Source organism: Gluconobacter sp. (genome assembly GCF_047722525.1).
Taxonomy (GTDB): Bacteria; Pseudomonadota; Alphaproteobacteria; order Acetobacterales; family Acetobacteraceae; genus Gluconobacter.
Genome location: NZ_JBDNYY010000002.1, coordinates 57,672 through 115,188 on the forward strand (window position 1 = coordinate 57,672; position 57,517 = coordinate 115,188).

The 57,517-nt window shown below is 60.3% G+C and carries 49 protein-coding genes, 1 tRNA gene and 1 pseudogene (2 of these 51 only partly in view); 18 read left to right on the top strand and 33 right to left on the bottom strand.

All coding sequences use genetic code 11. From position 1 onward, the window contains the following. Positions 1–3,965, bottom strand: partial view of a Hint domain-containing protein gene (locus ABF859_RS02295; protein WP_415525772.1) — the 5' portion only. It extends 1,288 nt beyond the left edge of the window; the window shows 3,965 of its 5,253 coding nt (coding positions 1–3,965); the start codon lies at positions 3,963–3,965; its stop codon lies beyond the left edge, outside the window. A 329-nt stretch (positions 3,966–4,294) separates the two neighbouring features. Here ABF859_RS02295 and ABF859_RS02300 point away from each other — a divergent pair, with 329 nt between their 5' ends. Further along, positions 4,295–4,582 carry a hypothetical protein gene (locus ABF859_RS02300; RefSeq protein ID WP_415525774.1) on the top strand — a complete coding sequence of 96 codons (288 nt, stop codon included), beginning with the start codon at positions 4,295–4,297 and terminating at the stop codon, positions 4,580–4,582. Positions 4,583–4,603: 21 nt separating this feature from the next. Here the strand turns inward: ABF859_RS02300 and ABF859_RS02305 are convergent, their stop codons facing one another. From ABF859_RS02305 to ybaK, 3 genes are all read right to left on the bottom strand, one after another. Continuing rightward, positions 4,604–5,728 (bottom strand): L-dopachrome tautomerase-related protein, encoded by a 1,125-nt coding sequence (locus ABF859_RS02305; protein WP_415525775.1) that lies wholly within the window; start codon positions 5,726–5,728, stop codon positions 4,604–4,606. Between the two features lie 75 nt (positions 5,729–5,803). Next, positions 5,804–7,000, bottom strand: a complete 1,197-nt coding sequence (locus ABF859_RS02310) for a DUF2075 domain-containing protein (RefSeq protein ID WP_415526169.1) — start codon at positions 6,998–7,000, stop codon at positions 5,804–5,806. A gap of 20 nt (positions 7,001–7,020) precedes the next feature. Further along, complete coding sequence (gene ybaK / locus ABF859_RS02315; protein ID WP_415525777.1) at positions 7,021–7,500, bottom strand: Cys-tRNA(Pro) deacylase; 480 nt, start codon at positions 7,498–7,500, stop codon at positions 7,021–7,023. Positions 7,501–7,815: 315 nt separating this feature from the next. On the opposite strand from ybaK, the gene ABF859_RS02320 reads away from it, so the two are divergent. Beyond that, entirely contained in the window at positions 7,816–8,601 is a 786-nt protein-coding gene (locus tag ABF859_RS02320; protein ID WP_415525779.1) for a triose-phosphate isomerase, read from the top strand. Continuing rightward, a complete protein-coding gene (locus tag ABF859_RS02325) occupies positions 8,598–9,425 on the top strand; it encodes a DeoR/GlpR family DNA-binding transcription regulator (RefSeq protein ID WP_415525781.1) in 828 nt (275 codons plus the stop codon). Before ABF859_RS02320 ends, ABF859_RS02325 begins: the two co-directional genes overlap by 4 nt. Here ABF859_RS02325 and ABF859_RS02330 read toward each other — a convergent pair. Next, complete coding sequence (locus ABF859_RS02330) at positions 9,412–10,461, bottom strand: alpha-E domain-containing protein (protein WP_415525783.1); 1,050 nt, start codon at positions 10,459–10,461, stop codon at positions 9,412–9,414. The genes ABF859_RS02325 and ABF859_RS02330 overlap by 14 nt on opposite strands. After that, positions 10,443–11,873, bottom strand: coding sequence for a circularly permuted type 2 ATP-grasp protein (locus ABF859_RS02335; protein WP_415526171.1), 1,431 nt, complete (start codon positions 11,871–11,873; stop codon positions 10,443–10,445). The genes ABF859_RS02330 and ABF859_RS02335 overlap by 19 nt, the downstream gene beginning before the upstream one ends. Before the next feature lie 377 nt (positions 11,874–12,250). On the opposite strand from ABF859_RS02335, the gene ABF859_RS02340 reads away from it, so the two are divergent. Together ABF859_RS02340 and ABF859_RS02345 are read left to right on the top strand one after the other, a co-directional pair. Further along, positions 12,251–13,129, top strand: coding sequence for a transglutaminase family protein (locus tag ABF859_RS02340; protein ID WP_415525785.1), 879 nt, complete (start codon positions 12,251–12,253; stop codon positions 13,127–13,129). After that, a complete protein-coding gene (locus ABF859_RS02345; protein WP_415525787.1) occupies positions 13,116–14,192 on the top strand; it encodes a putative zinc-binding metallopeptidase in 1,077 nt (358 codons plus the stop codon). The genes ABF859_RS02340 and ABF859_RS02345 overlap by 14 nt, the downstream gene beginning before the upstream one ends. Before the next feature lie 78 nt (positions 14,193–14,270). On the opposite strand, the gene pgm is transcribed toward ABF859_RS02345, so the two are convergent. Further along, positions 14,271–15,917: a phosphoglucomutase (alpha-D-glucose-1,6-bisphosphate-dependent) gene (gene pgm, locus ABF859_RS02350; RefSeq protein WP_415525789.1), complete on the bottom strand. Its 1,647-nt coding sequence runs from the start codon at positions 15,915–15,917 to the stop codon at positions 14,271–14,273. 399 nt (positions 15,918–16,316) lie between these two features. On the opposite strand from pgm, the gene ABF859_RS02355 reads away from it, so the two are divergent. Beyond that, positions 16,317–17,546 carry an acyl-CoA dehydrogenase family protein gene (locus tag ABF859_RS02355; RefSeq protein WP_415525791.1) on the top strand — a complete coding sequence of 410 codons (1,230 nt, stop codon included), beginning with the start codon at positions 16,317–16,319 and terminating at the stop codon, positions 17,544–17,546. Positions 17,547–17,588: 42 nt separating this feature from the next. Here the strand turns inward: ABF859_RS02355 and hpxZ are convergent, their stop codons facing one another. The 8 genes from hpxZ to ABF859_RS02395 form a co-directional block, all read right to left on the bottom strand. Next, positions 17,589–17,996: an oxalurate catabolism protein HpxZ gene (gene hpxZ, locus ABF859_RS02360; RefSeq protein WP_415525793.1), complete on the bottom strand. Its 408-nt coding sequence runs from the start codon at positions 17,994–17,996 to the stop codon at positions 17,589–17,591. A gap of 102 nt (positions 17,997–18,098) precedes the next feature. Then, the gene (locus ABF859_RS02365) at positions 18,099–18,959 is read right to left on the bottom strand and encodes a methylenetetrahydrofolate reductase (protein WP_415525795.1); all 861 of its coding nucleotides are present in this window, start codon (positions 18,957–18,959) and stop codon (positions 18,099–18,101) included. A gap of 246 nt (positions 18,960–19,205) precedes the next feature. Beyond that, on the bottom strand, positions 19,206–20,003 hold the full coding sequence (gene nagB, locus ABF859_RS02370) for a glucosamine-6-phosphate deaminase (protein WP_415525797.1): 798 nt from the start codon (positions 20,001–20,003) through the stop codon (positions 19,206–19,208). A 1-nt stretch (position 20,004) separates the two neighbouring features. Further along, a complete protein-coding gene (gene nagA, locus ABF859_RS02375; RefSeq protein WP_415525799.1) occupies positions 20,005–21,114 on the bottom strand; it encodes an N-acetylglucosamine-6-phosphate deacetylase in 1,110 nt (369 codons plus the stop codon). Further along, entirely contained in the window at positions 21,111–22,406 is a 1,296-nt protein-coding gene (gene gluP, locus ABF859_RS02380) for a glucose/galactose MFS transporter (protein WP_415525801.1), read from the bottom strand. Before gluP ends, nagA begins: the two co-directional genes overlap by 4 nt. A gap of 81 nt (positions 22,407–22,487) precedes the next feature. After that, positions 22,488–23,447, bottom strand: a complete 960-nt coding sequence (locus ABF859_RS02385; protein WP_415525803.1) for an N-acetylglucosamine kinase — start codon at positions 23,445–23,447, stop codon at positions 22,488–22,490. Between the two features lie 33 nt (positions 23,448–23,480). After that, the gene (locus ABF859_RS02390) at positions 23,481–24,785 is read right to left on the bottom strand and encodes a D-tagatose-bisphosphate aldolase, class II, non-catalytic subunit (protein ID WP_415525805.1); all 1,305 of its coding nucleotides are present in this window, start codon (positions 24,783–24,785) and stop codon (positions 23,481–23,483) included. A gap of 2 nt (positions 24,786–24,787) precedes the next feature. Next, positions 24,788–25,741, bottom strand: coding sequence for an SIS domain-containing protein (locus tag ABF859_RS02395; RefSeq protein ID WP_415525807.1), 954 nt, complete (start codon positions 25,739–25,741; stop codon positions 24,788–24,790). A gap of 269 nt (positions 25,742–26,010) precedes the next feature. Between ABF859_RS02395 and ABF859_RS02400 the strand changes: the two genes are divergently transcribed. The 4 genes and pseudogenes from ABF859_RS02400 to ABF859_RS02415 form a co-directional block, all read left to right on the top strand. Further along, positions 26,011–26,790, top strand: a complete 780-nt coding sequence (locus ABF859_RS02400; RefSeq protein ID WP_415525809.1) for a DeoR/GlpR family DNA-binding transcription regulator — start codon at positions 26,011–26,013, stop codon at positions 26,788–26,790. Between the two features lie 291 nt (positions 26,791–27,081). After that, positions 27,082–29,448 carry a TonB-dependent receptor gene (locus tag ABF859_RS02405; RefSeq protein WP_415525811.1) on the top strand — a complete coding sequence of 789 codons (2,367 nt, stop codon included), beginning with the start codon at positions 27,082–27,084 and terminating at the stop codon, positions 29,446–29,448. A gap of 12 nt (positions 29,449–29,460) precedes the next feature. Further along, the gene (locus ABF859_RS02410; RefSeq protein ID WP_415525813.1) at positions 29,461–30,630 is read left to right on the top strand and encodes a histidine-type phosphatase; all 1,170 of its coding nucleotides are present in this window, start codon (positions 29,461–29,463) and stop codon (positions 30,628–30,630) included. A gap of 146 nt (positions 30,631–30,776) precedes the next feature. Continuing rightward, positions 30,777–30,975: pseudogene (locus tag ABF859_RS02415) on the top strand (transposase); the annotation flags it as partial. Positions 30,976–31,211: 236 nt separating this feature from the next. Here the strand turns inward: ABF859_RS02415 and ABF859_RS02420 are convergent. From ABF859_RS02420 to ABF859_RS02440, 5 genes are read right to left on the bottom strand one after another with little or no spacing between them, the layout of a single operon-like run. Further along, positions 31,212–32,357, bottom strand: a complete 1,146-nt coding sequence (locus tag ABF859_RS02420; RefSeq protein WP_415525815.1) for a hypothetical protein — start codon at positions 32,355–32,357, stop codon at positions 31,212–31,214. A 43-nt stretch (positions 32,358–32,400) separates the two neighbouring features. Then, positions 32,401–33,822, bottom strand: a complete 1,422-nt coding sequence (locus tag ABF859_RS02425) for a c-type cytochrome (RefSeq protein ID WP_415525817.1) — start codon at positions 33,820–33,822, stop codon at positions 32,401–32,403. Further along, positions 33,819–35,477 carry a GMC family oxidoreductase gene (locus tag ABF859_RS02430; protein WP_415525819.1) on the bottom strand — a complete coding sequence of 553 codons (1,659 nt, stop codon included), beginning with the start codon at positions 35,475–35,477 and terminating at the stop codon, positions 33,819–33,821. Before ABF859_RS02430 ends, ABF859_RS02425 begins: the two co-directional genes overlap by 4 nt. Before the next feature lie 2 nt (positions 35,478–35,479). Next, complete coding sequence (locus ABF859_RS02435; RefSeq protein ID WP_415525821.1) at positions 35,480–36,148, bottom strand: sugar dehydrogenase complex small subunit; 669 nt, start codon at positions 36,146–36,148, stop codon at positions 35,480–35,482. A 43-nt stretch (positions 36,149–36,191) separates the two neighbouring features. Next, positions 36,192–36,686: a GlcG/HbpS family heme-binding protein gene (locus tag ABF859_RS02440; protein ID WP_415525823.1), complete on the bottom strand. Its 495-nt coding sequence runs from the start codon at positions 36,684–36,686 to the stop codon at positions 36,192–36,194. A 440-nt stretch (positions 36,687–37,126) separates the two neighbouring features. On the opposite strand from ABF859_RS02440, the gene ABF859_RS02445 reads away from it, so the two are divergent. Next, positions 37,127–38,752 (top strand): carbohydrate porin, encoded by a 1,626-nt coding sequence (locus tag ABF859_RS02445; RefSeq protein WP_415525825.1) that lies wholly within the window; start codon positions 37,127–37,129, stop codon positions 38,750–38,752. A 94-nt stretch (positions 38,753–38,846) separates the two neighbouring features. Here the strand turns inward: ABF859_RS02445 and ABF859_RS02450 are convergent, their stop codons facing one another. Next, positions 38,847–39,830 (bottom strand): LacI family DNA-binding transcriptional regulator, encoded by a 984-nt coding sequence (locus tag ABF859_RS02450; protein ID WP_415525827.1) that lies wholly within the window; start codon positions 39,828–39,830, stop codon positions 38,847–38,849. Between the two features lie 210 nt (positions 39,831–40,040). Here ABF859_RS02450 and ABF859_RS02455 point away from each other — a divergent pair, with 210 nt between their 5' ends. Genes ABF859_RS02455 through ABF859_RS02465 form a run of 3 tightly spaced genes read left to right on the top strand, consistent with a single transcriptional unit; the run spans position 40,041 to position 43,856 of the window. Further along, positions 40,041–40,739, top strand: a complete 699-nt coding sequence (locus ABF859_RS02455) for a gluconate 2-dehydrogenase subunit 3 family protein (protein ID WP_415525829.1) — start codon at positions 40,041–40,043, stop codon at positions 40,737–40,739. A 13-nt stretch (positions 40,740–40,752) separates the two neighbouring features. Then, a complete protein-coding gene (locus ABF859_RS02460; RefSeq protein WP_415525831.1) occupies positions 40,753–42,531 on the top strand; it encodes a GMC family oxidoreductase in 1,779 nt (592 codons plus the stop codon). Continuing rightward, entirely contained in the window at positions 42,528–43,856 is a 1,329-nt protein-coding gene (locus tag ABF859_RS02465; protein ID WP_415525833.1) for a c-type cytochrome, read from the top strand. Before ABF859_RS02460 ends, ABF859_RS02465 begins: the two co-directional genes overlap by 4 nt. Positions 43,857–44,315: 459 nt before the next feature. Here the strand turns inward: ABF859_RS02465 and ABF859_RS02470 are convergent. The 8 genes from ABF859_RS02470 to hisB form a co-directional block, all read right to left on the bottom strand. Next, positions 44,316–44,391 (bottom strand) — tRNA-Glu (locus ABF859_RS02470). A 48-nt stretch (positions 44,392–44,439) separates the two neighbouring features. After that, complete coding sequence (locus ABF859_RS02475; protein WP_415525835.1) at positions 44,440–44,808, bottom strand: histidine triad nucleotide-binding protein; 369 nt, start codon at positions 44,806–44,808, stop codon at positions 44,440–44,442. Positions 44,809–44,822: 14 nt separating this feature from the next. Continuing rightward, complete coding sequence (locus ABF859_RS02480; RefSeq protein ID WP_415525837.1) at positions 44,823–45,224, bottom strand: phosphoribosyl-ATP diphosphatase; 402 nt, start codon at positions 45,222–45,224, stop codon at positions 44,823–44,825. Positions 45,225–45,228: 4 nt separating this feature from the next. Beyond that, positions 45,229–45,990, bottom strand: coding sequence for an imidazole glycerol phosphate synthase subunit HisF (hisF, locus tag ABF859_RS02485; RefSeq protein WP_194262236.1), 762 nt, complete (start codon positions 45,988–45,990; stop codon positions 45,229–45,231). Next, positions 45,984–47,336, bottom strand: a complete 1,353-nt coding sequence (gene hisA, locus ABF859_RS02490) for a 1-(5-phosphoribosyl)-5-[(5-phosphoribosylamino)methylideneamino]imidazole-4-carboxamide isomerase (RefSeq protein WP_415525840.1) — start codon at positions 47,334–47,336, stop codon at positions 45,984–45,986. Before hisA ends, hisF begins: the two co-directional genes overlap by 7 nt. Further along, positions 47,333–47,971 carry an imidazole glycerol phosphate synthase subunit HisH gene (hisH, locus tag ABF859_RS02495; RefSeq protein WP_415525842.1) on the bottom strand — a complete coding sequence of 213 codons (639 nt, stop codon included), beginning with the start codon at positions 47,969–47,971 and terminating at the stop codon, positions 47,333–47,335. Before hisH ends, hisA begins: the two co-directional genes overlap by 4 nt. Beyond that, a complete protein-coding gene (locus ABF859_RS02500) occupies positions 47,956–48,360 on the bottom strand; it encodes a hypothetical protein (protein WP_415525844.1) in 405 nt (134 codons plus the stop codon). The genes hisH and ABF859_RS02500 overlap by 16 nt, the downstream gene beginning before the upstream one ends. Beyond that, positions 48,357–48,953 carry an imidazoleglycerol-phosphate dehydratase HisB gene (gene hisB, locus ABF859_RS02505; RefSeq protein ID WP_415525846.1) on the bottom strand — a complete coding sequence of 199 codons (597 nt, stop codon included), beginning with the start codon at positions 48,951–48,953 and terminating at the stop codon, positions 48,357–48,359. Before hisB ends, ABF859_RS02500 begins: the two co-directional genes overlap by 4 nt. Before the next feature lie 210 nt (positions 48,954–49,163). On the opposite strand from hisB, the gene ABF859_RS02510 reads away from it, so the two are divergent. From ABF859_RS02510 to ABF859_RS02520, 3 genes are read left to right on the top strand one after another with little or no spacing between them, the layout of a single operon-like run. Next, positions 49,164–49,766, top strand: coding sequence for a nitroreductase (locus ABF859_RS02510; RefSeq protein WP_415525848.1), 603 nt, complete (start codon positions 49,164–49,166; stop codon positions 49,764–49,766). Between the two features lie 4 nt (positions 49,767–49,770). Further along, positions 49,771–50,955: a 5-demethoxyubiquinol-8 5-hydroxylase UbiM gene (gene ubiM, locus ABF859_RS02515; protein ID WP_415525850.1), complete on the top strand. Its 1,185-nt coding sequence runs from the start codon at positions 49,771–49,773 to the stop codon at positions 50,953–50,955. A gap of 38 nt (positions 50,956–50,993) precedes the next feature. Next, on the top strand, positions 50,994–52,007 hold the full coding sequence (locus tag ABF859_RS02520; RefSeq protein WP_415525852.1) for a zinc-binding alcohol dehydrogenase family protein: 1,014 nt from the start codon (positions 50,994–50,996) through the stop codon (positions 52,005–52,007). Positions 52,008–52,052: 45 nt separating this feature from the next. Here the strand turns inward: ABF859_RS02520 and ABF859_RS02525 are convergent, their stop codons facing one another. The 3 genes from ABF859_RS02525 to ABF859_RS02535 form a co-directional block, all read right to left on the bottom strand. Further along, a complete protein-coding gene (locus tag ABF859_RS02525) occupies positions 52,053–52,538 on the bottom strand; it encodes a hypothetical protein (protein ID WP_415525854.1) in 486 nt (161 codons plus the stop codon). Positions 52,539–52,632: 94 nt separating this feature from the next. Continuing rightward, complete coding sequence (locus tag ABF859_RS02530) at positions 52,633–55,062, bottom strand: DUF3772 domain-containing protein (RefSeq protein WP_415525856.1); 2,430 nt, start codon at positions 55,060–55,062, stop codon at positions 52,633–52,635. A gap of 164 nt (positions 55,063–55,226) precedes the next feature. Next, positions 55,227–56,300: a quinone-dependent dihydroorotate dehydrogenase gene (locus ABF859_RS02535; RefSeq protein WP_415525858.1), complete on the bottom strand. Its 1,074-nt coding sequence runs from the start codon at positions 56,298–56,300 to the stop codon at positions 55,227–55,229. A 131-nt stretch (positions 56,301–56,431) separates the two neighbouring features. Here ABF859_RS02535 and ABF859_RS02540 point away from each other — a divergent pair, with 131 nt between their 5' ends. Beyond that, positions 56,432–56,671 carry a hypothetical protein gene (locus ABF859_RS02540; protein WP_415525860.1) on the top strand — a complete coding sequence of 80 codons (240 nt, stop codon included), beginning with the start codon at positions 56,432–56,434 and terminating at the stop codon, positions 56,669–56,671. Between the two features lie 18 nt (positions 56,672–56,689). Here the strand turns inward: ABF859_RS02540 and ABF859_RS02545 are convergent, their stop codons facing one another. After that, on the bottom strand, positions 56,690–57,517 hold the 3' portion of the coding sequence (locus ABF859_RS02545; protein ID WP_415525862.1) for a sugar phosphate isomerase/epimerase family protein. Its footprint extends 24 nt past the window's final position; only the last 828 of its 852 coding nucleotides appear in the window; its start codon lies off the right edge, out of view; the stop codon is at positions 56,690–56,692.

The window sequence follows — 57,517 nt, forward strand, 5'->3', positions numbered from 1 at the left end:
GTCATATCGGCATCGAAGGCGTTTGCCGGTTCGATGATCTGCGGCTCCCCCAGAAGGGCCCCATCACAGACGCGGCGGATTTCCAGAACGTGGCGCGTCAGCGGGGACAGACCGCCAGGCAACAGGACATCGAAGCCGCACAGCATCGGCCGGCCCGTGCGCGCAACATCCGGACGTCGGCCATTGGCGACTACGGAGGCGAGGACCACACCGTTATCAACGATCTGCAGGGTGACGGCCTGATGCGGCATGGCTGGATTGCAGACCCAGCCGCTGATCCGGCTGCGCGTTGCGATATCGATACAACCATCCATCGGGGTGACAGGGGTGGAGGCAATAATGGCGTGGCGCGGCTTCTGCTCGGCCTGATCCATCATCCATGGGCAATGGCTGAGAGGCGCGTGATCGTCTGCCCGGCGGACTTCCAGAACATGACGTTCAAGGGCAGACAGGCCCCCCGGAATGTCGAAGTGAAAGCCGCAGGCGCTTCCGAGATCCTCACGGAGGCGGTCGGCCAGCATCTCCCCCAGAACCATGCCATTATCGACGATCTGCAGACGCACGGGCCTGTCACTGCCGGGAATGCGAGCCCAGCCTTTGACCTGGGTATGGGTTGCGACGTCCAGATAACCTTCGAGCGGGGCGGCAGGGGCTTTCGTCCCGGATGCGGCCGGGTTCAGGCGGCTGCGGAGGGATTCGAGCTGTGCGCCTTCCTCCACGCGCGGGGCGCAGTAGCGGGCTGGTGCCATAGCGGCATCCGGGTAGAGAACGTCGTATTCTCCGGCGTTGTGGAACATGCCGCGGGAGTTGTCGTCCACGAAGGTTTCGGACTGCGTACCATTGGCGATGATGATGTCGTGATGTTCCAGTTCGATGTGGAAATAGGCTACTTCGTCCATGCGCTCGGCCTGCACGATGGTGCTGCCATTCACCAGCAGGACGGCCGGAACCAGAACCCCATCCAGATACATCGCATGAAGCGGCGAGACCGAAAGATCCTGGTGCGGCAGAGCACTGCCGAGGGAGCCCTGCCGGAAAATGACCGGCATGATGTCGTGGTTGCCATTGGCGAAGGTGCCAGAATAGCTGCGACGGCCGATCCAGCGGATGGGACGCAGGCCGTTGGTCGCGGTCTGGACCAGATCCCCGATCCGGAGTGTTTCGACGTGGACCTCGCCGCGATCCGTGAGGATCAGGGTGCCGCGGCAGTAGCAGGGCGTGCCTTCCGCCAGAAGCATCGTGCCGCCGCTGCCGTCAGACGCAAGGCTGAAGAAATCGGCGTCATAGGCGCCATTGAGGCTGATCGTGTAGGTGCTGGTTCCGCTGGTGACCTGAAGGGTGGACGGATCCGTCAGGGTCGTGGTGGCATTGCTGGACCAGGCCAGTTCCGGCAGGTCGATCTTTGCGCCGCTGGCCAGGCTTATGTTGCTGGCGGTACTGCCAGCGTAAAGCGCCAGACGTCCGCCATCACCGACCGACACGCCCGAAGCTGTGCTGCCGCTGTGGACCGCGGCCGTCTTGCCGGAGGCGAGAGCGACATTCGACAGGGCGGCGCCGTTCGTTGCGCTGTAATCCGTCATTTCCAGCAGGGTGAGGGACGGATCGTGATCGGACTCGGGAGTCAGGGAGCCCGTGTTGACATGAACCGTCTCGAACTGCCCCGCATTGGCGAAGTCCGTGCTGCCGATCGTGTGATCCAGGGATTCCGCATTGCCTTCGAAGATGTAGGTGTAGCGGTTGGAAGGGTCTTCCTTGGTGCTCATGTCGGTCAGGCCGGCATTGGCATAAACCTTCTGGGCGTCGCTCCATTCCGTGTCGTTGAAATCTCCGAGGATGCCGACCTTGGCCGTGGGGTCCTTGGCGAGGAGGCCATTGACGTAGTTCGTAATGTATTGCGCCTGGGCGATCCGGTTGTTGACCGTGGCCGTCGTTCCACCGTGATTCACGGGCGGCTGGGTCGCGCCATAGAGTTCGCTGCTGCCCGCCTGGGACGAGAGATGCACGTTGACCAGCGTGACCGTCTGGCCATTGAACTCGAATGTGCCAATCAGCGGCAGACGGGTATTCTTGAAGGTTCCGCTCGCCAGTTCCTCTTCCCCGATCGTCGTCACCGGAGCCGTGAGGCTGACGCGTTCAGGGTTGTAGAGATAGACGCTGCGGATATTCCCGCCGGAAACGCCGCCCCAGGCATTGTTGGTCGGGTCCACCTCGGCCCAGGAATAGGTCGGGCCCCCGGCATCGGCGATGGCCTTCACGATGGCCGCGAGGTTCTGCTCCGCGCTGACGGTGCCGTCATTGGTCGTGCCGCTGTCGTCCTGGACTTCCTGAAGGGCCAGCACATCGGGGCTGTCGAGATTGCCGGTAATGATCTGCGCGACCTGCTTGAGGCGGTCTGCATTCGCCGGATCGAGCGCGTTGAAGTTCTCGATGTTGTAGTCGCTGACCAGCAGGTTCTGATCGTCCTTGTGCAGGGACGTGACCGGCGCAGGGGTGTCGGTATGCAGGACCGTGACCTGCGTGGTCGGGACCAGTTCATAGACGCCGTTGTAGTAGGTCAGGACGCCCGTGATGTCCCCGAGCTTGTCCCCGACTTCCGCATTGATGGCAGACCCCGGCGTGACACCGCTGTCGTAATAGAGTTCGATCCGCTGGGTGTTGACGCTGTCTGCGGTTTCCTGAAGGGCCCCGGTCGGGGTCAGCAGACCGTTGCCGCCATCGGGCACAACCCATGTCGCATTATACGCCGTGGTGCCGACCGCAACGGCATTATGGATCGTCACGACCTGACCGATCAGGTTGCGGTAGAAATCCAGCGCATTGCTGTCGGGACTGATGGACGCCGTACTCTTGTTGAGGTCGATCGCCTGCGTCAGATCACCAAGATAGGATGCTGCCGGAACCGTCAGCCCGCCCTGGCCAATGACCGGTGGCGTGACGTTGACATAGGCCGCGCCGGTATCGGTGTAGGAGACGAGGTTGATTTCCGGGAGGGTGAGCGACTTGCTCCAGGACGTGCCGGAATAGTTCGTGACTGTTCCCGTGACGGAGACGGTCTCCCCCACGGTCGGCAGCGTGGCGGTCTTGCCGGCATAGATGAAGATGCCCGCACTGCCGACCGTGTTCTTGTCCGGATTGGTCTGCTGGATCCAGAAACCGATACTGCCATTCGTGTCCACGGCGGTCACGACGCCCGTCGTCATGACGGAAGCGTTGGCATACGGGCTGTAATAGCCGGTGCCGTTGATCTGCTGGATCGTCAGGTCCTGCGGGGTCGTCGTATCGCTGCCTGAACCCGAACCTCCGGTGTCGCTACCCCCGGTTCCGCTCCCGCCCGTGCCGGAGCCACCTCCCGTGTCCGAACCGCCTGATCCACCGGTGCTGCCTCCCGAAGAGGTTCCGTCATTGGCCGCTCCCGGTGTGACCAGAACCGTTCCTGCCGCAGCAACGGTGCCATAGCCCTCGATACCGGAGAGGGACGGATCGTCCGCAACCCAGTCCGACGTGCTGTCCGTATCCGTGCCATCAGGAAGGCGGGAGGCGCCGTTGATGATCGAACCCGTCAGGACGGGCGCGCCGGCATAGGTCGGATCGCCCTTTCCACCATCGGACACGGCGATCGTGTCTCCGATTTCGGACCAGGGTGTCGAGGTGAAGGTTCCGGCATTGGCCGTGTCGAGGTCATCCCCGACCTTGCCGGTAAAATCCTTGACGAGAAGGACGGTCTGCGTGCCGTTCTGCAGGGCGTTCGTCTGAAATGGCGTAACCCAGTAGCCGTCGCTGTTCGTGCTGCCGATTGTAAAGACATTGTCTATCTTGCCAGCGGCCGTGCCGTCACCATCCACGACAATCAGGGACCAGGCGCTGTAATCCGTACTGGCATCGCCCTTCACTTCAATAAATTCGTCAGGATCACCAGGAACACTTGGATTGAACATGAATTCATTTATGAGCAATTTCGATGTCATCGCATTACATCCTGATGCGGGGTATCCCCCGGAATGATTACTGAAAAAGCAAAAATCCATTTCGGTGAATGTATAAAAAAGAGTCAATACGTTTCGATAAAATTACGATCTTAATCATAAAATATTCATTTAGTGTCATTTCATTTCAAAATAATAACGAAATATGTCTTGCGGAAGGAGAGGCTTCAGCCCTGAAAAGACTTCGATTTTCTGTCAGGAAGCCTGAAGGCCGGGTGCCATGATGGCCGGGACATGTCATGGTCCCTTGCGTCTGTGAACACGGATGTCCGCCATGACAGGCGCAATCCCGACAGGAAGGTCAGGACCGCATGAAACCGCGTCTGTTCATCATGATGATTCTGGCAGGGCTGGCAGGATGCTCACATCCGCGTCCGCAACTGACGGACAGCCGGTCCGCGCTGCTGAGGCCGGTTGCCACAACCGGTTCCGCCAACCGGACAGACCCCAGCCGACCCGATCACAGGATCCACGGCGCCCTGAGTGTCGGGACAGGGTTTGGGGGAGCGGGAAATTATGGTTCTGGCCCGCAATCCGGTCTGGGCTCCCCCTCCGGCATCGGGGCAGGCCGGATGGGGCTGACGCCGGGAAGCTGGTAAGGCTTCCGGCGTCGCGCATCGTCAGTTCAGGGGAGAAATCTTCACGACGATATACGGCATGACTTCAAGGTCCCTGCCATCATGGAATACCGGCAGCCGCGCCCACTGGCCGATCGTGCCGTACAGGGCGCCGTTGGCGTAGGTCAGGCCGTCGGGTTCGGTCATGCGTGGGTCATGGGCGACAACGGACATCTCTCCGTCCGGTTTGCGGCGCAGGATGGCGTGGCGCTCGTCATCGGTGATGTAGAGCGAGCCGTCCGGCCCGGTTGCCATGCCGTCTCCCATGCCGGTTTCGCCTTCATCCTTCACCGCCCGCTCGATCGTGGTCTCGCTGGCCTTCGGATCAGACAGAACGGAGGTCGGCGCGGAATAGAGGCGACGGCTGGTCTGGGGCTGCCAGTAGAGCGTCTGTTGGTCCGGGCTAATGGCAATGCCGTTCACACCTCCCTGGGGCAGGATGGCATGCTGCGGATCATAACGCCCCGCAACGCCATCCATCACGGCAACAAAACCCTGAACCGGCATGACGGAAACCGTATCGGCCAGAATACGCCGCTGATGCCCTGTCGCCAGATCAACCACGATCAGCGCGGGGTGAACGTCCGTGGACGTATCGGTAATGAATGCCGTGCCGGCCGTGCCGTGAGTCAGGTCGATGCGAACGTCATTGACGTGGCTGTCCGGCAGAAGGGCTGGTGCCCCCAGCGGGATGACCTGTGCGATCTTTCCGCTCGCCGGGTCGATCCGGAAGAGCTTCTGCGCGCCTGCAACGGTTCCCGTTCCCGCGACCATACCTTCATCCAGAACCCAGAGCTGGCCCTTGGTATCAACCGTCATGCCCAGCGGGGAGACGAACTGCTCCTGCGAGGCCGCATCGGGGAAGGGCGTCAGCTTGCCCTTTGCATAAAGCGCCAGCCGGGGGCCGGAATGCTCATGGGCGCTACGGGGGAAGCCAAGCACGAGACGTCCATCGGGCAGGGCTGCGATGCCGGAAGGCTGGGCATCGGAAAAGCGCCCGATGATCTGCACATTGCCCGATGGGAGCGTGCCCTTGTCCACGGTCTGGGCGGCGAGGGCGGGGGAGGCGGCTGTCAGGGCCGTAAGGCCGGCGCTGAAAGCGAAGGCCAGAAGTGTCTGACGGGACATGGTCTAAAATCTCCTTTGCCGCACAGGACCAGAGCGGTTGCGGCGTGGCAACTCACGCAAACGCGAGCAAAGGGATCAGGTTCGCATCAGGCGTTCCCGCAGGGCCGGATCATGGGCATACAGGAACAGTCCGTGGATGCCGCGCGTGAGGATGACGTTCAGGGCATTGAGAATGACGCGCTTCTTCGCCTCTTCAGGCGCCGCAATCCCGTCATGGCCCTGAAAGGCGGCGCTGTCCTCATACTGCTCCGGCCGCACCCCGATCCGGTCATGCTCCGCGTCATAGAACAGCGACGGACCAAGAATAACGCCCGCATAGTTCAGGTCGAATCCCTGAATCGTATAGACCGAGCCAACTTCGTCTATCGTGTCCGGACGCTCGGCCCAGGGCAGTTTCTCGCTCGGCAGGGAACGGTCCCAGCGCAGATGGAAATCGCCTTCGGTAATGAAATGGTCCTCACCGTTGAGCGTGTAGGGATAGTCATAGGTCGAAAGCAGGCGGCACAGACCGTATTTCGCATTGCACGCGCACAGATCCGCATAGAGCTTCGCGCAGTCGTCATAGATCCGCAGATCAAAAGACGGATCTTTCGGCCGCGGCAGGATCTCCCCCTGTCCCAGTGCATCAATCCACGAACATGTCGCGGGACTGGCCGAAACGCGGAACTGCGTGTCGAGATGGAACGTCTCCGAAGGACGTCCCTTGCGGAAACGCTCCAGAAGATCGGTGGACCAGTGGCTCTTGAACTTCAGGACCTGTAACGGATCGAACACCACCACCACGATCCGCGCCCAGCGCAGGATTTCTTCCAGATGGTTCTGCTGGGCAAAATGGTTGTAGCGGTCAGGCCGCGTCAGAAGCAGATGCGCCTCGTCTACCAGAACGATATCCGCGCGCTTGCCGGTTTTCGCGGATCTGTTGATGAATGTCGTCGGGCGCTCGTAATCGCCCTTGCGCAGGCTGGGCATGGTGGCCGCGATGTTGCGGTAGAGCTTGAGCATCTCCGGATGGTTGACGATCACCATGTTCCGCAGACCGCGCAGCGGATCGTCCGTCGCGCCATTCCGCGCCCGGGTCTGGAGCGTATTGAAGATCGCATTCAGGACGACGCTTTTTCCGGTGCCCGCCGCGCCTTCGATGACGAAAAGCGCGCTGTCATCCGCCTGATGGCGTTCGCAGAACGATACCACCCGATGCAGCAGCTCCGTCTGCGGCCCCGATAGCGCAAGATCGGGGGAGAGCTTGTGCGTTGCAGCGTTGTCCAGCGCCATGGAGGAAGCAGTCACGCGGATCAGTCCGCAGCGATATCGGCCACTTTGGCATCCGTGGCGCGCTGGGCGTCTGCCGGCGTGATCCGTACGACAAAACCCTGACCACCGGCATTGATATAGACATGCTCGCGGGGCATGGCGTCCTGCGAGATGACCACAGGGATCGGCGTTTTCGAACCGAACGGGCTGGTCCCACCGGACTGGAATCCCGTCAGTTCCTGCGCTTTCTCGGGGTTCATCATCCGCGCATTGCGCCCGTCGAACAGGGCTGCAACCTTTTTCAGATTCATCCGCTGATGCGCTGGTGCCACCACACAGACCGGCTGCTTCTTGTCCACTTCGACCACCAGCGTCTTGAGCACGTCTTCGGGGGCCACGCCGATGGCCTCGGCCGCCTGCATGCCGATCAGGCCACCATTGGGCGCGTATTCATAATCATGAACGCTGAAAGGGATATTTTTCGCTGCCAGAAAGGCCGTTGCAGGGGTTTCGCGGGTCATGTGAGCGCTCCGTTGCCAGCAGCAGGTCTGCACGCGCCGGATGGCTGAAACACTTGGGATCACTCCCGGCAGGACCTGCAATATTCTGTAAACTGTATGGCGGCACGGGACGGGATTGGCAACCTGACGGCCAGTGGAGAAGGGGGGCACGCCTGAGGCATGATCGCCCGGAACTCTGGAGATGTATCGTTATTCATGAGACGCATGACGTTTCATCTGTTATTGTTTAGCGCTAAAGACATTCCGGATATGTCGAAATCCGGGAGAATCGGCCTGCGCATTCAGCCAGCCGGAAAGCCTATCGGGAGGTCGTTTGTGGATCAGAAGAACGTCTGGATCGGGACGAACTGGAAAATGAACAAGGGGCCGGCTGAAGCCATTGCGGCAGCCCGGGCGCTTGCCACCTTCCGGCCGCCCGAAGGCATCCGGTGTTTCCTGACCCCGCCCGCGACGTCTCTGCGGGATGTGTGCTCGGTGCTTGAGGGCAGCCCCATGATGGTGGGTGCCCAGAACATGTTCTGGGAGGACAGCGGGGCCTGGACCGGGGAGATCTCCGGGCCGATGGTCGTCGAATGCGGGGCATCCACCGTGCTGCTCGGACATTCGGAACGCCGGCAGCATTTCGGCGAGACGGACTGGACGGTGAACCTGAAGGTCCATGCGGCGCTGCGGCATGGTCTGCGGCCGCTGATCTGCATTGGCGATACGCTGGACGAATTTGAGGCCGGGGTCTCGCAGGAGACGCTGGCGCGTCAGACGAAAATTGCGCTGCACGGGGTTTCGCCGGAGGATCTCGAGCGGGTAGTCGTGATCTATGAACCGGTCTGGGCCATCGGATCGGCGGGGCGTCCGGCCGAGGCGCCATTCGTGTCCGGAATCCATACGGAGCTGCGATCTGTGGTGCGGGAGATTGCGGGCGAAAGCGGGGTGCGGATCCCACTGCTTTACGGCGGCAGTGTTTCCCAGGCCAATATCTGTGATTACGTCGTGCTGCCTGATGTGGACGGCGTGCTGGCCGGGCGGGGCGGGTGGGATCCCGCCGATTTCATGAAGCTGGTTGCCTGTGTGAGCGAACTGGTCTCTGCGAAGGTCGATGCATGATGAATGCCCTGCTCATGGAAGGGCAGGCCCTGTCTGCCCGGCGGCGTGGTATCCTTGATTATGTCATGGAGCAGGGCGCGGTTCCGGTGGGGGAACTGCTGAAGCGCTTTTCGCTCAGCCGTGCCTCGATCAACCGGGATCTGCTGGCCCTGTCTGCGCAGGGAATGGTCCGGCGGATCGGGGCAAACATCACGGCGCTTCCGAGCGCCAGCGAACCGGGAAGCGTGATGTACCGGGCGCGACAGGCTGTTGCGCAAAAACAGGCGATCGCGACGCTGGCGGCCTCCATGATCAGCCCGGGCGATACGGTGGCCCTCGATGATTCCACGACGGCGCGTTTCATGGCCACCAGCCTGTCCGGGATCGCGCCGCTGACGGTCGTGACCAACAGTCTGGGGCTGGGGATGCGTCTTGGACCCTGCGAGACGGTCGGCCTGATCGGTCTGGGCGGCCATTACAGCCCGACTTTCGATGCCTTTGTGGGAATGGTCTGCGAGCAGAGCGTGGTCTCCATGCGGATCGACATGGCCTTTGTGTCGGCCGCGGCCATACACGGACTGACGGTTTATCATCAGGACGAAGAGATCATTCGGGCCAAGCGGGCGCTGATGGCGATGGCAGATTGCCGGGTGCTTCTGGCGGACAGCCGGAAGTTCGGCATCTCGGCCATGAGCCGCATGGGGATGCTGGCCGAGTTTGATGTGGTGATTACCGATGAGGGCCTCGATCCCGACTGCGCCCGGATGCTGCGGGACGCCGGTGTGATGCTGAAGATCGCTCCGGTATCGTACCCCGTTCCGCAGGCCGGCCTTACTGTGGGATGACCGCCTCGTGCCGGACCGTAAGCGGCGTTGCGGGCCAGAAAGTCATCGAGACTTCCGCCTGCAAGGCCGCAAGTTCGTCCTGGATGTAGGTCATGTATTCATGCAGTCCGCGGGAGATGATCTCCTCGGCGGTCTGATCTTCCAGCGTGGCGCGCAGGTTGATGATACGCTCCTGAAGCGGGCCGCACTGATGCCGCAGGTTGTAGTGGGTGGACAGGGCATTGAGCGTGCTGTCCACCTGCCTCAGGTTGAGCATCAGGGAGCGGGGGAAGCCTTCGTTCTTGAGAAGGAAGCCCACGACATTGGCGGGTGTGGTCGTGACGGGCTGGAGGCGGCGGAAGGCGTGATAGGCGGCGGCCGAGCGCAGGACGGAGCCCCATTGCGTGATGTCCATCTGCGAGCCGAAAGTTTCTCCGCTGGGGAGGAGCGTATGGTAGCGGATGTCGATCAGGCGCGTGATCTGGTCGGAACGCTCCAGGTATTTTCCGAGCAGGTAGAACAGCCAGGCCTGGTCGCGGTAGAGCGTGCCCTCGGTGATGCCGAAATGGGTCTGGCAGTCCTGTTTGAGGCGGTTGCACAGGCCGGACAGGCCGTTGCGGCGGATGTCGGGGGTGGAAAGCTCCATCATGCTTCGGGTGAAGACATTGAGCTGCATCCACATCTCGGTGGAAATCAGGGGCCGGGCCGAGCGGGCGTTTTCGCGGACCATGTGGGCCATGGCGCGGATGGAGGTCGGGTTCGTGCTTTCGGTGATGTAGAAAGCGAGGATGTTTTCTTCCGTCGCGGGCAGGGGATAGCTTGCGGCGTAACGGTCCTCGTCGGAATTGATCTGGAGGATGGAGTCCCAGCCCGGACTGCCATCAGGGTTGCGGACGAAGGCTTCCGTCACTTCCAGAAGACGGGCGAGGTTCTCGATCCGCTCCATGTAGCGGGCGAGCCACATCATGCTTTCGCCATAGCGGGACAGCAGCGTGTTGAGATTGGCGAGCATGGCGGGGAAACGTGCGCTGGTCTGTGTCATCGGGCCATCACCCATGTATCTTTCGAGCCGCCGCCCTGTGAGGAATTGACGACCAGCGAACCCTTCCGCAGGGCCACGCGGGAGAGGCCACCGGGCAGGACCCATGTATTCTTTCCGGTCAGGGCGAAAGGCCGGAGGTCCACATGGCGGGCTTCCACGCCGCTGGGGCACAGCGTGGGGGAGACGGAGAGGTCGATGACGGGCTGGCTGATGTAGTTGGACGGGTCTTCGAGCAGTTTGGCGCGGAACTCGTCCAGTTCGGTCTGTGTCGCCTGTGAGCCGATCAGCAGGCCATAGCCGCCGGACTCGCCGACGGGTTTGATGACCAGCTTGTCCATATTGGCGAGCGTGTAGGCCAGACCTTCTTCTTCGGCGCAGATGTTGGTCTGGACGCTGTCGAGAATGGGGTCTTCGCCCAGATAATAGCGGATGAGGCGGGGCATGTAGGCATAGACCGCCTTGTCATCCGCCACGCCGGTTCCAAGCGCGTTGGCCAGCGTGACATTGCCGCGGCGATAGGCTTCCACAAGACCGGGGACGCCCAGCATGCTGTCCGGGTTGAAGGCCAGCGGGTCCAGATACTCGTCGTTCAGACGGCGATAGATCGAATGGACGGGGCGCAGGCCTGCGACGGTGCGCATGTAGACGCGATGGTTCTCGACGATCAGGTCCTTGCCCTCGACGAGGGGGACGCCCATTTCGCGTGCCAGAAACACGTGTTCGAAATAGGCGGAATTGTAGATGCCCGGCGAGAACAGCACGACCTGCGGATCGGTGACGCCCTCGGGCGCGACCTCGCAGAGTGTCTGGTGCAGTTTGAGGCCGTATTCCTCAACCGAGCGCAGGGGCATGCCCGACGCCAGATCCGGCATCAGACGCAGCATCATGTGCCGGTTTTCAATGACGTAGGAGACGCCGGATGGCGTGCGGGCATTGTCTTCGAGCACCATGAAACGGCCGCTGCGGTCGCGGATCAGGTCGGTGCCGTTGATGTGGACATAGACATCACCGGGCACGCGGACGCCGACCATGGCTTCACAGTAATTCGGATTGTTGAGCACCAGATCGGCGGGGATGATGCCGTCCCGCAGGACGTGTCGCTCATGGTAGATGTCGCGGAGGAACAGGTTGAGTGCTTTGACGCGCTGCTGCACGCCACGGTCGATATGGTCCCATTCCGCAGCCGTAAGAACACGGGGGATCATGTCGAAAGGCAGGATGCGGTCGATCGCTTCGCGGTCGGAATAGACGGTGAAGGTGATGCCCAGACGGTAGAGCTGCGCTTCGGCCGTGCTGGTGCGGTGGCGCAGTTCGTCAAGGTCGAAGCCTGCCAGGCGGTCGCGGACGGTCTGGAGCGAGGGCGGCATCTCGTCCGTCCGTCGCATGAGTTCGCAGAAGAAATCCGGCGTGTCATAGGCCGCGAACATGCCCGCTTTCGCAGCCGGAGCCTGTGCTGCGCTGGCCGGGGTGGGGAGAGGAGACTGCAAAACCGGCCTGTTCATTTTCTGCCTCACCACCCTGGTCTCTTGCCGGCGGTGCCTGCTGACGGGATATCCGATCAGCCGCGCCGGTTCATTACGATATTTTATTAACGGAGCAAGATTCCGGCGCTTTGCCAAGCGTGAAATTTGCCGTTTGGACGGATCGGGAAAAGACAGGCGGAAATTGTTGCGGTTCCCGGGAAGACTGGTAGGGTAACGTTTCGACTGATGTCAGACCCCATGGTTGGCGGAACGGGATGGCCCGAAAATCGCGTGTCTGAGAACGAGTATCTGAAACCGATTTTCCACAGGGCCTCCTGCGTATGAACTCCCGTGTCGTCCTGAGCCACCAGACCCGATACCAGTATGACCGGCCGGTGTTTCTGGGACGTCAGACCGTGCGTCTGTGTCCCAGGCCGCGGGTGCGGTCCGCTGTCCGGGGATATGCGCTGGAGGTGTCGCCGGAAGGCGCGGACGTGCTCTGGCGGCAGGATGCGTATGGCAACCGGGTGGCGGAAATCCGGGTTCCGGAGCGTGTCACGCAGTTCGATGTGTCGGTCAGCATGGAGGTGGATCTGCGCGCGCGGCAGGACGGTATCCTGGCTCCGGAAGCGCCGGTCTGTGCGGCGTATCGGGATGTCGATGCGGCAGGGGCGCAGGTGTCGCGGTTTGTGGAGACCTGGCGTCCGGCGGGAGCGGTCGGAACCTCGGAGGCAGTGGCGGAACTCAACCGGGCCGTGGCGGAGCGCCTGACCTATCAGCGCAGGCTGGAACCGGGGGTCTGGGCGCCGGAAGAGACGCTGGAACGCAAGAGCGGATCGTGCCGGGACAGCGCGTGGCTGCTGGTGACGGTGCTGCGGCATCTGGGGTTTTCGGCGCGGTTCGTGTCCGGATATCTGATCCAGCCGGACAAGGCCGGGGAACTGGAGTGTGACCTTCATGCCTGGGCCGAGGCCTGGATTCCGGGGGATGGGTGGGTCGGTTTTGATACGACATCGGGGCTGGTGGTGGCGCAGCATCATATTCCACTGGCGGTCTCGGGGCGTCCTGAGGAGGCGGCTCCCATTTCGGGAATGCTGGACCGGTGCCGGGCGACGTTTGACGTGACGATGCGCGCGGATCGCCTTTTGCCCGGCGGCGAGGCTCCGGAACTGGCCATGATCGGGAAACCCGGTGTAATGCGATCCCATGAAGCTCTTTGAGTGCCAGTCCTGCGGGCAGATCCTCTTTTTTGAAAACACGGTTTGCGAACATTGCCGGCACCCGATCGGGTATCTGCCGGACCGTTCGCTGCTGACGGCGCTGGACCCGGCAGGAGAGCGGTTCTGGCATCCTCTGGAGCCGTCGGCGCAGCAGGAGCGGGTGCTTTACTGTTCCAACCATGATTATGACGTCTGCAACTGGCTGACGGACCCTGATCCGCACGGAGGCCGGGTGTTCTGTTTCGCGTGCCGGTTCAACCGGACGATCCCGAACCTTGAGATTCCGGAAAATCTGGAGCGATGGCGCAAGATCGAAGTGGCCAAGCACCGGCTCTTCTACACGCTGCTGCGGCTGAAGCTGCCGATCCGGGACCGGCGGGAAGATCCGGAAAACGGACTGGTTTTTGATTTCCTTGATGATGCGCCGGATGGGTCTTCGTCCGTGATGACGGGACATTCCAACGGGGTCATCACGCTCGCCATGCGCGAGGCGGATGATGCCTCCCGCGAGCGCATGCGGGTCGAGATGGGGGAATATTACCGCACGCTTCTGGGGCATTTCCGGCACGAGATCGGGCATTATTACTGGAACATGCTGGTGCGGGACGGCGGCAGGCTGGACGAGTGCCGGGCGGTGTTCGGGGACGACCGGGCGGATTACCAGCAGGCGCTTCAGGTCTATTATGAGAGCCCCCCACCGAAGGACTGGCAGGACGGTCATGTGAGTGTCTATGCCACGTCCCATCCGTGGGAGGATTTCGCGGAAACCTGGGCGCATTACCTGCATATCGTCTCCACGCTGGAGACGGCCTGTGCCTTCGGGGTGAGTGTGGACCCGCGGGTGCGGGGGATCGGTCATGCGTCAGGCCGGACGCTGGGGGATCCCTATACGGAGGCGTCTTTCGAGGACATCATGCAGGCCTGGCTGCCGCTGACCTATGCGGTGAACAGTCTGAACCGCTCCATGGGGCTGGCCGATTTCTATCCGTTCGTGCTGACGGAGGGGATCATGCACAAGCTGGCGTTCATTCACCGCCTGATCCGAGGATGCCAGAAAGGCTGACGGCGGGAAGCAGCCACTAGGCTGCGGACGTGAATGTGTGTCCCGGGACATGGGGCATGTCCCGGGGATGGGCATGGGTCAGGAGGCGAAGACTTTCGAGATCGCGTCCTGCGCTTCCTGCTGGATGGCGCGGAGATGTTCCTCGCTGACGAAGCTTTCGGCGTAGATCTTGTAGACATCTTCCGTGCCGGACGGGCGGGCGGCGAACCAGCCGTTTTCGGTCACGACCTTCAGGCCGCCGATCGGGGCGTCATTGCCGGGCGCGCGGGTCAGCTTGCTGATGATTTTATCGCCTGCCAGAGTCTCCAGCGGGAACTGCTCAGGGGTGAGCTTGCTGAGCTTGGCCTTCTGTTCCGGATTGGCGGCGGCATCGATACGCTCGTAATAGGGCGTACCGAGACGGGCGATGATCTCGTGATAATGGGCACTGGGGTTCTTGCCGGTCTTGGCCGTGATTTCAGCCGCCAGAAGGCCCAGAATGAGGCCATCCTTGTCGGTGGTCCAGACGGTGCCGTCACGACGCAGGAAGGTGGCGCCCGCGCTTTCCTCGCCGCCAAAGCCCAGCGAGCCATCCATCAGCCCCGGCACGAACCATTTCAGGCCGACCGGGACTTCGACGAGCTTGCGGCCCATGTCCTTCGCCACGCGATCAATCAACCCGCTGCTGACGAGGGTCTTGCCGACGCCGAGTTCCGGGCTCCAGTCCGGGCGGTTCCGGAACAGGTAGGAAATCGCCACCGCAAGATAATGGTTCGGGTTCATCAGCCCGTCGGGCATGGCGACGATGCCGTGGCGGTCGGCGTCAGTGTCGTTGGCGAAGGCGACATCGAAGCGGTCGCCCATCTCGATCAGGCGCGCCATGGCGTAGGGGGAGGAGCAGTCCATGCGGATCTGTCCGTCCCAGTCGGCGGTCATGAACGAGAAGGTCGGGTCCACCACGTCGCTCACGATGGTGGCATTGAGGCCGTAGCGGTCAATGATGGGCTTCCAGTAGGCGACGGCGGCCCCGCCCAGCGGGTCGATGCCGATCTTCACGCCGGCGTCGCGGATCGCCTTCATGTCGATGACGGAGTCCAGATCGTTCACATAGGGCGTGATGAAGTCGTAGCCCCTGATGCAGGCTTCACCCTTCGCCTGCTCGTAGGGCAGGCGTTTGACGTCCTTCATGTCGTTGGCAAGGAAGTCGTTGGCCATGTCCTGAATGGCCTTGGTAATGGCGGTGTCTGCGGGGCCACCATTGGTCGGGTTGTATTTGAAACCACCATCGGACGGCGGATTATGAGAGGGCGTGATGACCACACCATCGGCGAGGCCCGTGGTGCGGCCCTTGTTGTAGGTCAGGATGGCATGGGAAATGACGGGGGTCGGGGTGTAGCCGCCGTTTTCGTCAATCCGGGCGTCAATGCCGTGGGCGGCAAAGACCTCGATGGCGGATTTCTGCGCCGGGCCGGACAGGGCGTGGCTGTCCATGCCGATGAAGAGCGGACCGTCGATGCTCTCGGCCTTGCGGTGACGGCAGATGGCCTCACAGATGGCAAGGATGTGGTTTTCATTGAAGCTGGTGTGGAACGAGGAGCCCCGGTGGCCGGAGGTGCCGAAAGAAACCCGCTGTGTGGGGATGGAGGGGTCGGGCTTGCGGTCATAATAGGCCGCGATCAGGGCGGGAATATCGGTCAGCTGGTCCGGAGAAAGTGTTTTGCCGGCCAGGGGGCTGAGATGAGCCATTGCTTCACATATCCTTGCATTTGCCATCGGGCATTGCCGTCAGTTGACGGTCATAACGCATGAACGCCCTGCCTGGGCGCGTCGTTCGGGCAGGAAAACTTGTATCCGGCCTGATGTCCAGAGTGGCACGTCAGTTCTGTGCGGATTGTGAGAGGCGCGCTCAGGGTGGGGCTTTGGTGACTTTTCGGCTCTGGGCCGTCCACGGAACGCGGGTGTACTGGCGGGTTCGGACAGGAGATGCGTGGTCAATGCCGTTATGAAGAAAAACAGGTCTTCAGGGCTGTGAAGCCGCTTTCCTTGGGAAAGCGGGGCGCAGGCTGTACGGTCACGGGCCGTGTGGAGGTGATGCCTGTTGGGCACACCCGTGGACAGGAACCGGGCAGAAGGCGGACAGGACGGATGCATCACTCTTTCGGAAAGGTTTTCGGAGCCGTGCACAGCCTTGTTCCATGCTGTGCGGTGCCCGTCGGACTTGAAGAATTTTTCCGAACGCTGCGGGAGGTGATCCAGCGGGAGATTGTGCCCCGGGCAGCGGAGAATGACAGGATCGGGCGCTATCCACGGGAGTCCATTCTGGCGTTGAAGCGCTGTGGCCTGATGCGGGCGCCTCTGCCGGTATCGTTCGGGGGTTTCGGATTTTCGCAGGCCCTGTCGCAGGAAGTCTTTCTGGAGCTCGGGATGGCGGACCCGTCCGTGGCGCAGATTTACAAGGTGCATGACGATGCCGTCCGCGAACTGCTGTCCGTGGCATCGCCGGAGTTCTGTCAGCGGCTGGCTGAGCGGATCTGCGTGGAGAATGCCATTATTGGCATGGCAATTTCGGAGAACGGAAAGCGGGCGGTCGATTTTGGACACGTGGTGTCACGACCTGAGGGGGCGGGGCATCTCATCGACGGGCGCAAGATCTACGCGACCGGAGCGGTGGGTGCGGATCTGCTGCTTGTATCGTCCTATGATGTGGTCGCAGGCTCGGTTCGGCTGGATCTGCTGCCAGCAGGGACGGAGGGTGTGCGTTTTGTGGAGGACTGGGATCGGCTGGGACAGCGGGCGACGGATTCAGGGAGTGTGGTTCTGGATCAGGTGCTGACGCGGCCGGAATGGTCGGTGCTGACGGCGCAGTCCACGCCACAAACCCATGCGCCCCTTCGGTATCAGAACGGGTTTTCGATGATCCTGGTGGGGATCGGGCTGGCGGCTTTGCAGGCAGGCATCGGGTTTGCGCAGGAGCATAGCCGGCCCTGGGCGTCTGCGCGGGTGGACGCCGCGGCAGATGACCTGCTGGTGCGGCGGCTGTTCGGAGAGATCGGTGCAGAGCTGGCAGCGGCCTGTGCGAGTGTACGGACGGCGGCGGGACGGCTGGATGCGTTCGAACGCGGGGACTGTACGCGGACGGATGTGGCCATTCCGGTCTATGCAGCGCGCTCTTCAGCGTCACGGGCGGCGCTGCGGGCCAGTTCGGATCTCATGTCGGCGCTGGGCGCACGGGTGACAGATGCCGCGTATGGATTTGACCGGTACTGGCGGGATGCTCGGACACTGTCACTGCATGATCCGGTGGAGTGGAAGCACGAGGAGATCGGGCGCCATCTTCTGACGGGCTGGGACCCTGAGCCGGGCCTTTACCAGTAGGGTCAGGGTCGCAGGAGGCTTAAAAGGTGGCCGGACTGGCAGTCACGAGACATCCGCCATCAGCGAGACATGGGCCGCGAGGATTTTCCAGCCCTCCGGGGTGCGGATCCATGTCTGGCTTTGCCGACCGGTTTTCTGTCCTCCGCGTCGGCGGAACTCCAGATCGACCGTGGCCACGTTCTGACCGATGGTGGTGATGACCCTGCGCAGCACGTCTCGGGGCGGGGAGCCGCCCGTGCGGGCGCGGCGGAAGGCCTGGATCTCGGAAAATCCGTAAAGATTTTCACCCACGCCGTAGCGGATGGTTTCGGGACCGTCATAAAACAGGGCGTCCAGCTCTTCCAGGGCGTTGTCGCCGAGGGCTTTTTCATACCGGTCGGACATTGCCGTAATTTCGGCGAGTACGTGCGGATCGTTAAGGGATGGAAGAGGGGACGGTGTGGATGTCATGGGAAGGTTTCCAGGGAAAGCGCGGTAATCAGGAAGCGATGAGGCGATGTGCTGTCTGTCAACATACCTGCAGAGATCGTGCAGGACCCCGTAGGGGGAGGCTCAGTCTGAAAGTTTGCGTCGCCAGGCGAGCGTTTTTGGAACGGCTCCGAAGGGGAAGAAATGCAGTCCCCGAAAGAGTGTGTCGGGTGTCTCGGCGATGCGGCGGGCCACCGCGTCAACAAGGGACTGGGGATTGCAGGGGAAGAACCAGCGATGGAGCCGGGTGCGCCGGGTTTTCAGGAGGCGCAGCGACTGTCCCACGCCGCAGGCCAGGCCGTAGCGAAGGAGTGTCTGTGGGCTGGCGAGCCCGTAGAGCCCGAGATTGACGGGAAGCGTGATTCCGTCCTTTCGCAGCATTTCTTCCCAGTCAAGCATGGCGGCCGGGTCAAAGCCGAACTGGGTGACAAGCTCCATGTCGAGGCCCTGTTGGGTGGCCAGCATCTGCTTTTCATGGAGTGTGTCGCGCAGTGTCTGGGCCGAAGCCTGCGGATGACCTTCGGGATGGCCTGCGACATAGATTTTCCGAAGACCCTCGGAGGAGGCAATTCCAGTCCGGAGTACGTCGAGCGTGTTGGAAAACATGCCGTCCGATTCCGGCTGGCCTCCGGCGATGAGCAGAATGCTGTTGGCCTGTGCCCTGGAGACGAGCTGGCTGCAGATCGTCCTGAAATGCGCCGTGTCGCGAAGGGAGCGGGCTGCGATATGGGCGACCGGGACATAGCCACGCTGACGAAGCGAGACACAGGCATTGAGCGTGGCGTCGAATGGTGTTCCCGGCAGCCAGGTGACGAAGACGCGCGTGTTCGGCGCGAGGTTTTCAAAAGCGCCCGGTGTCCGGGTGATGTAGGCGGGCGTCATTTCTACGGAACTGGCCTGCATCAGGCTTTTCCGGATGGCGGTCCCCCGCAGATCTGTGCTCATGAATACGCCCTTTCTGCCAGGTCCCGAAATTATGAAGGAGCATGCCGCGGGTCTGGCGCCAAAGCTCGTATCCGGCGGGGTTATCCAGAGTGCGCGGCGCTGGACCGTGGCCGCCACGATGATGATATCGGCCCGGGCGAGAGTTTGCCATCCACGAACCTGTGGAAAATGTGGTTGCAGTTTTCTTCAGGTGCCTGAGTGTGGATCGTGCGAGCTTTCGGTCGCAGGGTCCGGAGGTCCGGGATTTCAGGGAAGCCGGGAGCCCTCCAGTCCCAGTTCTGCGGCCGCGGCCTCGTCCATGATGATGGTGCAGTCCCGGTGCAGGCGGATGGCCGAGGCGCTGATGTCAGGGGTCATGGGATCGAGCAGGGCCTTGCGGATGATGGCGGCCTTGCTGCTTCCGACAGCCAGAAGAAGCAGGCGTCTGGCGTCAAGGATGGTGCCAACGCCCATGGTCAGGGCTCGCTCGGGAACGGCGTCGGCATCATTGCCGAACATTTCCGCGTTCTGCTGGCGGGTGACAGGGTCCAGAATGACTGGGCGGGTTCGGGTATCGAAGGCGGACGGTGGCTCGTTGAAGCCGATATGGCCGGTTTCGCCGATGCCGAGAAGCTGGAGGTCGATGCCGCCCGAGGCGCGGATGAGGTCCTCATAGGCCGCACATTCGGCGTTCAGGTCGGGCGCCATGCCGTTGGGGACGTGACCGTGACCGGGACGCATGTTGACCTGATCGAACAGGTGCCGGTGCATGTAGGTGTGATAGGACTGCGGGGCGGCTGCGGGAATGCCGACATATTCGTCCAGATTGAACGACGTGGTGGATGAGAAATCCAGCGTGCCGTCCCTGTAGCGGGTAACGAGGCGGGCATAGAGGCTTTCCATCGTCCGGCCCGTGGCGAGGCCGAGGACCGGACGGGCATGGCTGCGGATCTCGTCCGCGACAATGGCGGCGGCCTTCTCCACTGCATGAGCCGGATCGGGGGCGATGATGATGTTCATGTCGGTTTCCCGGGGCTGGAGGGTGGAGCGGAAACGCGCCGTCATGTCAGACGGTCCGCTGGCCATTGACCCAGACTTCGGTGACCGCCAGGGAGTCATCAAGGACGGTGAAGTCCGCGAGACAGTCCGGAGTCAGGGTGCCGCGGTCATGGAGGCCCAGATACCTTGCGGCGTTGGTACTGACGAGTTTTGCGGCGTCCGGGAGGGATGTGCCGGCCTGTATGGCGTTTCGCAGGGCCTGATCGAGGGTGAGGATGCTGCCTGCCAGAGAGCCGCCGGGGAGGCGGACCGTGCCATTGCTGATGACGACATCCTGTCCACCAAGCTGGCTGGGGCCTTCCGGGCCGCCCGTACCGCGCATGGCGTCCGTTACGAAGAGCAGGCGGCTGTCCATCAGGCGTGAGGCCAGGCGGAAGCTGGCCGGATGGACGTGGTGCGTGTCGAAGATCATTTCGGCATAGGCGACATCACTGCACATGAGGGCCGTAACGGGGCCGGGTCTGCGACCTTCGATCGGGGACATCGCGTTGAAGAGATGGGTGGCGCCGATCGTGCCACCTGCCGCACAGACCACGCAGATGGCGCGCTGCGCGCCGTCGTAATCGGTTGTGGTGTGGCCGAGACTGACGCGGACGCCGGCTTCGGCGAACTGACGCATGGCGGTTTCCGCATGGTCCAGTTCAGGGGCGAGGGTCACGACGCGCACGCAGCCCGTACCGATGGCCTCACTAACCCGGTCGGGGCTGGGGGCGATGTTGAAGGGGGGCTGCGCGCCGAGCTTGTGGGGACTGACGAACGGTCCTTCCAGATGGGCGCCGTGAATGCGGGGGCCCTTGTCGATCCCGCCCTTGCGGACTTCGGCTACAGCATGGAGGGCGCTCATCACATCCGCCCACGGCGCCGTGATGGTGGTGGGAAGGATCGTGGTCGTGCCATGCGTCATGTGAAAGCGCGAGAGCGTCCGGATGGCGTCGGCGCCGTCCATCGTATCGGCGCCATCCCCGCCATGCACATGGCCGTCCACGAAACCGGGCAAAATGTAGCGGTTCGGGGGCGCTGCGACGGGATCAATGGCGCGGATCCGGGTATCAAAAGTGATGCGGCCCGGGAGGACGCGGTCGGGGAGGACGAGATTACCGTCGAGATGGAGTGTCATTGGGTCTGATCCAGAGGAAGAAGGCCGGTCTGCCCATAGCGACGGGCATAGAAAAGGATCGCCAGATAGGACGGGATGACCAGCAGCGCGAACATGGCCTGAAAACCGACGAAAGGCTTCAGGGCCACATAGACCTGCGGCATGATCGCCCCGCCGCTATAGGCCATGACGATCAGCGCCGAGGCGAGGGGCGTCCAGGGGCCGGCGCCGCGGATGGCGATGGGAAAGATCGTTGGCATCATCATGGCATTGGCTGCCCCGAGCAGGGCTACGCAGCCGACCGAGACATAACCGCCTGTCATGAAGGCCATGAGAGTGAGGCCGATGCCGCCGATGCAGGACAGTTCGAGGAAGCGTTCCTGCGTAATGATGCGCGGAACGATGAAGAACCCGAGCAGATAGCCGAACAGCATGGCGGCAAGGGTGAGCGAGGTGAAGAATTTCGTCTGGCTCAGGGGCAGGCCGAACTGCTGTCCATAGGTGCCGATGGCGTCTCCGGCCATGACTTCGACGCCCACGTAGAGGAACATGGCCAGGATGCCGAAGACCAGATGGGGACGGAAGATCCGGGTTCCGCTGCCCGGAAGGCCGGGAATGGGCGGAGCCTGAAGATTCGGCAGGGAGCAGAAAGCCACGCCGATGGCAGCGGCGAGCAGGATGACGGCCATGCCCATGTAGGGCGCATAGATGGCATGGACGAACGCGTTGAGAACGGCATCGCGGGTCGCGGCGTCGGGGGCAGACTGTACGCTCTGGGCGACGTGGTCGATGTCACCCATCACGACGGTTGCGAGGACGATGGGCGCGAGGATGCCGGCACATTTGTTGCAGACACCCATGATGGCGATCCGCTGTGCCGCACGGTCTGAAGGGCCGAGGAGGCTGACGAGCGGATTGATGACGACCTGCATCAGCGAAAGGCCGGCACCCAGGATCAGCAGTCCCGTCAGGGCGCCGCCATAGAGGCGCATGGACACGAACTGCCCGAAGACCGCCACGCCAAGTGCGCAGAGCAGAAGTGCGCCTGACAGGCCCTGACGCAGGCCGAGTTTGCGGGCCAGAAACGACGCCGGGATCGAGAAGATGAAATACGAGACGTAAAAAACGAGCGGCACCATGAAGGCGGCGACGTCTCCGAGCGAGAAGGCCACCCGCACGAATGAAATGAGCGGCCCGTTCAGCCAGGTCACGAAGCCCATCAGGAAAAAGATGGAGGCCGCAACGCCGAGCGGTCCCGGACCATAGGGGCCTGTCAGCGTGCCGAAGGAAGGGGAAGCCTTGGAAAGTGCCATGTCAGGAGGTTTCCGTGAGCCTGAGGCCCGGGGCGTTGAAAAGGAACCGGAGGAGGGCGCGAACCCGGTGTGTGTACATGATCAGTTGCCCAGACCGGCATGGTCCAGTGTGTCGGCGAGCCGGTCGATCCAGTTCGCATCTACAGACCAGCCCGCCAGTCTGGCCGCCGACAGCAGGCCCCCTCCGATCGGGGGCAGGCGGGGAGTGACCGGAGTGCCGCAGCGTTCGGAAATGGCCTCACGCAGGAGTTGGCTCTGGAGGGTTCCCCCCGCATAGCTCCAGGGAAGCTCGGGGCGCCCCAGTCTGCGGCGCGCTGTCTGGACGTGAGCGGCGAGTTGCGTGGCGGCTTCACCCATGATGCGGGTGGCGGGCACGCAGTCCTGCTCCGCAAGTCGGGCAACGATCCGCGCCAGGGAGGCGACGGCGGACCGCTCATGCGTCAGGCTTCCGTACCATTCCAGAAGCGCCGGACCACAGCGCGCCGGATCGGACGGCAGGTCCAGCGCTTTCTGGATGGGCTCCAGAAAAGCGATATCCTGTGTATTTCGGCCATCCAGAAGCTCTGTCACCAGAGCAAGGGCTTTTCGGCCGATCCAGAAAGCGCTGCCCTCGTCCCCGAACAGGGAGCCCCAGCCGCCAACCCGGCAGTGATGTCCCTGACCATCCGTGGCCCAGGCCATGGAGCCGGTTCCCGAAAGCAGCAGAACGCCTTCCTGTCCCGCAAAGGCCCCGTTGCAGGCCATGTCCACGTCGTTGGTCAGGGACAGGGGAATGTTTTCGCAAAAGGTGCTGATCAGGCCACGCTGGTGCTGGTTGAGTGTCGCGCTTTCCCCAAAGCCGGCAAGGCCGAGGCCAGCGGCGCGGGTTTCAGGCGGAAGGCGGCTGAACAGACTGGAGAGGGTTTCGCGCCATAGCGGCTGGTCGAATGGGTTGGAGCCTCCCGCGCGGCCGATATCGGCAATCGTACCATCCTGCCGCAGAACGACCAGAAGGGTTTTGCTGCCTCCGCCATCCATGGCTGCAATAAAGGACTGACTCATGGAAATGCCCTCGCAAGTCACCGCTCGAATGGATCAGTATAGACGTTCACAGGTTTCCGGGGGAGCGCCACACGCCTGATCGTAGAGAGCAAGAACGGTATCGACAGCGGAAAGAATGATATCGCGGGGATGCCTCGAAAGACGCCCATCGCGGATTTTTTCATACTGGGTGGGTAGGAACTGGCTCAGAAGGGGATCGGGCAGGCCGGTCTCTTCAAGCTGGCGCAGCAGCGTCCCGACCGCGGCTTCCGCTTCAGGTCGAGGCCAGTAATACCGGATCCGGTCGCTATAGGCATAGTGCCGCAGAATGGCGCGCTTGGCGTCCGTTCCTTCATAATGGCCACGCCATTGGGCCGGGTGCTGCGTCATGATGCGTTCCATGACCGAGCGCAGACTTTCCTGCCCGGGCAGAAGGACAGAGCGGATGCTGTCCAGCCCATACAGGGCCTCGCGCAGGGCGAAGGTCAGGCCGGGACCGACCTTCAGCAGCAGAAAGCCGTCTTCCACGAGTGCGCGCAGGGCCGAAAGCGGCTGGTAATCGGTGGAATGGGCTTCGAAGATCTGCCCGGGCATCCGGTTCAGCGTTGCCGAAAGGGCCTGTGCGCGGGGCCGGTCATAGAGCACTACGTCTTCCACGCCGAACTCCACGCCCGGCTGCACGACCAGTCCGATCACCCGCTTCCAGACATCGTCTCCCAGAGTGCGGCGGAAGAGCGTCTCATGGATCTCACGTGTAGTCGCTGCGGCCTGAGGGGAGGTTGGTTCAAGATGGTCGAGTGCTTCGGCTGCACCACCGGGAACGGGCACTTCGGTTCCGATGATATAGACGGCCTGACCGGGAGCGACGCTTTCCGCCCGCTGTGCCAGGGCGCAGGCCCGTTCGGCAACGGTTTCATCGGCGAGAGCGACCGGTTCTCCCGCGCAGCCCATGCTGGCATCGAGATGCAGTTTGACGAAGCCGGCTCTGGCGAAAGCCTCGATCATGGTCAGAGCTTTGGCCATGGCCTCCTGCGGGGGGAGGGACTTCCATGGATTGGGACCAAGATGGTCCCCGCCCAGCAGGACGAGGTGCTCCGGGCAGCCGGTTTTCGCCGCAATTCCCAGAACGAGATCCCGGAAATCCGCCGGGGTCATGCCGGTATAGCCCCCGTCCTGATTGACCTGGTTGCAGGTCGCCTCGATCAGAACGGGTCGCCCGGTCCGGGCCGCCCGTTGCAGGGCTGCTTCCAGCACCAGGGGATGTGCGGAGCAGACGGAGGCCAGACCCTTGCGCCCTGCTGGCGGAACGGCCGGATCATGGGCCTGATGAACGAGGTTCAGAAACGGGGAAATGTTCATGGTCAGCCGATCGTCACGACTTTGGTGAGATGACGTGGTGCCAGTGTGTCCAGCCCCTTGGAGCGGGCAACATATTCGCCAAACAGCTGAAGCACGGGCAGGACCACCAGCGGGCGGACATCCGCGCCTTCCCGGACGGCGAGCGAGACTGTTCCCGGTCCTCCGATCCCCAGAACGCGAGCTCCCTTTGCCATCAGGTCTCTGGCGAGAATGCTTTCTTCTTCCAGCGTGTCGGGGTGGTACAGGAACACAACGAGGGACCTGTCATCAATCAGGCTGATCGGACCGTGACGGTATTCCAGCGGATGATGGGCTTCTGTCTGGCTCAGGCTCATTTCCTGAAGTTTCAGGGACCCTTCACGCGCGATGCCGTAAAGCGCACCGGCTCCCAGGAATACGAAATGGGAACGCCCTTCGATCAGCGGTCTGAGCTGGGGATCGGCCTCCGTGAGCAGGGCTTCGGCCGCAGCCGTGGTCTCGGCAGTGACGGGAATGCCGGCATAACGCAGACCCATCAGCAGCATCAAACTGGCTGAGGCCGTCATGACGATTCCCTCTTCGGGATGGGTCTCTGCCAGAACGGTTTCGTCAGCGTTCTTTTCGAGGCTCGCGCCTTCTGCGCAGGTGAACGCCGTAACGTGCAGGCCCTTCCTGCGGCTCTCGATCGCGGCAGCGACGGTCTCGGTGGATTCCCCACTGCGTGAAAGGGCAAGGATATTCGGCCGGATACGGGACGGGACATAGTCCTGGGGACGGCGCGTCCATTCATTGCCGGCTACGGCACGCGAGAATGCGCCGTGGGCATTCAGGCTGGCTGCGATGGAGTCCGCGATATGAACAGACGTGCCGCATCCCACCACGACCGTAACGGCTTCCGGATCAGGATGGACGTCCCGCATGTCCACCTTGTTCCAGAGGGGAAACTGTTCGCGGATGCCGCGTTCGGTAGCATTCATGAGAAATGGTCTTTCAGAAGGAAGGCACACAGCAGCAGACCTGCTTCGTAGGGAGTACATCCAGGAACCTGGGAGGCATACGGAGCACGATGGCAGTGAGGCTTTTTCAGGGCGTGGAGTTCTGTACCAGCTATAAAAAACGGCAATACGATCATGTCAACTCATATTGATGATTGTAAATGACGCATCCCGATCATCCCTCGCTTGCTTTTCAAAGAAAACCGGCGCGCTTACAGTGTTTGAGGCAAGGCCAGTGAGGGAGAATGATCTTGGCATCCGACCGTTTGATGCAGATTCGCCATTATCTTTATCTGAATGGAATGACTGGCGTTCATGATCTTGCGAGGGAGGTCGATGCGTCCCTGGCGACCATCCGCCGGGATCTGCAACGCCTTGAAAAACAGGGAATTATCAGCCGAACCCACGGAGGTGCCGCGCTGGCGGATTCCGTAGATCGCGAAGTAGCATTCGAGACCCGTGAGAGTCAGGCGCTGGACCACAAGCGGGCGATTGCGGATGCGGCCTTTCAACGGCTGAAGCGGGGATCGGCCGTCTTTTTCGACGCGGGGACAACCGTGCTTCAACTGGCACGGCGTCTGCGCATTGATCCCATGCCGCTGACGGTATTCTCCAATAACATCACGGTTTCCGAAACATTGAGCGGAATCGATGGAGTGGAGATGATTCTGCTGGGGGGGCGTCTGCGTCATGCAAATCGTAGTCTGGTAGGGATTCTTGCCGAGCAGGCGATTGAAAACCTGTGGTTCGACCAGGTGTTTCTCGGGACGAGCGCGGTACAGTCCGATGGTACGATCTCAACGCCGGACAGCGAAGAAGCGACCCTCAATGCGGCCATGATGCGTCGAACGGAAGAGTGTTTCCTGTTGACCGACAGTACGAAATTCGGTCGGCGCTCCACCTATAGAGTCGGGCATCTGGATCAGGTCTCATGTGTCTTTACGGATACCGAACTCGATGATGCCCAGGTTCTGGCGCTCCGGGAACATGGTCATACCATTGTGCTGGCCAGCCATTCGGCCGCTTCATGAAGCCATATCCGGTTTCTGCTGCATAAGGAGTCGTTTTCTCTCCGAGCCTGTCGTGTTCTCCCCCACTTTTTGTAACTGATATGCGCCGAAAACGCCGCTTTCCTCTCAGGGACGCGGCGTTTTCGTGTTTTTCAGACATGGAATACGCCAAAAACAATCAGATAACATCATAATTAAGAACTATTATGGTTGTTCCGTATTGATATCAATTCGGAATCGAGCCTAACCTGTGTCTGTTCGTACCCTCTCCCGGGTGACGGTCTCATTTTCAGAAGGCTACGGATCAATCGCATGTCCCACACACGCTTGCTTCTCCTTGGTTCCGTTACTCTCCTTTTCCCTCTGCATGAGGTCAGTGCCGCAACGAAAAAAGCGTTGAGCGCCCATGCGGCCGCCAAGGTCGCGCAGCCAGGGTCTGTGCAGTCCAAAACTGCAGAAACCGTCAGTGTTCATGCAGGGATCGGCAGTAGCACGGGAGTGACCAATACAACGCCTGGTGGTGGTCTCATGGCGGTGCAGACCGCCCCCAAGGTCCAGAGCGGCGTCACACGGGATTACATTGCCAAGCAGAGCCCAACAGCCAATCCGCTCACACTGATTCAGAACCTTCCTGGTGTGGTGTCATCCGGCGTGGATCCGTTTGGTGCATCGGATCAGATGGGTCTATCCATCCGGGGCATGGATCAATCGGAAATCGGATTTACCTTCGAGGGTATGCCGGCTGCTGATCCAATCAGTTATGTCCCCCTGTCATCCACTGTCGCTGATACGGAAAACATTGGTTATATCAATGTGGCGCAAGGGGCCCCAGATCTGAGTGCACCGCTTTACAATGCGGTCGGCGGGCAGATTACGGAAGGTCTGCGTGATCCGTCACACAAGCGCGGTGGTCTGCTGGATCTGGCATATGGTACCAGCAGTCTTCGGCGCGAGTTCATCCGTCTGGAAACAGGCGACATCGGCAATTCCGGTGTGCGCGGCTTCCTGTCCTTCTCCTATCAGACCGCGCATAACTGGCGTGGCGCGGGCGGGATGAAGCGTTATCATGTCGATGCGAAATTCGTGAAGGACTGGGAGAATGGCAGCAAGTCCGGGCTGGTCGTCACCTTTACGCGCCCAACTTCAACCTATCTGCGTCCGCCCAGCATGTCGCAGTGGAACACCCAGGGCGTCAATTTCAATTATGCCGACACCTACAAGTTCGGAGACACGTCGTATTACGGGCTGGTTCTGCACCAACGCAACTCGGTTATTGCCACCGCACCGCAGGACATCAAGTTCCGACATGGCCTGAGTCTGCATGTCACGCCGTTTTTCAGTCATTACTGGGGGTTTGGCAATGGTGGCACGACGCTGAACGAGTCCTCGACCTATCTGGGGAACCAGTATGCGGGTCAGTTGAATCTTCCGTATTCGCAGAACGGCGTTGCGACGGCGGCGACGATCGATACCTATGAACAGGATACGGGGGGCCTGAACACCTATGGCGAGTGGAAAACCCAGCATAATACGCTTCAGTTCGGTGACATGTATTCCTACATGAATGCGGTCGAGGGATCGGGTTTCCAGATCGCGGATTTCAACGGAAACATTGCCAGCCCGACGGGGAAGAGCCCGGTCTATACGGCTTACGGGCAGAAGCTTGAGCAGTGGGATATCCACTTCCTTCAGCAGGTTAACGCGCTGTATGTGAGCGATACCTACAAGGCGTTCCATGACCGGCTCACCCTGAATGCGGGGTTCAAGGAAGCCATGGTGTCGCGCAAGGTGACGCAGCTTATCCCGGGCGCGACCTACAACACCGGCGACAACAAGGCCGAACCGCTGCCCCAGCTTTCGATGAGCTTCAAGATCACGCCGCATGATCAGGTGTTCTTCGACGCCTATACGGCCTTCCGCGATCCTTCGGCCATTCTGACTTATGTGGATACGTTCAATACCTCGACGGGTAAGATGAACCGTTCCCACAGCAGCAACCTGGCCGCCGAATATTCCATAGGCGAGGAACTGGGCTATCGTCATACTGGGCTGGTCAATGTCTCGGCCGCGCTGTTCAACTACAACATGACGAACCGGCAGATTTCCTCGACGGTATTCATCAATGGTGTCGCCACATCCGCGTCTATCAATGCAGGTGGCCAGACAGTTCGTGGTGCCCAGTTCGAGGCTTCCCTGCGACCATGGCATCATTTCAGCCCCTATATTTCCGGGCAGTATCTGCATGCCACGATGGACAACAACTTCTGGAACGGAACGGTCATGTTGCCGACGGCTGGCAAGAGGGCTGTGAAAAGCCCGACTTTCACCGGTGCGCTTGGCCTCTCATATGATGACGGACATTTCTTTGGGACATACACCATGAATTATGTCGGATCGCAGTATTCGACGTTTATGAATGACGAGAAGGTGCCGTCCTATTTCACAGCGAACCTGTCTCTGGGCTATCGTCTGCCGGATCTCGGTTTCACGAAGCATCCACAGATCCAGATCAATCTCATCAACATGGGCAATGGTGGCTATCTCTCCGGTGTGTCGGGTGTGACGACCAATGCCAAGACTGCGACGGCAATCGGAGGCGCCAAGGTCGCGGGAAGTGCACCGAACTATTTCGTGGGCAGTGGCTTTGCCGGCGTTCTGGGTTTTACCACCGGTTTCTGAGTGGAGTTTGTCATGACACGATGTCTTCTCGGGTTTTCCTCTATCCTTCTTGCCCTGTATGCTGTTGGTACTCCCCCATTGGCTGACGCGCAGGACAGGGTTCTGGCCGAGGTCGTGGTCATGCGGCATGGTATCAGGGCACCGATCCTGCCAGGCGTTTCCACGCCTCCTCTGACGCAGCGCCCCTGGGTGCGATGGGAAAGCGGCCCGGGACAACTGACATATCACGGACGTCAGGTCGTGAATATTGTAGGACAGTTTCAGAGAAGGACATGGCGTCGGATGGGGCTTGTGCCCGCTGATTGTCCTGTACCGGAAGCTCTTACAGTCATTGCTGATACAGATCAGCGCACGCTCGATACGGCACAGGAATTTGTGGGCGCGGCTTTTCCGACCTGTAATATTCCGGTGACGCCTGCCACGGCTCTGTCGGCAAATCCGTTCAGGCCTGTCGAGACTGCAGAAACGCTCCGGACAGCCACGGTTGCAATGTCATGGGCGCTGAAAGGCTTCCATCCGGATCCGGTCATGGTGACAACCATGAAGGAGTTCGGTGAAGTTCTGGGAAACCCGGACTGGAATGCCGCGCCCGGCAAAGTGAGTGCTGTCGGTAATGAATGGCCGGTCCTGCGAGGGCCACTTCTGGCCGCATTTCAGGTTACGGACACGTTCATGATGGAATACGAGGAGGGTATGGCCGCGGGGTGGGGAAAGCTGAACGAAGCGGATGTCGAACGGCTGTTGTCGCTCAACACTCTTTATGCCCGCCTGACCCGTCGGGTCCCCGGGGTGGGGGAGCCGGAAACTGCTGTCATTGGCAGATTGATGAATGATGCTTTTGCTCAGTCAGTGAGCGGAAAACGGCATGTAACGCTCATTGTCGGGCATGATGATACACTCAATGCGCTGGCCGGAGAACTCGACCTCCATTGGCATGCAGCCGGCCTACCGACTGATATGCCGCTTCCGGCAGGGGCCTTCATTTTTGATCTTCTGGATGAAGGTCATCACCAGTTGAGCGTACGGTTCCGTTACAGCGTGCCGACTCTGGACGATGCACGTATGCCTGAGCAGCTTCAAAAGCAGGGTCCAGTTTCAGCCACGGTAAGTTCAAACCGGTGTAATGGAACGAAAGCCTGTCCTTACGAGATGTTCCAGAAGTTAATTCATGTTCACTCGTAAGCATTATAGCCAAGACATATTCAAATTGATTTTGCTCGCTGGGAGGCAAGAGAACTCAAGTGGATTATGAGTTACCGCTCTGTTAGGCTCAGGATCCATTGATTTGAGCATAGCAATCTGATTCAGGCTCTGTGAGGAGACTGGAAATGATCGACCTTTACTGGCTGATGGACGAACAGATGGATCGTTTGCGTCCTTTTTTCAAAAGCCACCGCCGCCCACGCCTTATGATCGCCGTGTGTTGAGCAGCATCATTTTTGTCAATTGGAACGGCCTGTGCTGGGGCGATACACCCCGGAATATGGGCCGCACAAGACGCTGTATAACCGCTGGGAACGTTGGGGCGCCATGTGTCTTTCCCGGGCGAGCCAGAGAAGGCACATGGACCGCTTCCCCGGCATGCCGGAAGTTCTGAAATTGGCGCTGCCTGCCTTTCCACCAGTCTTTTACGGGTGTGTGGTTTACCCATACAATCAAGGGGCTCAGAGCTGGCCCTGAAAGTTAGGGAGGACAGGCCTCTCTGCTCCGCGCGAAGAGCAGCAAAAAGGAACACCCAACCAGAAAAATGTCTCTGGTTCCTGTTACCGCAAGGTTTTTTCAAGGTCGGCACCGCCACCCGGGAGCGGGGTTTCGCCCGTCTTGCGGAGTTGAGTACCATTCCACGTCAGGGTCAGCAGACTACGATCCATGACACCCTGGACGAGGATATCATGACCATCTGGTGAGAAGGTCAGTCCCTGCGGCCAGAGTGTGCCGGGAGCCTGTGCCAGTGGTGTCAGATGACCGTCTCTGAATGAGAAAACCGTAACGATCCCCCGATCATGATAGAGTGGAGAGGCAGGGGAGAGTGCGGAGCCGTTCTGGGAGACGACGGCGACATACTGGCCATCCGGAGAAATATCGAGCCCTTCCGGCGCGTTGGGGACGGGAGTGCGCTGGATTTCCCGGATTGGTTCGGCGTTCAGATCCAGAACCGAAAGAGCGCCTGGCAACCCTTCACCATGGCCCAGCATTCCCATGACGGCGTAATGCCCGTCCTTGCTCAACTGGATGTTCCACGGTCCCGGTTTGATGTTCAGAGGATGAGGATCGACGGTAATCTGGTCGCCGTTGATATGGAGGGTGTAGACCTTGTCGGCCTGCCAGAGGCTCACAAGGGCGCGCTTTCCGTCGGGAAGGATGGCGAGACCTCCTGGAAAGCCGGAGACGGGCAGGGCAATAACACGCCGGTTGCTCAGATTATGTCCGTCAAACGTGAACCACGTCAGGACGCCGGATTTGCCATTGGCGACGAGAAGATGATGTCCGTCTGGCGTGAAGCGCAGGGTGGTCGCGCCGGGGGCAGACGCGACGCGCTGTATGATTTTCGGTTCTGGCCCGGAAATATCGATGACGGTGATCTCATCATCCGGAACGATTTTCCCGGCTTTCGGATCAGGCTTCGATGCAGCGGAGACGACAAGGATCTTGCCATCGGGGCTGAAGGTAACGGCGGTAGGCGGCCCGATGACGCTGGTAGGCACATTGATGCTCGTCCGGACTTTCCAGGCACCATCGGCTGTTTTTTCGAGGAACGACAGGGAATCTGACTTAAGGGGGTGTGGCAGCACCTGCACCCCGTTTTGAAGAATGGAATGCGCATCATTCGCCGACACCACGGTCTGGGCGTGGGTGGAGGAAGCGAACGCAAGCAGTGCGGCACAGGAAAGCAGGCACAGTCTTTGCATCTCTGGGGTCTCCTGGAGACGTTAGACGAAAGAGCCGAAAGCCTCAGGCCTTCGCCTTTCGGGAAAGTCGGATGAAGAAAAGAATGGCGGCGGCGAGGATCAGGGCTGCTCCGATCATCGCGGGGACTGTGAAAGCGCCCAACTGTGCGATAAGCGGCTTGGGACCACCGGAACGGATGAGCTTCACATCGTCAGGTGTGACTTTGACATTCGGATTGCCGAAGTGCTGTTCAACGTAATTACTGATATCGGCAATGTCCTGATCGGACAGTGAGTCAACATACGAGCCTGGCCCAAATCCCGGCATATAGGTCGTATGACCGTTGACCTCCCGCCGGACCCCCATGAGGATCGTGGTGATCAGGTTATCGGCAATGGGCGCGCCCAGGGCCGTATTATGGAAAAGCTGTGGGTAGTACCCGTCCGGGCTGCCCTGACCGGTTGGCCGATGACAGGCCGCACATTCTCCCGAGAAGAGATATTCGCCGCGACTGATCCGGCTGGCGGGCAGAGCGCGGTAGACGGACTCACGATTGGAAAATTTCCCATAGCTTTCGCGGGGGGCTTTGTCCTTGCTGTCCGAAATGGCCGGAACCTGCTTGATGTACGCCACCATGGCGCGGATGTCGGCATCGTTCAGATACTGGAAGCTGTGCTCAATGGCTTCCGCCATGGGGCCGCCTGCCTGAGCTTTTCCGGGGACATCGCCGGTCTTGAGGTAGCGGAAAAGATCTTCGTTGCTCCAGCCGCCAATACCGCTGACAGGGTCCGAAGTCACATTCGGTGCATACCAGGACGACAGCGATGCACCGGCCAGGGGGCTGCTTCCCTCTTCCGCCATCATGGCGTTGCGGGGCGTGTGGCAGGTGTCACAATGTGCCAGCGCATAGGACAGGTAATGCCCGCGATTGACTTCCACAGATTTGGAAGGATCGGGCTTGAAGCGCGTATCATCCAGGAAAAGGGCATTCCAGATCGCCATGGAAGCCCGGATATTATAGGGGAAAGGCAGAGCGGTTTTCTGTGGGCTGCTTTCGACCGGCTTTACCGATGACATGAAATAGACGTACAGGGCGTGGACGTCGTCATCTGTCAGTTTGGTATAGGACGTGTAAGGCATCGCCGGATAAAGATGAGCCCCGTCGCGCCGGATGCCTTCTCGTAAAGCGTGCGCGAACTCTTTCTCGGTATAGTTTCCGATGCCGTATTCTTTTGAAGGGCTGATGTTGGTCGAATAGATCGATCCAAGTGGAGACGCGATGCCATAGCCGCCGGCAAACGGTTTGCTGGAGCCGGGCGCCGTGTGGCAGGCTGCGCAGTCAGCGGCAATGGCAAGATAATGTCCGCGTTCGGCAACGGCCGTGTTGGGATCAGTGCCCTGAGCATGCGCAAGCGTGCCGGCCCCGAGGCTGATTGCAGCGGAAAGGACGAAATAACCGGAAATACTCAGGCGTTTCTGTTTCATGCCTGCCCCCGTGCGAAAGCGGCCTTGATGGAATCGGCGGCTTTCAGACCGAGCGCCGCCATGCTGAGCGTGGTGTTGACGACGCTGGCAGACGGCATTGCACCGCCGCCCGGAATCCACAGATTGGGGTGGTCATGGGCCCGGCAATCACCGTCAACGACCGAATCCTTGGGATCCCGGCCCATGATTGTTCCGCCCATGATGTGGTTGTTGGCGTTGTAATCTGTCGTGATGCGAAGCTCGGTCCCGCCCAGCAGGCCGGCAATTTCCTTGACCTGTGTGGTGACCGCGTTCAGCCCTTTGCGGACATAGTCGCCCACATCGTAATGGATGTCGGGGCAGGCCAGTCCCAGAGGATCCTTGCGGGTTTTGCTCAGTGTCAGGCGGTTTTCGGGGTCGGGAAGCGGCTCAAGGCTGATGGAGAGGTCAACACCACATGCAGCACGCCGGCGGATTTCGTCATCAAGCTCTTTGCCGACCAGGCCAAGTTTGAGGGCCTGTTCCGTTGCAGGAGCGACGCGGCTGATATTGTTGAGGATCATCTTGTTGGCTGAATATTCCCGCCGGAAATCTCCATCCCGGGGACCGACGATGCAACTGCTCTGTGCTGGGCCGCGGCCAAACCAGAGCGGCTCGTTAGCCAGAAAGGATGCGTGAACGCCCGAGTGGTCCATCATGTTGCGGCCCACCTGATCGGAGGAATTGGCGATGCCGTTCGGGTTGCGGGCATTGGCTGCAAGGAGCAGAAGGCGTGGGGTTTCGATACCATTGCAGGCGAGAACGAATGTCTTGCCGGTAGCCTTGTGGGACTGCCGGTGTGCATCATACCAGTGCACGGCCGTCACGCGGTTGTTTTCATCGGTATCAATACGATAGACGACCGCTTCGGCGATGGTGACAGCGCCTTTGGATTCAGCTTTTTCGATGTGCTGAATGCCATTGTACATGGCCCCGATGGGGCAGATGGGCTGGCAGTTGTTATTGCCGCAGCAGGCGGGGCGTTCACCGAACGGCTCGATGCTGCGTCCCTGTGGAATGGGCACCAGATGAAAGCCGTGGGGATTGACGATCTCAGCGACCCGACGGTCTCCATACCCGAACGGAATCATGTCCCGGGGGTAGGGGCGGCTCCGTTCCGGAGGGGATTGGAGAGATTTGTCGTGAGGGCCAGAAACCCCCATTTCCTCTTCGGCGCGGCAATAAAACGGTTCCAGCTCATTGTAGGAGATGGCCCAGTCGCGGCCTACGCCATAACGCGTTTTCATCTCGAAGTCGGAAGGAAGATGGCGCCAGCATGAAGCGGCCCAGTGCCACGTCGTTCCACCAACAGTACGAAGATAGCCCTGCTTGAAAGCTGATCCGTTGGGTCCCGACAGGCCCACATAATCATTGGGTGGGAAATATAAGGGTGCCTGAGCCAGTGGGGACTGGGGATAAAGCCCCTGAAAATCTGAATGGAGCCGGTTGTGGAACGACATGTTGCGCCAGTTTTCCACATATTCTGCGCGTTTGAGGCGCAGTCCTGCCTCCAGGATCAGTACGGAATGGCCAGCAGCAGCAAGTTCGTTTGCCACCATGCCGCCCACCACTCCCGAGCCGACGACAACGACATCCGCCGATACATCTCCAGAGGATGAAAAGTCCGGTTTGGCCATGGTTAGTGCTCCTGACGGGGTTTGGGAACGTATGGGGGAGAAGAGGGTGTGATGGGTTTCAAAGGCGGGGACTGCGGGGGAATTTTGCTTTCCACGCCAGGAGGGGCCGGGGGAGGCGGCGTCTTTGGAAGTGGGGCATGGATGGGAATGCCTAGTGCCGGTGGCGTTTCGGTCCACCATCCTGGACGTGCAAAGCAGTAGGTTGGGACTGGCAAGCCGTCTTTCGTGGGCTGGTACATGAGAGCATCGTAATAGGCGACCATGGGGGCACCCGTTCTGTCCTCGACTGAGCCGGTGTACCAGGCCGCATTGAGAGCCAGAAAAGCCTTCTTCAGATCGCCGGAGCGCTCGAGAATTTCATTGGGTTGGCCCCCTTGCGCCGTAACCGAAGCCAGTGCCTGGATTGTCGTCGCATAGCCAGGGAAAGTGGCCTGCATGGCAGAGCAGAGCCGACTGCTGAGGACTGGATTGAGATCCTGACGTCCTGTGATTGCCCGTGAGATGGCCAGAAATGTCTCGTCGAGCGGAGTGGCGGCAAGAGCGCCTGCCTTTCCAAGGACTGAACTGCCTGCAGCAACAGAGATACTGCCCATTATGGTGCCGAGCAGCAGGGAGCGGCGCCCCAAAACGGACTGCTGAACAGGAGAGGAAGGATGGCGGTCTTTGGTCATGCCCCGACTCCTTTTCCACGATGTTCCGCAATAGAGATCATTGTCATTTCAGGGCTCCCACCGCGGCAATGGCGGCATCGGCGTCCTGGGTATTGTTTCCCCCACTGACACCGATGCCGCCCATAAGCTGGGTATTGTGGAAAATAGGGACGCCGCCTCCTGCCGGCATGGCATGGGGAAGGGCCAGAACTGCCATTTTTCCGCCGCTCAGCGCCGCTTCGAAAGCGGATGACGGTCGTTTGTAAAAGACAGCGCTGACCGCCTTGCGTTGGGAAAGGTCGATACTGGCGAGCTGTGCTCCCGCCATACGCTCGACCAGAATGGGTTGTCCCGAAGCGTCAACAACAGTCACGACGATGCTCGTCTGGTTTGACGCGGCTCTCTTTTCGGCGGCGTGTGCCAGAAGGCGCGCCTGAGAAAGGGACAGGGTTGGGAAAGAGGTCTCTTCCGCTTGAACCACCTGCGGAATGACTCCAGCTCCGAGGATCACTGCACAACAGAGGCGTTGCAGGATTCCGCGAGTGTTCTTCGTGGACATGTTCCTGAATAGCAGCACGGGACGCGCCTTTCGGTCATATTTCGTAACGGCTAAACGGCATGTGCCACGAGAACAGAGAGTCCACCTAGATCGATCTAATTCACTATATTGTGACAAAGTGTGGAAAATTCCGGGATTCTTCCGCAACGAGAAAGCTGACTTTTCAGCGGCCAATGACGAGAAGGACTGCTATCTCAATGAAAAAACGTTGTTTTTCCTAATTCAAAATCCCGGAAAAATTTAGATCGCTCTAAATTCTTTTTTCAGGTTCTCAATGCCGTGAAGACGTCTTCACAGAATTCGTGATGATTGCCGGTATGGGAAATGCGAAAATTATATGGCATGCCGCTTCCAGAGAATATGCGAAGTACTGATTCTGCTTTGGATGATTCGATAGAGTAGATAAGTAAGAGCGTTAAGTATGATTCACTGGAACGAAGATGTTTAAGAATAAGCTTATAATAAGCAATTCGACAGGACGCTCGTTTTATGCGCATAGAATCTGTAAAAAAATCTTATATGTCGTTTTGATTTATTGTGTTTCTGGTGGATTTCCCGTTCTTTTTGCGAAAGATCAGACCCAGACCCAGACCCAGACCCAGACCCAGACCCAGACCCAGACCCAGACCCAGAATTTGGGGCCGCAGCAAAATGCTTCAACGCCGTTGAATTCGGTTCAGCAAAATGCTCCGCCTCAGTCCTCCATTGCTCCAGGCATTTTCACCACATATCCCGCCCCCCCTTTGTCTCCTCCGCATGCAGCGCCTTCTGCAATCACAGAAGGACCGCCTTCCATTTTCCCGGACTTTTTCGGCATGACCCCGTGGTTAAGAAAAAACGGTATTGGTTTTCATTTTGACAATACAAATGAATATGCTGGGGCATTGCAGCATCCAACAAGAGGCCCTCATTATGGAAATTACAGGGATGGTTCCAGTAATGCCGGGCAATATTCAGCAAATCTTATTGTTGACTGGGAGCACCTTGCAGGCATCAAAGGTTTTGTGACTCGCATGACGACCATTGGTCGCTATGGAACAACCGCTAACCGGATGTTCGGTGACTGGCTGGCGCATAGCTCTGAAATTTACGGCGGAGGAGGGAACGTGGTGGTCCATCTCGTCTCTTTGTATGGAGAAGAAAGTCTGTTTGGTGGCAGGTTTCTGATTGCGGGCGGCCGTATGTCCCAGATGTCCGATTTCGCATCGAGCCCTATTTTCTGTAGCTTTCAGAACAATTCTTTCTGCGGGCGTCCGAAGGCGGCTGCGGATAGCACCTATTATGGCAGCTACCCTGCGGCGACATGGGCTTTTCGCATGAAGGGCCGCCCCCGCAAGGATCTTTACATCCAGGCTGGCGTCTATTTCGCCGAAAACGGGATCTATCAGAACTATCAGCACAGGACGGGATTTAAGTTCAACGGCGCCAATATCGTTGGATATGAAATTCCGATCGAAGCTCAATGGGAGCCACATTTCGGCCCCCATCATGATCTCCCTGGTCATTACAAGCTGGGATTTGTTTATGATGATGTGAGCCGTGCTGATAATTATTATAATACTGTCGGGCAGTCTTATTATGTGCATGGTGGTAAGCATTTAATGAGAAATTCTGCCTGGCAGACATATTTCATGTTTGACCAGAAATTAATGAACTATCCTGGAAGGCCCAAGACTGCTGGTCTAACTTTTATGGGGGGGTATATTTACAACTCTCCGCACACTGCCGTTCGTGATTTCGAGGTGTATGGCGCTCTCATGAGCCAGGGTCTTATTCCTGGTCGTCCAGAGGACATGTTCGGTGTGGCTTTTTCTTATGTCAGCATCGCACCTGGAACGCGTGACACGACCTTGGCCATGGTTGCTGCGGGGGACTATGCGGGGATGCCGAACCATGCAACAGGCGTGCAGACGAACGCCGAGGTTCTGGAAGTCGATTATTCCATAAATGTGATGCGCGGCGTAACGTTCCGGCCGGATTTTCAGTATTATATCCATCCCAATGGACAGGTCGGGTTGCGCAATTCAGCGATGCTGGGATTCAAGTCTTATGTGTCCCTTTTTTAGATCGATCTATGGGAGCCGGGTCATGAGCACTGCACATAGAACAACCGATCCGAGAATTTCCGGGGCTGAAAATTTTTCGGATGAGCCGACTGGATCAGGGCAGGGGGCCCCCACAGCTCTGACGGATCATCAACTGTCCGGAAACCAGGATACGGGTACTGGACGTGGTAGGATTGTCGATCCTGTCAAGCAACAGGCGCGCTGCATTGCGTCCGACTCCCACCGGATCCGTCACGATGGTGGTCAGGGTCGGAAAAGACACGGCGCCTTGAGGCAGATCGTCAGCTCCGATGACCGCAAAATCGCGTCCGGGCATTTTTCTTCTGGCCAGCAGATATCCCATGACGGACTGGGCGAGCATGTCATTGTAGCAGACGACTGCATCCGGTGGGGTGGAGGAGGCCAGAAGTTCGGGAAAACTACCCAGATCGGAGAGGTTCTCCAGATGCGTCGGGATGATCAGGTCGTGTTCCAGCTTGTGTTTTTTCAGGGTCTTTCTGAAGCCATCGAGACGTTCACGGGCAGCGGAATGAACTGGCCTGCCCCCGAGGAATACAATTTTCCGGCGACCGTGTCTGATGAGATGTGTGACTGCCAGGGAAATTCCGTCCGCGTAATCGGGCCCGACATAGTTGCCATTTCGCTGCGAGACGTGGCGGAGAACCTGAACGCAGGGCAGGTGAAGCCGCTCGATTTCAGCCAGAAGGGCGTCGGAACTTCCGGCAGCCGGACAGAGGATCAGGCCATCCACGCCGTGTTCGCGGAGGCGGCGGATCTGTCGCAGCTGTCTGTCGGGGTTTTCGGCGCTATTGACCAGAATGGCTACAATATTGGCGTCAACGATAACTTCGTCGATCCCCAGCATCAGTTGACTGTAGAACGGGCTGCCAATGTCACACAGGACCAGTCCGATCGTGCCGGTCTTCTGGCCGCGCAGATTTGCAGCGCCACGGTTGTAGATATAGCCCAGTTTATCCATCGCGCAGATGACGCGGTCTCTCGTCTCCAGCGAGACAAGGGGGCTGTCCCGAAGCACAAGCGACGCAGTAGCGCGCGAGACCCCTGCTTCAACTGCCACAGAATTGAGGGTTACTGCTTTTTTCATAACCCTCAGGCGGCCCTTAAAAGCTGCAATATATTAGAACTATTCAAAAGCGGACCTTTCCGAGAGCGGATATTCTTACCTTTGATCATTCCACACTTCCGAGTTTGCGGGAAGCGAAAAGGCTGAAGGGGTGATGGGCTGTTTTTCCATGTCGTCAGGTCATGTTTGTCATTGGAGCAAGAAATGAAAATTCCCCCTTCGACGCGGCGTAATTTTACGGCCGGTCTTCTTGGGTCAGCGTCATTCTGGATGTATGGCGGCCATAAAGTCTGGGCCGATGCTTTGCAGTCAGAGAGTGCGCAGTCATACAAACCTAAATATTTCAACCACGAGGAGTGGCTGTTCCTGAATGCCGCCTGTGCGCGAATATTTCCTGCGGATGCTCATGGACCCGACGCAGCACTGCTCGGGGCGCCTGAATTCATCGACCGGCAGATGGATACGCCTTATGGACATGGAGAGTTGTGGTACATGTCCGGTCCGTTTCGGGAAGGCTCTCCCAACCTGGGATATCAGCTGCCTTTGCCGCCTCGTGATCTCTATCGCCAGGCTATTGCCGCGGCAAATGCCTATGTCCGCGATCATCATCAGGGACAGACTTTCGTTCAACTGGCCATTCCGGAGCAGGTCGCACTTCTCAAGGTGTTCGAGCAGGGGAAGATGGCCCTTGGCGCCGTACCTGCCCACACCTTCTTCGAGCAACTGCGTCAGAATACGCTTGAGGGTGTTTTTTCCGATCCCCTTTATGGCGGCAACAAGGGCCTGGCGGGATGGACACTGCTCGGCTTTCCCGGCGCGCGCGCCGATTTCATGGACTGGGTCAATCAGAAGGGAGCGCCGTATCCGTTCGGGCCTGTTTCCATATCTGGCGAAACCGCCTGAGGATTTTTGAATTATGTGTGCGAAAAAAGTGGATGCCATCGTTATCGGTGCGGGTTGGGCTGGTTCCATCCTGGCCAAGGAACTCACGGAGGCAGGACTTTCGGTTGTCATGCTCGAGCGTGGTGATGAGCGTGCTACGGCAGTCGAGGGTGATTATCCAAGCTCCATTGACGAGTTGAGGGGGGCCATCCGTCACCGGCTTTTTCAGAACCTGTCCCAGTCTACGGTGACGATACGGAATACGCTGGATCAGGAGGCCCTGCCTTACCGACGTCTGGCAGCCTTCCTCCCCGGTGAGGGAGTGGGAGGTGCGGGACTTCACTGGTCGGGCGTTCATTTCCGTGTTGCTCCGGATGACCTGGCATTACGCACCAATGTTGTCGCCCGGTACGGAAAGAATTTCATTCCTGAGGGGATGAATCTTCAGGATTACGGCGTGACTTATGAGGAACTGGAACCGTTTTTCGATAAGGCGGAAAAAGTTTTCGGCACATCCGGAGAGCCTTACACCATCAACGGAAAGGTCGTGGGAAACGGCAACCGTTTTGCTCCTGATCGCTCCGATGCATTTCCGCTGCCAGCGATGGGAGAGGTCTATTCTGCCAGCCTGTTCAGATCGGCTGCCGCGAATGTAGGCTATCACCCCTATGCGCTTCCTGCCGCAAATGCCTCTGCGCAGTATACGAACCCTTACGGGGTGCAGATGGGGCCATGCAATTTCTGTGGGTATTGCAGCGGGTATGACTGCTACATGTATTCCAAGGCGTCTCCCAATGTGAATATTCTGCCTGCTTTACGTCAGGACAAAAAGTTCACGCTGATTACCAAGGCCCATGTTCTCAAGGTCAATCTCGATGCCGACAAGAAAAAGGCGACGGGTGTGAGTTACCTGGATCTGCGCACCAAAAAGCAGGTCGAACTGGATGCCGATCTGGTCATTATCAGCGCGTTCCAGTTTCACAATGTTCATCTCATGCTGTTGTCCGGGATCGGCCAGCCTTACGATCCGAAGCAGAACACCGGCACTGTGGGACGGAATTTCGTTTATCAGACGATCACGACGTCACGGGCGTGGCTGTCACCCAAGCAGTATACCAATCTTTTCGTTGGAGCGGGTGGCGCCGGCGTTGCCATTGATGACTTCAACAGCATGAACTTCGATCATGGGCCGCTTGGCTTTGTGGGTGGGTCGCCGGTCTGGGTCAATCAGGCTGGTGTGAAGCCGATTGCAGCGGCCGTCGGAGGGCCTGGCGGCAAGGCGCCAACCTGGGGAGAAGGGTACAAGGAAGCCATGGTCGATACCTATCGTCATTCCCTGACCATCGACGCCCATGGCAGCAATATGGCGTACAGGGACGTTTATCTTGATCTCGATCCCACCTACAGCAATGCCTACGGTCAGCCTCTGCTCCGGATGACGTTCAACTGGAAAGACAACGATATCCGGATGAATCAGTACGTGGTGGGTAAGATCGAACCCATCATAAAGGCAATGGGGGCGACCAGGTATTCACTCGGAATGCTGAAGGACGGAGAGGTTTTCGATACCCGTCGGTATCAGACCACGCATCTTGGTGGCGGGGCCATCATGGGAACCGATCCCAAGACAAGTTGCGTCAACCGATATCTGCAGAGCTGGGACGTCTCGAATGTTTTCGTGATCGGCGCCAGCGCATTTCCGCAGGGGATGGGATATAACCCAACCGGAATGGTCGCAGCCCTGGCATACTGGGCTGCCTATCATATCCGGACGACCTATCTGAAAAACCCAGGTCCGATGGTGCAGGCATGAAGTACGGTTTGTTCACCCGTGCAGCGTTTTTTGGCGTTGCCGCTCTGCTGGCAGGTTCGGTTTCTGAACTGCGTGCCGAGGATACGAGCGCCCTGATCACTCAGGGGAAATATGTCGCGGAAGCCTCCGACTGTAGTGCATGTCATACTGTGAGGGGCAGGGGCGAATTCGCAGGGGGGATGGAATTCAAGCTTCCTATTGGATCGATCTATTCATCCAATATTACGCCAGATCCTACACATGGCATTGGGGCCTATTCCGAAGCAGAATTCTCCCGTGCGGTCCGCGAAGGCGTACGTCGGGATGGGGCAAGCCTTTATCCGGCGATGCCGTTTCCTTCGTATGCCCGCATGAGTGACGGCGATATTCATGCCCTGTATGTCTATTTCATGAAGGGCGTGCAGCCCGTGGCGCAGGCGGCCCCGGCTAACGGCATTCCGTGGCCTCTGTCCATCCGTCTGCCCATGACCCTCTGGCGGGCGGTATTCTCTCCCTCTGTTCTGGCGGCTCAGAAGGATGTCAACCGGTCTCTGCCTAATGATGGAATAGGACGTGGGGCTTATCTGGTCGAAGGGCCGGGGCATTGCGGGGCATGCCATTCGCCTCGGGGCCTTGCCTTGCAGGAGAAGGCTCTTTCCAATAGCAGCGGGTCGCTTTTTCTCTCGGGAGGGGCAGCGATCGATGGTTTTGTACCAACAAGTCTGCGGCAGGATCAGCGTACCGGCCTGGCTGGATGGTCTGAAGACGATATCGTACAGTTCCTCGCTACAGGCCGTAACCGGCGCGGCGAAGCATTTGGAGGTATGACAGACGCTATTTTCCATGGAACGCAGCATCTGACGGATGCGGATCTCCATGCGATGGCGCAGTATCTGCTTTCATTGCAGCCACATCAGCCGACGCTATCGGCATGGCATTATGATCCGTCCGCTGCAACTGCGCTGCAGGCTGGAGATGCGTCTGCACAGGGTGCCAAGGTATATGTGGACCACTGCGCGGCCTGCCACCGTTCTGATGGTCGTGGATATGCTCCGGCTTTTCCGCCATTGGCCGGAAACCCCGTTCTCATGAGTGATGATCCTGCATCTTTGGTGCATGTGGTGCAAAGCGGTGCAGTTTTGCCAGGGATGACCAAAGCGCCTTCTGCCTTCGCCATGCCGGCATATTCAGGCATACTGCGCTCGCAGCAGATTGCTGATGTCGTTACTTTTATTCGTAAGGCCTGGGGAAATAATGCCGCTCCGGTAACCGCCGCAACGGTGGAAGAACTACAGAAATCGGCACCTGAGTCCACGATTCGAAAAGGTATTATTCCTTTGAATTAGACGCAGGCTTCATAAGCTGAACATGATGCGCGGGGAAAATGGCCGAAAAGAAGATTTTCGGCCATTTTCTGTGGAGCACCAGACAATGCGCGACCAGTTCCTGAGGACGCATCGGCAACAGCTTCGGGATCCTGTGATTGCTCCTCTGTAATCGGCTCCTACGGCCTGACCTGTTGATGGGCTTGTGCGATCTGGAGATCGCTCATGATCTTTCCGATCAGCAGGAGCGCAATATCTTGATTGCCTGTGAAGCAATAGTTCGCTGTATCGGGTAGCCATGGAGAAGGTCTGCTCAATCAGTCCACCGATGGGCTGGCAGCGGATCCGGACCTACCAAGGAGTGCCTGTCGCAAGCTCGACTTATCGTATCTGCGAGCGATCGCAGATGATTTTTCGCCGTAGTGGCCCAGTTGGACTATGACCTGCTTTGAGGGCACTCAAATTTTTGGCCGAAAGCTTTGGCGTCCCATAGGGGATTCGAACCCCTGTTGCCGCCGTGAGAGGGCGGTGTCCTAGGCCTCTAGACGAATGGGACGAGGCGAGGGGCTTGATAGTCGGCTCCTCGGATCTTGGCAAGGGTTATTTAGGAAGTTTTTTGTGTCAGTAAGGGGCCGAGGGCCGCACCGCCGAACAGGTGGACATGGAAATGGGGGACTTCCTGTCCGGAATTGGGACCGGAATTGCTGATGAGGCGGAAGCCTTCCTGGGTCAGGCCCTGTTCTTCGGCGATTTTCGAGACGGCGCGCCAGAACCCCGTGATTTCATCGGGGGAGGCTGTTGCACCGAAATCGGCGATGGAGACGTAGGGGCCCTTGGGAATGACCAGAACATGGATCGGAGCCTGGGGGGCGATGTCGTGGAAGGCGAGGGCGAAGTCGTCTTCGTAGACCGTGCGCGCTGGAATTTCCTTGCGCAGGATGCGAGCAAAGATGTTACCGGGATCGTAAGTCATGGTCGGGCTCCTCTTCAGCCGAGCTTTTCCTTGGGGCGGGCTGCCTTTTCGGCAATGCCACTCGTGCCTTCACGGCGCTTGAGTTCCGTCCAGACGTCTTCGGGGGAGACGCCTGCATCCACCCACATGACGATCAGGTGGTACAGCACATCAGCGCTTTCACCGATCAGTTCCTTGCGGTTGCCATTGACGGCTTCGATCAGGCATTCAACGGCTTCTTCGCCGAATTTCTGGGCAATCTTGTTGCGGCCACGGGCCATCAGGCGTGCGGAATGGCTGAGCGACGGGTCCGTGCCACGGCGGGACTGCACCGTATCGTAGAGGCGCTGAAGAACCTGTTCCTGCAGAAGGTCAGACTTCTTGTCGTCCTGCTGTTTGGAAGGCTTTGGGGCCGGTTTGGTGGCGGGTTTACCCATGATCTTATTCTCCAAGCCTGACCGGCAGGCCGGCCTTGTTCAGCGCGTTCTTGACTTCATCAATCCGGAACTGGCCGAAGTGGAACACACTTGCCGCCAGAAGGCCACTTGCGCCGACTTCCGCGCCTTCCACGAAATGCTGTAATTCGCCCACGCCCCCTGAGGCGACGACCGGGACGGTCACGGCATTGCAGACTGCGCGTAGAAGGTCGAGGTCAAAGCCTGCGCGGGTGCCGTCGCGGTCCATGCTGGTGAGCAGGATTTCGCCTGCGCCCAGATCCTGCATTTTCCGTGCCCATTCCACGACGTCCAGACCTGTGGGTTCGCGGCCGCCCTTGGCATAGACTTCCCAGCCGCCCTGACCGTTAGAGCGGGCGTCGATGGCCACGACGATGCACTGGCTGCCGAAACGTTCGGACGCTTCGCGGATCAGGTCCGGGTTCTTGATGGCCGCCGAATTGACGGCGCATTTGTCTGCTCCGGCCAGAAGCAGGCGGCGCATGTCTTCACAGGTGCGCACGCCACCGCCTACGGTCAGGGGCAGACAGATAGCCTCGGCCGTGCGGCGGACGACGTCGAGAATGGTGTCACGGTTTTCGACGCTCGCCGTGATGTCGAGGAAGGTGAGTTCATCAGCACCGGCGGCGTCGTAGAGCTTGGCCTGTTCGACGGGATCACCGGCATCGCGCAGTGAGACAAAGTTCACCCCTTTGACGACGCGGCCGTCCTTGACGTCCAGACAGGGAATGACGCGGAGTTTCAGCATGAACCGAGGACGTCCAGGGCGTCTTTGAGGGAGATGCGGCCGTCATAGAGGGCGCGGCCGACGATGGCACCGGAAATGCCCGGAACGTCGCGAGCGACATCACGCAGGGCCTTGAGATGCTCCAGACTGCCCACGCCACCACTGGCGATGACGGGGATGGAGAGGCGACGGGCCATGTCGGCGGTCTGTTCCAGATCCAGCCCGGCCAGCATGCCGTCCCGCGTGATTTCGGTGAAGATCACGGCGGCCACACCGGCATCTTCCATGCGCAGAGCAAGGTCGTTGGCTTCCAGTTCGGACACTTCGGCCCAGCCTTCGGTGGCGACACGGCCCTGTCGGGCGTCGATGCCGGCGACGATCCGGCCCGGGAAGGCGCGGGCGGCCTGACGGACCAGTTCGGGGTCCTTGACGGCCACGGAGCCCAGAATGACGCGCGAGACGCCCGCTTCGAGCCAGCGTTCGATCGCGGCCATGTCCCGGATGCCGCCACCGAGCTGCACGGGAAGGCTTGTGGCTTTCACGATGGACTCAATGGCCGGAATGTTGGTGGAACGACCGGCAAAGGCGCCGTTCAGGTCCACGACATGCAGATGGCGGCAGCCGGCTTCCGCGAACAGCCTGGCCTGTGCGCCGGGATCGTCCGAATAATGGGTGGCGTCTTCCATCTCACCGCGACGCAGGCGGACGCAGGCACCGTCCTTGAGATCAATGGCCGGATAGAGCGTCAGGCCGTGAGCCGGGGCGGCTGTATCGATCATCGTGTCTGAAGCCGCGCTGCTGGTGTCGGGCATGGCGATGCTGGACTGCCAGCGGGCGGCCTCGTTCTCGTTTGCCAGAAGTTTCGAGAGAAAAAGTCCGCGCACCGTCTGCCCTCCGATCCGTGCATAATAGGGATGGGTCCCCCAGTGTTCGAACTCGAACGACCGGAACAGCCCGATAGCGGCGACATGCGTTTCGCGGATGTCGCAGTTTACAACCTTGCAGCCAATGGCCTTCGCGCCCTTGAGCATGGCTTCCAGCAACGCGCGTCCCAGACCGCGACCGCGGGCATAGGGGGCGACGAAGAGGCCTGTCAGATTGGCGGTGGCCGCATGGGCTTCATAGCTTGAAGGCGGACGGACGAGCTGACCCGCGCCGCAGATTACGCCATTGTCGCGCACGATATAGAAGCTGCGTTCGGGAACGAGCAGCAGTCCCTCGAAATAGCGCGCCAGAGCCTGATGACCGGGCGGCTGGAGCCAGCCGAAGCCGCCGCCGTCCAGAATGCCAGCGGAGGTGGCCTCGATCAGGGCATCCAGATCTTCGGGAGGAAGCGGCGAGACGACGCGTTCGCAGGTGATGGTCATGAGGTCCACCGCAGGAAGTTGCCGAGGATCGTCAGACCGACATCCTGACTCTTTTCAACATGGAACTGCGTGCCGCAGCGGTTGCCGCGCGCAACGATGGCCGGAACCTGCGTGCCATACTGCGCCGTTGCGACGAGATCGCTTTCCGCACCATCATGCAGGGCATAGGAATGGACGAAATAGCCATGATTGCCAGGAGTGAGGCCATCCGTCAGCAGATGCGCGCCGGGGGTGAAGTCCAGCGTGTTCCAGCCCATGTGTGGGAGACGCAGGCCGGCATCCGCAGCTTCATCCATGCGGCGGATATTGCCGGAAATCCAGCCCAGGCCTTCGGTGCGACCATGTTCGAGGCCGTATTCGCACATAAGCTGCATGCCGACACAGATGCCGAGGAACGGTGTGCCATTGGCGGTGGCGGTTTCGAGCATGTTGCGCAGCTCGGGGCCAAGGCCCTGTGCGCAGTCGGCGAAAGCGCCCTGTCCGGGGAGGATCAGCCGGTCAGCCGTCAGGATGTCATTTGCATCGCGGGAGATGACGACGTCTGCCTCGATCCCCTTGCGGGTGGCGGCTTTACGGGCTGCCTGTGCGGCCGAGGCGAGATTTCCGCCATTGTAGTCAATTACGACGACGCGCATGGAAACTCCGGAGCTGTGCGGCTGTAGGGGGTGGCGTGTGGCTGCTGGTCCATCCAGCGCAGGAGGGCGATGTCCCGGCTGGGAGCTGCGATCGGTGTGCCGGTAACGCGGCCATTCAGGCGCTGCTCCCACAGGCGGATTTCAGCGGTGAAGCTGGCGAGGACGGCATGGATGGCCACGATCAGGTCAAGCCGGGACCAGAAGCCCATGAAGACATGCAGTGTCATCATTGTGGCGGCTGCGGCCAGCAGGGCGGAAATCCATGCGCCGTATGTCAGCAGTCCGAACCAGCCGAAGAACAGGACGCGCCATGAAAAACCGTCCTGAACCATCACCGGCATCTGCGGTCCGGCTGCGTCCGGTTTCGTGCAGGGAATGTAGAGCTTCACAGCACGCCTTTGGTGGAGGGGATGGCACCCGCCGAACGGGGGTCGTGCGAGACGGCAACCTTCAGGGCGCGGGCGACGGCCTTGAAACCGCTTTCCGCGATGTGGTGGGCGTTGGTGCCGGACTTGCAGGTCAGATGCAGGGCGATATGGGCGGACATGGCGAAGGCGCGGAAGAACTCCTCGAACAGTTCCGTGTCCATCGTACCGATCTTCTCGCGCGGAAAGACAACGTTCCAGGCCAGGTAGGGGCGCCCGGAGATATCCACGACCGCCTCGCACAGGGCTTCATCCAGCGGCACGAGGGCATGGCCGAAACGCTCGATGCCGCGTTTGTCCCCGATGGCCTGACGGAAGGCCTGTCCGAAGACGATGCCGACATCCTCAACGGTGTGGTGGCCGTCGATATGCAGGTCTCCCTTGGCCTTCAGCTCAAGATCGAAACCGCCATGTTTGGCCAGGGCCGTCAGCATATGGTCGAAAAAGCCGATGCCGCTGTCCACGTCGGAGCGGCCCTGACCGTCGAGTGAGAGGGCAAGGGTGATGTCGGTTTCGCTGGTTGCGCGATGCAGACGGGCGTGACGGATTTCGTTCATGAGGTTCCTGCTACACCAGCGTGACGCGGATTTCCACGCTGTCCCGCCAACATGCCTGCAAAATCGGCGGACAGGAGGGAAAAAATCAGGCCGGAAGAAGATACCCATCCGTATCGACCGGCAGGGAAGGCCGTCACTATCCCTTGAGATTGGCGGAGTCTGGAAATTGCCCTTGGCGGGGAGGGGAGATCGGGCCATATTTCCCTGATTATGGCACATCATCATTCCCCCCTCGACGTCCTTCTCTCCCGCGCTTCGACGGACCATCTTGTCGAGCCTCCGCCGAAGGGGGATGAACTCCGAACCATCCTGTCAGTCGGTCTGCGGGCCCCGGATCACGGGAAGATGCGTCCCTGGCGCTATACGGTCATCAAGGGCAAGCATCGTGAGGCGTTCGCCGATCTCGTGGTGGAAGCCATGGGACGGCAGGAGCCTGATGCGCCTGCGGCCAAGAAAACCAAGCGCCATCACCGCTTTTCCAGCATGCCGATGATCATTGCGCTCGGAATGCATGTGCAGCCGGAAGGCAAGATCCCGGTCATCGAGCAGGAAATGGCCGTGGCAGCGGGGGCGATGAATGTCCTGAACGCGCTGCATGCGACCGGATTCGGTGGAATGTGGGTCACGGGGCCGTTCTGTGAAGACCGCGCTCTTCTTGAGGCGCTGGGTCTGCCCGAGCCACACCGTCTGGCGGGTTTCCTGTTCGTGGGAACGCCGGCGAAGCATTCGGATGAACGCAAGCGGCCGGACATCGACGATTACATGGCGATCTGGAAGGGAGACGCCATCAGGTTCCCTGCGGACGCCGGGTGATCTGATGCGTTACGACGTCATTGTTGCCGGTGGCGGCCCGGTTGGTTTCGCCTGTGCCATTTCGCTTGGCCGGGATGGACGCAGGGTCTGTGTTGTCGAGCGTTCCCCGGCGGATGTGCTGGCAGATCCGCCTTTCGATGGCCGGGAAATCGCCCTGACGCATCATGCATCGGAATGGCTCAAGGCCATTGGCGCCTGGGATGAGATCCCGGGTGGCAGCATCTGCCCGATGTATACGGCCCGGATCGAGACTGGAAAATCCGGCAATCCGCCGCTTCTGTTCGATGCGCCAGCGGAGGGGCCGGATGCTCTGGGCCATATGGTGGCGAACCATCTGATCCGGCGCGCCCTGTATCGCGTGGCGTCGCGGACGCCGGGTGTGGACATCCGGGCAGGGCAGGGGATTGCCAGTTCGTGGCATGACGCACGGTCTGCGGGTGTTGTTCTGGCGGGTGGAGAGCGGATCGAGGCTGATCTTCTGGTCGCGGCGGATGGACGTTTTTCCCGTCTGCGGGCCGAAGCCGGGATCGGTGCGATCGTTCACGACTTCCAGCGCAACATCATGGTCTGCCGGATGCGGCATCCTGAATCCCACGCGAATACGGCGCTTCAGTGGTTTGACGAGGGGCAGACGATTGCCCTTCTGCCGGTCGCGCCCGATGAGCGTCCGGGGTCCTGCTCGTCGCTTGTCCTGACGCTGGAGCCGGATGAAATCGCGCGTCTCAGGGCGCTTGATGGCAAGGCATTCAGCGAAGACATCACGGCCCGGACGCAGGGTCGGATGGGGCAGATGACACTGGAGAGTGCGCGTTGTGTCTATCCGCTCAAGGCGGTCTATGCACACCGTTTCCAGGCCCCGCGTCTGGCGCTGATCGGGGATGCGGCCGTGGGGATGCATCCGATTACGGCGCATGGGTTCAATCTGGGCCTCAAGGGGCAGGAAGTTCTGGCGCGGGCGATTGCGGACGGGCCGGGAGATGCGGGTGATCCATCCGTTCTGGCGCGTTTCGAGCGTACCCATCGTCTGGCGACCGCCCCGCTCTTTGCCGCAACCAATGCGATTGCGACGGTTTATACCCGTGACGAGGCACCGTTCCTGATGGCGCGGCGGGCCGGGCTGGCGGTGGCCAACCGCCTTCTGCCCTTCAAGGCCGCGGTGACGAACATGCTGATGGACCGCCACGGCTGAGCCGTGGCTGCGGCCCTCTGAAGGAAAGGATCATCCCCATGAAAGCTTTCGGACACAGGCGTGCGACCCGCATGGACGAGGCTGATGCGCTGATCGAGATCGATATTCCCACGCCTGTTCCGGGGCCGCGGGATGTGGTCGTGGAAATCCGGGCTGTTTCAGTCAATCCCGTTGATACGAAACTGCGCGCGATGGACCCGCCCGGTGATGAGCCCCGGGTGCTCGGGTATGACGCCGTGGGAACCGTTGTCGCGACCGGCGGACAGGTGCGTGGTTTCCGGGCCGGAGACCGCGTCTTTTATGCCGGCAGTGCCCTCCGACAGGGAAGTAACGCACGCTTTCAGGCAGTCGATGAACGTCTGATTGCCCGCGCGCCCAAGACCCTCTCCGATGCTGAAGCTGCTGCTTTGCCGCTGACTGCCCTCACGGCCTGGGAGCTGCTGTTCGATCGTCTCGGCGTGCGACTGGGTGACATGGAAAATCCCGATGCACTCCTGATTGTCGGAGGTGCCGGGGGTGTAGGATCAATCCTGACACAGATTGCCTGCCGCCTGACGGGACTGACGGTTATCGCCACGGCATCACGCCCCGAAACGACGGACTGGTGCCGGGAAATGGGGGCTCATCACGTCATTGATCACCGCCGGCCGCTCGATCAGGAACTGGCCCGGATCGGGATTCCGCAGGTGCGTTATGTTGCAGGTCTGACAGCGTCGGGAGAGCACAGGGATGCGATCGTGCGCTCGCTTGCGCCACAGGGGGCACTGGCGCTGATTGATGATCCGGCCGAGTTCGACATCATGCCGTTCAAGCGCAAGTGCCTCTCCGTGCACTGGGAATACATGTTCGCTCGCCCGGCGTTCGAGACGCCGGATATGGCTGCACAGGGGAAAATCCTGGCGCAGGTGTCCGCGCTTGTGGACGCCGGACTTCTGAAGACGACCCTGCATGAGATGCTCGGTCCGATTACCATTGCCAATCTGCGCCGGGCGCACGAACTGCTTGAAAGCGGCAAGGGGATTGGGAAGGTCGTTCTCTGCGGCTTCGAATGAGAGACTGACAATAAAAGACTGAACTGGCAGGTCAGAAATGATCCGTCAGTTGAAATGCACCCGGAGCAGCGGGGTGGATGAAATGCACAGCATGATCAGTCCGAACAGCGCCATGACCTTGATGATGAAAAAGCAGGCATGCTGGCGCGCTTCCGCGCCGGTGGCCAGCATCATGAACGGGTCCGGATCGGGAAAGCCGGTTCTGCTGCCAATCTGGACGAGTTCCAGCGCCCGCTGACGGGTGGCTGCGGCCTGCGAGCGGCGGCGTGTCATCTCCGTTCCGGAAATGTCGGCCTTTTCGTGCAGGGCGGTAAGATAGAGTTCCAGATCCTCGCGGCGATAGGCGATTTTGCCGTCCGGGGTCTGGGTGCGGGCCGGACCGGTGCCGAGAAGGGCCAGCAGTTTCAGCCTGCGTTCCGGCAGACCCAGATGGACCGCCGCTTCCGCCATGGAGAGTGTCTTCGAACGGACGGGCAGGTGAAAAACCTGTCCGGCTGTCTTTTCTCCGGAAATATTTGTCGGGGATGGCATCGGTCTGGATCCTGGCCTCTCTGGACAGACTGACTTTAAGGCCAGTCTGTCTGGAAATCGAGTATTTGCCGGAGTCCTGCGAAGTATTTTCCGATCAGGCTGTCGTGATGGCCACGTCTTCGGCATGAAAACGGCGGAAGACGTCAAAGAGAATGGAATCCTGAACACTCCCCCCATCGCGGGCCGAGACGAGGGCGACGCTCAGGGTCATGGTCAGACTGTCCCCCGCGATCGCGCTGACACGGACCTTTGGTGAAGGTGTTGCGAGGACTTCGTCGCGATGCGCCGCGACTTCCAGCAGCATGGCCTTGGCTTTCTCGGGATCGGTCGTGAGCGGGATCTTGAATGTCAGGGTCAGAACGCCGGTTGCTCCGCTGAGGGTGGCATTCTTGATGCTCGTGGTGATGAACTGGGAATTCGGGACGATCATGGTCGAGCCGTCGCTCAGGCCGATATCGGTGGCGCGGATGCTGATGCGCTTGACGTCGCCACGCGTGCCCGCGATCTCGACCATGTCTCCCACGCGCACAGGCCGCTCGGCCATCAGGATTACACCCGAGACGAAGTTCTGCACGATGGATTGCAGGCCGAAACCGATACCTACCGAAAGCGCGCTGACCACCCAGGTCAAGTTCTGGACGGACACACCGGCGAGGGAAAGGATGCCGAGGCCCACAAGAATCCATGAACAGTAGGTGAAGATGCTGAGGATCGAGGTGCGGCTGCCGATATCCAGCCGCGTGGTGGGAAAGAAGCGGTCCCGGATCCAACCGCGCGTCTGACGGATCGCGTAATAGGCCACCACCAGCAGAACGATGGCCAGAACCACGGTATCGAGTGAGATCTTCACGCCGTGGATGGTGTTGCCGACGAACAGGAGCCAGAGACGGTTGGTGATATCGGCGACGCTGAAGCTGCCGTCCGTCTGGGCGATGGAGAACAGCAGCAGCAGCAGCAGGACGTTTCCGAGGCCGGAGAGGATCACTCCGATCTGCGACAGGCGCCGCTGGGTGAGGCCGAGCTGGACCAGACGGCGGCTGAAGAAGCCGCCTTCGGAAAACAGCCGGTCCAGCACGTCGCGCCAGCACAGGCCGAGAAGCGTGACGATGGCCACGCCGGTGCCCAGGGAGAGCAGCCAGCCATTGAGCGTGAAGGCAAAGGCCACATAGCCGAGCAGGATGGAAATGATCGTGACGGCCAGAAGCAGGCTGGAGACCCCTAGTGCGGAGGGGGCGAAGCCGCGGGTGTCGTTCTGGTTGCCGAGCCTGCGGAACGTATCCACGGCGCAGAGCGCAATGGCGATCGAAAAAGCGATTTCCAGCAGGAGCTGAAGGGTCTGGCCGAAGGCATCCTGTGCCTGAAAAGCACGCAGGAGGTCCAGCATCAGGACGCTGATGGCGAGGATCCAGTCCACGCCACGCAGGGCTTTGCGTTCGCCGGGATTGCCCTGGGCCAGGACACCGCTGCGGCCGAAGATGGGCAGGCCAGCTCCGATGATGAAGCCGCAGACGGGCACGGTCTCGCCGATGATGGCGCCGATCGGACCGCCGCCGTCGGGGAGGGCCGCCGCTGCCCAGATGAACCAGACCAGTGTGGCGACCAGAGCTTCGAGGGCGCCATTGAGCGTGATGGCGATGATGCTGCCCGAGAGGGCTTCCTTCACGCTGTCCTCGGTTGCCGTGCGGAAATGCGCGCCGCAGCGTTTGAGCAGGCGCAGGATCAGCGGGGAGCTCAGACCGATGGCGAGGAAGGTGATGGCGCAGCCGATCAGGAGATAGAGCCAGTCAGACAGGACGCCGCCAGCATGCAGCGAATAGCGGTTTTCCGCACGCTCGGTCAGGAGTGTGTTCCAGAAGCGTGGCGCCAGGGGGGATGTTGTGCGTTCGGACAGGGCTGCGTGTTGCAGGCGGGTGCGGCGGGCGTTGATGGCGGTGCCGAGCTGCTGGGCCTGAAGATTGTACAGCTTGGCCCGCATCAGGGCCGATTTCACGGACTGGGAGTTCTGCTGCATCCGCTGGCGCTGTGCCGTAACGGAAGGGTCCTCGTTTTCCGCGGCCTTGGGGCCGAGGATTTTGAGGAAAGATTCGGTAATGCTGTCATAGGACTGGATCTGTGTGACGGCGTCCTGCGTGTTCTGCTGGACCTTCTGGACCTGCGACGACAGGTCGTCGAGTTCGCTGTTGCCGGTGTTCACGTCCTTGCGGTTGAGTGTCGCGAAGACCTGCCGGAGCACCGTGGCACTGTCGTCGAGCTGGTGACCGATGGAGGTGGACACGGCAGTCCAGCCGAGACCGGAATTGCTCCCCGGGTCGGAGGGAGTGTCCTTCGAAGCGTCCTTGGGCGCATCTTTCGCAGGCTGTGCCGCCGGCTGGGGCGCGGCGGCCAGCGCCGGGCTGACGGGCCTGACTGCGGCGCAGAGCAGTCCGAGCACCAGAAAAAAACATCCCAGAGCATGTCCAGAAGAAGTTCCGGGGCGCCAGCGGGAAAGGTCTGAAGAGGCGGGCGCGGCAGGCCGTCTGGTCATGCGTGGGAGTTCCGTCCAGTGTCTTGATGGGTTTTCAACGGTTTGCAGCGGCAGGGGTTCGATCGTTCCGCTCCGGCAGTTTCGGACCGGGGCACGGGCGGATACGAAAAAGGCACCTTTCCGGGATAAGGAAAGGTGCCCTGAACCGTGATGTGACCGGCGGGTCAGGCCGGACGGTCAACGCTGTGAGCGTCGGCGATCGTCTCGAAGCCGTCGCGCCGCATGGCTTCGAGCAGTTCGTGTTTCATGCGGGATAGGATGCCGGGGCCCTGAAGCACGAAGGATGAATAGATCTGCACCATATCCGCGCCCATACGGATGCGGGCGAGGATGTCTTCGCCGGTCTCGATGCCGCCACACGAAATCAGCGCCAGCCGGCCCTTGTTCAGTCCCGAGACGATCTGCAGCACCTCGCGGGAGCGCGGTGCGAGGGGACGGCCGGACAGGCCACCGCTTTCGCGGGCCGCCGGGTCACGCAGGCTCGCGGGACGGGCGATGGTCGTGTTGGTCAGGATCAGGCCCTGTGCGCCGCCTTCGATGGCGGCTTCAATGATCGGCTCGTAGGAGCTGTCATCCAGATCCGGCGCGAGTTTGACCAGCAGCGGCGGACGCTCCGGATTGCGGGTGTTGATTGCGGCCAGAAGCTCTTTCAGCATGGCGGCCGACTGAAGATCCCGCAAGCCCGGCGTGTTGGGCGAGGAAAGGTTCATGGTGATGTAATCGGCGTAGGGCCGCACGCGCGCCACGAGGTCCGGATAGTCCCGCAGCGGGTCGGAGCCGGTCTTGTTGATGCCGATATTCACGCCGAGCGGGACGGTGGGGCCGCGCATCCTGCCATTGGGCATCGGGCGGTGCAGACGGGCTAGGCGTCGGCAGAAGCGGTCCACGCCGCAGCCATTGAATCCCATGCGGTTGATGATCGCGCCATCTTCCACCAGCCGGAACAGGCGTGGGCCGGGATTGCCGGGCTGGGGGCGGGGAGTCACGGTCCCGGCCTCGATATGGCCGAAGCCCAGCTTTGCGAGCGGGCGGATGGCGCGGGCGTCCTTGTCAAACCCGGCGGCGAGGCCGATCGGGTTGGAAAAGCGCAGGCCGAGCGTGCGGGTCGCGAAGGCCGGCACGTCTTTCGGGGCCTGGCCGCCGAGGCCGAGGGCGAGGGAGTGAATGGCGAGTTCATGCGCCGTTTCGGTGTCGAAGCGGTGCAGAAGCGGGGTGACGAGCGTTCCGAGGTCGATCATGAATTGTTTCCATACCCTAATCCTGGGTGGGACGCATCAGCTTCGCGCTTTGGCATCGCACCCTGAGGGCGGCAGAGGAGGAAAGGCGTTTTGGCTTGGCGGTGGGGCGGGGACGCGATAGATGCGAAGGCATGTCCGACGCATCTGCTGCTGAATCCTATGACGAGCCTTATCTTGAGACGTGCTGCCGCTCCACGCTGCACCGGCTTTTGCTGTGCGCGTCGGCGGGGCGGCCGACGGGGCTGAAGGACCAGCCCTGTCTGGAACGGCTGGAGCGGCTTGGGCTGTCGGAACTGCGTGATGACGGTCGCTTCGTGATCACGCAGGATGGCCTGAAGCGCCACCGTGAAGAAATAGGGCCTGTGGACTGAAAACTGGCCGACTGGAAATCAGGCCGTACCGGTCCAGGCCTGATCCAGTCCTTCACGGCAGAAGCGGATGACTTCGTTCAGGTCACGGTCATAGAGGCTGTCTGGAACGTCCGAAGAAAAAATCTCGACCGTGCAGGCTCCGCGGAAGCCGGCGTCCCATGTGGCGTGAAGCATTTCGTGGAGCGGGATGCAACCGTCTCCGGGGATCAGGCGGTCCGTTGCGGAATAGGGGGTGCGCCAGTCGCTGACCTGAAGGACATTGATTTTGCTGCCCGCGGCCCGGATGGCGGCGCAGACGTCCTTCTGCTGCCAGATGTTCCAGTAATCCAGACACAGACCCATGGCCGGGTGGCCGACGCCGTCGATGATGTCCATCGCCTGTTCGATGGTCCAGATCGCACTCTCGGTGTTTACGGAGGTCGGGTTGAGCGGCTCCAGTGACAGGGACACGCCCAGATCATCCGCAAGGGGGCAGAGCTCCCGCAGATAGCGCACCGTCTCGTCCATCGTCCGGCGCATGTTTCCTTTGGGCGGGGCGCCGGTATTGGTGACGAAGACGCTGCCGGGTACATGGGGGGCAAGGGTTTTCAGGCTCCGGGCCAGGCGTTCGACGCGGGCTTCGGGCGTGCTGGGTTCGGGGGCCATGGCGCTGCCGAAGAAGGTCCGTACTGATGGTTGCACAGCGCTGACGGTCAGGCCGCTCTCCTTCACGAGGCGCATCTGTTCGTCGAGGCGGTTCGGATCGAGCTTGGCTTCGCAGATCTCGATCGCGTCCACGCCAAGCGCGCAGTAACGGGTGACGTCTTCCTCGAAGGACCAGGGCAGGGTCGTGAATTCGTTCATGCC

Excerpts from the sequence above, each read along its gene's own strand:
- ABF859_RS02300 (WP_415525774.1), top strand. The coding sequence starts at position 4,295 with ATGAAACCGCGTCTGTTCATCATGATGATTCTGGCAGGGCTGGCAGGA.
- ABF859_RS02305 (WP_415525775.1), bottom strand. The coding sequence starts at position 5,728 with ATGTCCCGTCAGACACTTCTGGCCTTCGCTTTCAGCGCCGGCCTTACG.
- ABF859_RS02310 (WP_415526169.1), bottom strand. The coding sequence starts at position 7,000 with ATGGCGCTGGACAACGCTGCAACGCACAAGCTCTCCCCCGATCTTGCG.
- ybaK (WP_415525777.1), bottom strand. The coding sequence starts at position 7,500 with ATGACCCGCGAAACCCCTGCAACGGCCTTTCTGGCAGCGAAAAATATC.
- ABF859_RS02325 (WP_415525781.1), top strand. The coding sequence starts at position 8,598 with ATGATGAATGCCCTGCTCATGGAAGGGCAGGCCCTGTCTGCCCGGCGG.
- ABF859_RS02330 (WP_415525783.1), bottom strand. The coding sequence starts at position 10,461 with ATGGGTGATGGCCCGATGACACAGACCAGCGCACGTTTCCCCGCCATG.
- ABF859_RS02335 (WP_415526171.1), bottom strand. The coding sequence starts at position 11,873 with ATGTTCGCGGCCTATGACACGCCGGATTTCTTCTGCGAACTCATGCGA.
- ABF859_RS02340 (WP_415525785.1), top strand. The coding sequence starts at position 12,251 with ATGAACTCCCGTGTCGTCCTGAGCCACCAGACCCGATACCAGTATGAC.
- ABF859_RS02345 (WP_415525787.1), top strand. The coding sequence starts at position 13,116 with ATGAAGCTCTTTGAGTGCCAGTCCTGCGGGCAGATCCTCTTTTTTGAA.
- pgm (WP_415525789.1), bottom strand. The coding sequence starts at position 15,917 with ATGGCTCATCTCAGCCCCCTGGCCGGCAAAACACTTTCTCCGGACCAG.
- ABF859_RS02355 (WP_415525791.1), top strand. The coding sequence starts at position 16,317 with ATGCATCACTCTTTCGGAAAGGTTTTCGGAGCCGTGCACAGCCTTGTT.
- hpxZ (WP_415525793.1), bottom strand. The coding sequence starts at position 17,996 with ATGACATCCACACCGTCCCCTCTTCCATCCCTTAACGATCCGCACGTA.
- ABF859_RS02365 (WP_415525795.1), bottom strand. The coding sequence starts at position 18,959 with ATGAGCACAGATCTGCGGGGGACCGCCATCCGGAAAAGCCTGATGCAG.
- nagB (WP_415525797.1), bottom strand. The coding sequence starts at position 20,003 with ATGACGGCGCGTTTCCGCTCCACCCTCCAGCCCCGGGAAACCGACATG.
- nagA (WP_415525799.1), bottom strand. The coding sequence starts at position 21,114 with ATGACACTCCATCTCGACGGTAATCTCGTCCTCCCCGACCGCGTCCTC.
- gluP (WP_415525801.1), bottom strand. The coding sequence starts at position 22,406 with ATGGCACTTTCCAAGGCTTCCCCTTCCTTCGGCACGCTGACAGGCCCC.
- ABF859_RS02385 (WP_415525803.1), bottom strand. The coding sequence starts at position 23,447 with ATGAGTCAGTCCTTTATTGCAGCCATGGATGGCGGAGGCAGCAAAACC.
- ABF859_RS02390 (WP_415525805.1), bottom strand. The coding sequence starts at position 24,785 with ATGAACATTTCCCCGTTTCTGAACCTCGTTCATCAGGCCCATGATCCG.
- ABF859_RS02395 (WP_415525807.1), bottom strand. The coding sequence starts at position 25,741 with ATGAATGCTACCGAACGCGGCATCCGCGAACAGTTTCCCCTCTGGAAC.
- ABF859_RS02405 (WP_415525811.1), top strand. The coding sequence starts at position 27,082 with ATGTCCCACACACGCTTGCTTCTCCTTGGTTCCGTTACTCTCCTTTTC.
- ABF859_RS02410 (WP_415525813.1), top strand. The coding sequence starts at position 29,461 with ATGACACGATGTCTTCTCGGGTTTTCCTCTATCCTTCTTGCCCTGTAT.
- ABF859_RS02420 (WP_415525815.1), bottom strand. The coding sequence starts at position 32,357 with ATGCAAAGACTGTGCCTGCTTTCCTGTGCCGCACTGCTTGCGTTCGCT.
- ABF859_RS02425 (WP_415525817.1), bottom strand. The coding sequence starts at position 33,822 with ATGAAACAGAAACGCCTGAGTATTTCCGGTTATTTCGTCCTTTCCGCT.
- ABF859_RS02430 (WP_415525819.1), bottom strand. The coding sequence starts at position 35,477 with ATGGCCAAACCGGACTTTTCATCCTCTGGAGATGTATCGGCGGATGTC.
- ABF859_RS02435 (WP_415525821.1), bottom strand. The coding sequence starts at position 36,148 with ATGACCAAAGACCGCCATCCTTCCTCTCCTGTTCAGCAGTCCGTTTTG.
- ABF859_RS02440 (WP_415525823.1), bottom strand. The coding sequence starts at position 36,686 with ATGTCCACGAAGAACACTCGCGGAATCCTGCAACGCCTCTGTTGTGCA.
- ABF859_RS02445 (WP_415525825.1), top strand. The coding sequence starts at position 37,127 with ATGTTTAAGAATAAGCTTATAATAAGCAATTCGACAGGACGCTCGTTT.
- ABF859_RS02455 (WP_415525829.1), top strand. The coding sequence starts at position 40,041 with ATGAAAATTCCCCCTTCGACGCGGCGTAATTTTACGGCCGGTCTTCTT.
- ABF859_RS02460 (WP_415525831.1), top strand. The coding sequence starts at position 40,753 with ATGTGTGCGAAAAAAGTGGATGCCATCGTTATCGGTGCGGGTTGGGCT.
- ABF859_RS02465 (WP_415525833.1), top strand. The coding sequence starts at position 42,528 with ATGAAGTACGGTTTGTTCACCCGTGCAGCGTTTTTTGGCGTTGCCGCT.
- ABF859_RS02475 (WP_415525835.1), bottom strand. The coding sequence starts at position 44,808 with ATGACTTACGATCCCGGTAACATCTTTGCTCGCATCCTGCGCAAGGAA.
- ABF859_RS02480 (WP_415525837.1), bottom strand. The coding sequence starts at position 45,224 with ATGGGTAAACCCGCCACCAAACCGGCCCCAAAGCCTTCCAAACAGCAG.
- hisF (WP_194262236.1), bottom strand. The coding sequence starts at position 45,990 with ATGCTGAAACTCCGCGTCATTCCCTGTCTGGACGTCAAGGACGGCCGC.
- hisA (WP_415525840.1), bottom strand. The coding sequence starts at position 47,336 with ATGACCATCACCTGCGAACGCGTCGTCTCGCCGCTTCCTCCCGAAGAT.
- hisH (WP_415525842.1), bottom strand. The coding sequence starts at position 47,971 with ATGCGCGTCGTCGTAATTGACTACAATGGCGGAAATCTCGCCTCGGCC.
- hisB (WP_415525846.1), bottom strand. The coding sequence starts at position 48,953 with ATGAACGAAATCCGTCACGCCCGTCTGCATCGCGCAACCAGCGAAACC.
- ABF859_RS02510 (WP_415525848.1), top strand. The coding sequence starts at position 49,164 with ATGGCACATCATCATTCCCCCCTCGACGTCCTTCTCTCCCGCGCTTCG.
- ubiM (WP_415525850.1), top strand. The coding sequence starts at position 49,771 with ATGCGTTACGACGTCATTGTTGCCGGTGGCGGCCCGGTTGGTTTCGCC.
- ABF859_RS02520 (WP_415525852.1), top strand. The coding sequence starts at position 50,994 with ATGAAAGCTTTCGGACACAGGCGTGCGACCCGCATGGACGAGGCTGAT.
- ABF859_RS02525 (WP_415525854.1), bottom strand. The coding sequence starts at position 52,538 with ATGCCATCCCCGACAAATATTTCCGGAGAAAAGACAGCCGGACAGGTT.
- ABF859_RS02530 (WP_415525856.1), bottom strand. The coding sequence starts at position 55,062 with ATGACCAGACGGCCTGCCGCGCCCGCCTCTTCAGACCTTTCCCGCTGG.
- ABF859_RS02535 (WP_415525858.1), bottom strand. The coding sequence starts at position 56,300 with ATGATCGACCTCGGAACGCTCGTCACCCCGCTTCTGCACCGCTTCGAC.
- ABF859_RS02540 (WP_415525860.1), top strand. The coding sequence starts at position 56,432 with ATGTCCGACGCATCTGCTGCTGAATCCTATGACGAGCCTTATCTTGAG.